Origin of the sequence: Trinickia acidisoli, assembly GCF_017315725.1 — a bacterium.
Classification (GTDB): Bacteria; Pseudomonadota; Gammaproteobacteria; order Burkholderiales; family Burkholderiaceae; genus Trinickia; species Trinickia acidisoli.
Genome location: NZ_JAFLRG010000001.1, coordinates 228,895 through 286,565, shown reverse-complemented (window position 1 = coordinate 286,565; position 57,671 = coordinate 228,895). Strand labels below are relative to the sequence as shown.

Below are 57,671 nucleotides of genomic sequence, written 5' to 3'. Positions count from 1 at the left end.
GAATCGCGCTGGTGGGTACGCGGCCATATGCACTTCATGCACCTGTATTTCCTGCCCGAGCATTTCACGCGGCGAGCGGTGCATGAACTCGATCGCGAGCCGCGCGAACTCACGCTCGCCGATCGCACCTACTTCGAAGACGCACAGATAGCCGCGTTGTGCCATTCGCTCGCCGCGCTGCCGTGGGAGACGAGCGACGAGCGCCTGCGCGCGAACGAAACCGCCCATGAGATCCTGAGCCTGCTGCTACGCAGCCAGGCGGTGCGCAGCAAGGACGCGTCCGTCAAAGGCGGCCTTGCGCCGGCGATCAGGCGCCGTCTGCGCGACTATATCGACGTGCATTTGGCCGATGCCGTTACGCTCGGCGATCTGTCCGGTGTGGCGTGCTTGTCGGAATTCCATCTATCGCGCATGTTTCGGGCCTCGTTCGGCATGCCGCCGCATGCATGGATCGCCGAGCGGCGCACCGACGTAGCGCGGCAGTTGTTACGCACGACGGCGCTGTCCCTCGATGAAATCGCCGCGCGCACGGGCTACGCCAATACCAGCCATTTCGGTCACCGCTTCCGCGCGGCCGTCGGTGCCTCGCCGCTCGCCTTCCGCCGCGCGCTGACGCGCCGCTGATCTGCTTCGCTCCCGCTTTTCGCCAGATGCGTGCGCAACGCGTCGATGACGGCCGCGATCTTCGGCGACGGCTGGCGCGTCGACGGATAGACGGCCTGAATCGCAGCCGGCTCGCCCGCCCATTGAGGAAACAGCCGCACGAGGCGCCCCGCCTTGAGATCCTCGCCAATCGAGAAATCAGTTAGGAGTCCGAAGCCTGCGCCCGCAAGCGTCGCCGCTCGGCATGCATTGGCCGTGTTGGCAAGAAAAGCCCGCTTGCAGCGGATGGTCACGCGCTGCCCGCTCGCATCGCTGAGCGAGCGCGTATAGGGATGCGCCAGCGTCGACAGCGCAACAAAGGGAAACTCGGCCAATCCGCTCGGCGATTTGGGTAGCCGCCGGCCCGCGAGGAACGCGGGACTCGCAACGAGCCATCGCAAGTATTGCCCGAGGCGCGCCGCCCGGTAGCTCGAATCCCTTAGGTTTCCTAAACGAACGGCGACGTCGATGCGTTCGGCGACGAGATCGACATAGCTGTCCCCGCAGACGAGTTCGACGTCGAGGCCGGGATGTGCGCATCGCAGTGCCGCGAGCGCGGGTGCCACGACGAGCGTGCCGTAATCGACGGGCGCCGCCACGCGCACCGTGCCGCGCAGCGGCCCGGACGTGGCGGAGATGGCCGACAGCGCATCGCTGGCGGCGCGCACGCATTCGCGGCTCGCGTCATAAAGCGTTCGCCCAGCCTCCGTCAAATTCGAGCGCCGCGTGGTACGCACGATCAGCGTGGCGCCGACTTCGGCTTCGAGCCGTTGAATGTGTGTGCTGACCATCGTTTTCGCCAAGCCGAGGCGATCGGCCGCGGCACTCAGCGACCCCGCTTCGACCACGGCGGCAAAGACGACGAGCCGATTCAGATTGACGTCGCGCAATTCGGGCATCGTTGATTGTCCACTTTAAATGGATTGTGATTCAGTGATTATCCATCTTATGCGGTCAATCATGCTGCGATAGCCTTTACGACGAGAACACTCCGATTCGAAACCGTCGTTACGAGGAATCCGCTCATGCCGCTCGCCCGCCCTCAACGGCCCATCCGCCTGCACGCGGCGCGTTTGTCAGGCCACGCTCACCGCGCGAAATTGTTCTTGAGCCTGCTCGACTTGCCGTTCGAGACGATCGAAGTCGACTTGCGGGCCCGTGAGCAGAAAACACCGGCCTTTCTGGCGATGAATCCCTTCGGCCAAGTGCCCGTCATCGAAGACGGCGACACCGTGCTGTTCGATTCGAACGCCATCCTCGTTTATTTGGCGAAGCGGTATGGCAACCCGTCGTGGCTGCCCGAGGACCCGCTCGGTGCGGCGCACGTGACGCAATGGCTCTCGATCGCGGCCGGCCAAATCGCGCACGGCCCCTGCGCGGCCCGCCTCGTCAAACTCTTCGGCGATACGCTCGACCATGACGTGGCGGTACGCACGGCGGTGAAACTGTTCGACGTCATCGAGCCCGAATTCGGCAAGCGGCCGTTCGCCGTCGGCGTGCATCCGACGATTGCAGACGTCGCCGCCTATACGTATATCGCTCACGCCCCCGAGGGCGGCATCGCGCTCGCGCCCTATCCGAACATCCGCGCGTGGCTCGCGCGCGTGGAAGCGCTGCCGGGCTTCGTCGCCATGCCCGCGTTCGAAGTCGCGCCGGCCGCGGCTTGACGCTACGTCGACAAGGATGAACACGCCATGAGCACCGTGACCAGCGTACGCACCCCCGCCACCCCACCGCCGGGGTGGGATCTCGATGAAGCACCGTTTCATGTCGGCGAAGTGGCCGTGCAAACGCGAGCGGGCGTGCGCGAGAAAGCCGAGATCGGCGGGCGGCGCGGCATTCGGCGCTACATGCCCGATCAGCACCGGCTGTTCTTCGAGCAGTTGCCGTTCATCGTGCTCGGCGGTGTCGACACGCATGGACAACCGTGGGCTACCTTGCGCATCGGCGAGCCGGGCTTCGTTTCGTCGCCCGACGCCACGACGCTGCGCATTGCCGGCGAAGCATTGGCCGGCGATCCTCTCGATGGCGGCTGGCACGAAGGTGCCGCACTCGGGGGCCTCGGCATCGAACCGGCGACGCGTCGGCGCAATCGCGTCAACGGCTTCGTGCGCGCCGCCGCTGACGATGCGCTGACCGTGGCGGTGCATCAGAGCTTCGGCAACTGCGCGAAGTACATCCAGAGCCGCGCGCCCACGCGCATCGAACCGAACGACTCATCGATAGCGCCTGCGGCCCAGCGCCGATCGGCGACGCTCGCTGCGTCCGACCGCGCGCTGATCGAGCGAAGCGACACCTACTTCATCGCCACCCGCAGCACCTTGCTTGATGACGAGGCGTCGCAGGGTGTGGACGTCTCGCATCGCGGGGGCTTGCCGGGGTTCGTGCACGTCGAGGATGAGCGTACGTTCGTCGCGCCCGATTACCGCGGCAATCAGTTTTTCAACACGCTTGGCAACATCACTGTGGACGCGCGCGCGGGCCTAGTGTTCATCGATTTCGAGCACGGCGATCTGCTCTATGTCGCCGCACGCACCGAGATCGTATGGGAAGGCAGCGCGCTCGAAGCGTTCGCCGGCGCGGAGCGGCTCGTACGATTCGAAGTCGACGAGGTTCGGCGCAGTCCAGGGGCGCTGCCGTTTCGATGGTCGGAGGTTGAGTATGCGCCGCAGTTGCGAACGGGAGCGGGGCTTAAGGCCGTCTAATCCACCCCACCAAAACGAAAACAAATTGAAAAAATTCATCGGTGAACGACAGCAGGTCGAAGCCCCAATCGACACCCATCGCGGCGTACCTGTATGGGAATGATTAACAAATACAATTTTATTTAAAAAATCGATAGCTTTTATCATGAGCGCTGAGAACCAGACCACTGAGGTGCGCCATGACGACTGCGCAGATGCAATTGGGATTGAGCGAGCGAACGACGCTCGCGATCGGCGACGCCCTCGCCGGCCGTGGCGCACGCAGCCCCATCGCCCGGCTGCGCGCCGCCCTGCTGTTTGCCGGGCCGGCTGTCGTCGCATCGATCGCCTATGTCGATCCCGGTAACTTCGCGACGAACCTGCAAGCCGGCGCCAAGTACGGCTACTCGCTCCTCTGGGTCGTGCTCGCCGCCAACGTGATCGCCATGCTGTTCCAAGGTTTGTCGGCGAAGCTCGGCATCGTCACGCACCGCAATCTCGCCGAAATCAGCCGTGCCCATTTCCCCCCGCCCGTCGTGTACGCAATGTGGGGCATCAGCGAAATCGCCGCGATGGCGACCGATCTCGCCGAATTTCTCGGCGGTGCGCTCGGCTTGTCGCTGTTGCTGCACGTGCCGCTGATCGTCGGCATGGGTCTGACCGGAATCGTCACCTACGCGATTCTCACCGCCGAGCGTCAAGGTTTTCGCCCGCTCGAGCTCATCGTCGGCGCATTGATCGGCACCGTGGCGCTCGCCTATGTAATCGAGTTGTTGCTCGTCGACGTGAACTGGCATGCCGCGGCCTACGGCACGTTGGTGCCGCAGTTACGAGGCCCCGGCGCCTTGTCGGTCGCCGTCGGCATTCTCGGCGCGACTGTCATGCCGCACGCGATCTATCTGCACTCGGGTCTCACGCAAAATCGCGCGCCGACGCGTAACGACGCTGCACAGCGCAAGCTGTTGCGCTTTTCGAATCGCGAGGTCGTGATCGCGCTCTCGGTCGCGGGGCTCGCCAACATGGCGATGGTCATCATGGCATCGGGCGCGTTTCATGCCGGCCACAGCGACATCGCCGAAATCGAAACCGCCTATCGAAGCCTCACGCCGCTGCTCGGCGCCGGCGCGGCCGCGGTCTTTCTCGTGTCGCTGTTGGCTTCGGGCATTTCCAGTTCGGTCGTCGGGACGATGGCGGGACAGATGGTGATGCAAGGATTCGTCGGCTTTCGCATTCCCATCGGGCTGCGCCGCCTGTTGACGATGGCGCCGGCGTTCGTCGTCGCGGCGCTCGGCGTGAACGCCACCGATACGCTGCTCTACAGCCAAGTCGTGCTCAGCTTCGCGCTGCCCGTGCCGATGATCGCCCTCGTGATCGTCACGAGCCGGCGCGACATCATGGGCGCGTTCGTCAACAGCCGGCGCGTGACGGCCGCCGCCATAGCGGCGACCGTCGTGATTCTCGCGCTCAACGTCGTGCTCTTGCTGCAAACGTTCGGGCTCGTGAACTGATATGACTTCGCGTGTCAATGGGGATCGGTTTTTAGCTTCTCGAGTACATGTCACGTGAATTTCCTGAGGGCGACGTAGCAGTAAATCCCGACGGTGGATCACACTGATATTCGCGGGTTGGCTACCGCATTACAGAGGTCCGCCCAACGAGCCTGCCGCTATCTAGCGTCGCAAATCGGATTTTGTCCATTGCGTAGTCCACTCGCGGATTACTCGCGTACCCGGACTACGCCGCCTTCAGGAAACTCTTCAGTGGTTAGGGAAGGTCAGGTGTTGCATTACTCATGCACCTCGCGCGGTACAGCGAGCGACATCGCCAGCCGGCTGATATCCCAGATGAAACCGGCCAGTTCGCGGGCCACGGCAACCACCGTGACGTTCGCGTTCTTGCCACGCGCAGCCAGCTTGCGATAGCGCCGGCACAGTCGCACCTGCGCGTCCCAGGCACGATCGATGATGGGCTTGGGGATGCCTTCATGTCGGTGCTGGATCTCGGGGCTCACGCGTGCCGGATGCCGGTAGCTCCAGGCGGCCTCGACCAACAACTTTCTTGCATAGCTGTTACCCGTCTTGGTGATGCTGCCCAGGCGCCGTTTGTTACCGGAGGAATGTTCTGACGGGGTAACGCCGAGCCAGGCCATCAGTTGGCGCGGGTGCGCGAAGCGTGAGAGATCGCCCAGTTCGGCGAGCATGCCCACGGCGGTCGTGAACTGCACACCGCGCATAGTCTGTAAGCCCAGTACAGCCGGATAGAAGCGCCAGTCGAGGACCGCCTCACGCAGGGCGGCTTCGAGACGCCTGCATTGCGCGAGACGGTCCTCGATCGTGCGCCGAAGTTCGTCGAGTGCCAGTTGCTGCCAAAGATTGCCGAACGAGAACGCGCTCAACCAGCGTCGGTGTGCCGGACCCCAGTCGGCCCGACCCGTGTAGCGCACGCCATGCGAGAGCAGAAAAGCCTTCAGCCGTTGTCGCGCACGCTTCATATCGTCTTTGGCGCTTACCCATGCACGTGCCAGATCGCGGAACGCTTCATCCTCTACGGTGGGCACGTACACTGCCGACAGGTCGCCGGTACGGACCAGCCGGACCAGCTTCACGGCGTCGCGTCGGTCCGTCTTGACGCGCTCGCCGGGCTTTCTGGGAATCAGTGACGGTGCGCACACCATGCACTCGAAACCCTTCCGCACAAGCTGACGGTAGAGACCATAGCCGCACGGGCCGGCCTCATAGACGATGCGTATTTGGCGCGCTTTGGACTGCAGGCGTTTGCACAGGCGATCGATGTCGGCCTGCGTCGTACCGATCTTGCCGAACAGTTCGACCTCGCCCGAGCCGGGCGCGTAGGCGACCGTGATCGAGTCCTTGTGGACGTCCAGGCCGACGTACAAAGTGCTATCGTATTCCATGCTGGCCTCCGCGCGGGAAATCGCCGGGTGTGGCACCGTCCACACCGTGCGGCTCTGGCAGCAATGCTAACCCGCGTTTGATTCCTCACGGCGGGCCAGCCCTACCTCACGCGAAGTCATACTGCCTAGCTGGCGCCCGCTCGGAGATGGGCTTCGTCAAGCCCGTCGCAGCCTCATTGCGTCGACCCGACGTGGTAGATGGCCGGATCGGGCGTGCCCGAAACGTCGAGCACTCCGACGAGACCCTTGCTCGCACGCGTGAGCGCATGATCGACGAGCATGTACTTGCCCGGATATCGCATCTTCATCTCGACGATCGCCGCCGCACCCGGCGGCACCAGTGTGGTTTGCACGTCGTGCTTGACGCCGCTCAGCGAGCCGTCTTCGTAGACGGTATCGAACACACCGCCGACGATGTGGAACGACGACACCTTGTTGGGCCCCCCAACGCCGAAATAGATACGCACGGTCTGTCCCACCTCGGCCACCAACTCGTGCGTCTTCGTCAGAGAACCGACGGCGCCGTTGAACACGTAGTACTCAGGCTGCTCGGCCGACAGCTTCGCCATGTCGACTTGCTGATGAACATGCGCGCCGAACGGCTGGCTCGTGTACATCTCGCCCTGCATGACGTAGTACTCCCTATCGACTTTCGGCAGGCCACCCGCGGGCTCGATCAGAATCATGCCGTACATGCCGGCCGCGATGTGCTCGGGCACGAGCGGCGTCGCGCAGTGGTAGACGAACAAGCCCGGGTGCATCGCCTTGAACGTGATCGTTTTTTGCTGTCCTGGTGCCACTTGCGTATCCGCGCCGCCGCCCATCGCCCCGGTCACGGCATGCAGGTCGATCGAATGCGTCATCTTGCTCGTCGACGAATTCGAAAGCGTCAGCTCGACCGTGTCGCCCACGCGGGCACGCAGCATCGGCCCCGGTACTTTCTTGTCGAAGGTCCAATACGTGAACGTGGTGCCGTCATCGAGCTGGCCCGTGACTTCGTCGGTTTCGATACGGTACTTGATCGTCTCGGGCGGACGCACGCCAATCGGCGGCGGCACGGCGGCGGGATCGCCCGCCACGCTGACGGCATCGGGCCGAGCCGGCAATACAGCCGTCGGTGCTGCGTACACAGCGGGCATCGGCATCGCGTGACCATCCATACTTCCGTGCGCCGCAGCAGGCTCGGCACCGCCGACATCGCCACGCGCCGAGACGGGCGTGGCGACACCGCCCGCGACGATCAGCTTACCCTCCATGCCTGCCTCACGATGGCCGGAGACACTGCAAAAATAGGGAAACTCGCCTGCGCGCGATGCAACGAAACGCAGCGTCGCTGGACCAGTGGCACCGCTGAATCGCTTCGAAGCAACGTTCAGATCGGGGAACGTGATGTCGTGCTCCGCCCCTTCGGTGCTCGCGACGGTGATCTCCACGGTGTCGCCGACTTGCACTTTGAGATCCGGGTCGACGTGGCCACGCTCGTCCTCATAAACAAGCCTGCCGTCCGCGATATTCGTTCGCAGTACGAAGTGTCCGACTCTGCCTTGCACGCCGGCAGGAGAGGCAGCCGGCGCCATCGGAATCGAGGCGGGCGCGGCGGCAAGACTGAAGGTGGGGCCGGCGGCTGCGAGTAATGCGACAGCGACATAAAGAGGGGCGATGACACGGAACTTGCACATGCTGTGCTCCATAACCGAATGATCTTCTTCGTGACCGGCCCGAAGCACGACACGCGGCCTACGCGTACCGTGACAGTCGATGCCGGCGCTCTGAAGGCGAGCGCCTCCGCCATGCGGACGTCGCCTTTGAATCGCAGCCGGTCAGGTGCTTCGCCGCGTCCGTTGCGCGGGCCTGCTCCGTCGTCGAATGCATGGATCGTTTCGGATTCCTAATTAATTTTCCTACTCCGCCCACCAAGACGAATCGGAATCCTTCGCGCGCGAGACGATCGACGTCACGCGATGCGCATCTCCACACGACAAATCGTACTGTTCGACGCGAATAATGAAATTGACGGTTATCAAGTTAAAACATGAGCGGAATTCGAGCAGCGTCGTGCGTTATTCGCACCGTCCAAGCGCATTGAGCGATCCGCCGATCTTCGATCACATGAGGTGCGGCATTATTTCCTAATTCGCTGCCGCCGCACGGTCGTCGCCATCCACCACACGAGCGCCGCGACGATCGCCATCGTGGCGGCGCCGCACAGTACCAGGCGCATCGCGACGACGAACGGCATGCCCGCGCCGATCACGGAGCCGAACACGGCCACGCCGAGCGCCGCGCCCGATTGCCGCGCCGAGTTCAGCACGGCCGCTGCAATACCGGCATGACGATGCTCGACCGTGGCGAGCGCGGGCGCCGTCGCAGCCGGCGTGACATATCCGGCGGCAAGCCCGATCGCGACGAGCGGCACGATAGCCGCCCAATTCGGCGCGCCCGAAACGAGCACGATCAGTGTGAACGCACCGGCTGCGTACAGACCGAATGCGATGCACATCGACGCGCGCGGCCCGCCCAAGCTCGCCAGTCGATTCGAAAGAAGGCCGCCGCCGGCCACCATCGTCGTCATCGGCAATAACGCGAGCCCGGTCGAGAGCGGCGAATACGCGCGCACGCGCTGATAGTAAAGGCTCGCGACAAACAGTAATCCGTAGAAGACGAACGCCGAAGCCATCGAAACGAACGTCGAACCGGCGAATACGCCGCTGCGAAACAGCGACAACGGCAACATCGCGTCCGTGGCGCGCGATTCGATGATGAAGAAACTCACCCCCGCGAACGCGGCGACGATCATGCCACCCATGACGATCGGCGAGCGCCAGCCAAACGGGCCGCCTTCAATGAGGACACCGATCAACGCCGCCAGCGCGACGATCGCGGCAAGTTGTCCCGCCGGGTCGAAACGGCGTGCCGACTGTGCCGGCACGTCGCGAGTGACGCGGCAGGTCATGACGATGCCGGCCACCCCCACGGGGACGTTGACGAAAAAGATGCTGCGCCAATCGAACAGATGAATGAGCACACCGCCGATCACGGGGCCCGCTGCCATCGCAACACCGCCGCAGCCGACCCACAGCCCGATCGCGCGAGCGCGCGCCTCGGGGTTCGGGCAGGCTTGGTTGATAAGCTTGAGCGAGCACGGCACGAGCATAGCCGCGCCAATACCCTGGACGGCGCGGGCAGTAACGAGCATCGGCAAACTCGTCGCGAAACCGCATGCCGCCGACGCCATCGTGAATATCGTAAGTCCTGCTAAATAAACGCTTCGGGCTCCTAAACGATCGCCGAGCGTACCGCCCGTCAGCAGCAGGGCCGCGAACACGAGCGTGTAGGCATTCGTCACCCATTGCAGGCCGTCGATCGAAATCGACAGTGCCGTCGAGATTCGGTCGAGCGCGACGTTCACGATCGACGTATCGAGCAGAACGATGAAATAGCTGACGCTCGTGGCGGCGCGAACGCGCCGGCTTTGTGCGCGCGTATCGGCTATCGCAGCGGCTGTTGTCGCGACCGTCATCGCCGATACCCGGCCGCTTGCGCGTTGTCGTTCCAATCGTTCACCGCGTACCTCCAAGATCCATGTCATGGCGGCGAGTCTAGGCGCGCGGCCCTGCCATATGCTTCGATGCGTATCGAATCGTCCGCAGGCGTTTGCTGCTATCTTGGTGACCGTATCGTGGCGACGCTAGATGGAGCCAGCCGCATGAATCTGCAACCGAATATCACCTCAGCCGCTTTTCTCATCGCCGATCCGGCGCGCGCCGCCATGTTGATCGCGCTCATCGACGGTCGCGCGCGCCCCGCGAGCGAGCTCGCGTTCGCGGCCGGCATCACGGCGCAGACGGCGAGCTCACACCTTGCGAAGTTGCTGGCCGGGGGACTGCTGACGGTGGAATCGGAGGGGCGGCATCGCTACTATCGATTGGCGGGCTCGCACGTGGCCGTCGCGCTCGAAACGCTCGCCTCCATCGGGCCCGAGATCCAAGCCCGACGCCGTTCCTTGAGTGCCGATGCGCAGCGGCTGTTGTTCGCCCGCTGCTGCTATGACCATCTCGCGGGGCGTCTTGGCGTCGCCGTCACACGAGCGCTCGTCACGCTCGGCTATCTCGTCGATGCCGGCGACAAGCGGTATGAGGTGACGACCGCCGGGGCCGAATGGTTCGCGCGGATGGGCTTCGAGGTCGCATCGATCAAGCCCGGCCGCCGCGGCATCGCGCGGCAATGCCTCGATTGGACCGAACGCGAGCATCACGTTGCGGGGCCGCTCGGCGCGCGCTTGATGACCGCGCTGTGCGAGCGCGGATGGCTCATGCGGTCGAAGTCGTCGCGCGCGGTACAGGTGACGCCCCAAGGCGCGGCATGGCTTAGGGAGGCACTTGGTGTCGATGCGGCATCCATCCTACGGGAAGCGACCGTCGTGCATCCGTATGAGACCCAGGCCGACGCCGATGCTGCGAGGGATCGAGCGTGCGCATCGTGAGCCGCTCACGAGCGCCAAGCCCAAGGCCTGACGCCCGCCGCCGACGCGCACGCCGCTTCAAGCTTTCAGACTCCGAGCCCCGCGCCGAAGTGGTCGTTGAAGGCGTGGAACTGCTCCATGTACTTCTCGTATCCCTGCTCGGCCGCGAATCGGAGCGGATAGACGCGCTTGACGAGCACCTCGCGCGCATTCGGCTGCGTCTCGAGAATACTCATGACCTCGTCGATGAACGCCGCGAGCGGCATCGCTTGCGGATCGCTCGCCTGCTGCTCGCCCATCAGTTCGGTCTGCACATAGGGCGGCGCGATCTCGACTACGTCGACGGTCGTATCGCGCAGTTGATAGCGCAGCGCGTCGCTGAACGCGTGGATCGCGGCTTTCGTCGCGCTGTACGTGGGCGTATGCGCGAGCGTGAGAAACGCCAAGCCCGACGAGACCGTGAAGACGGTCGACTTCGCTTGCCGCTTGAGTTGCGGCAGTAGCGCCGCCGTCAGACGAATCGGCGCGAGCAGATTCGTCGTGATCGTCGCTTCCGCCGTCGACAGATCGACCTGATCGGTACGCCAGTTTTCGACCTGCATCATGCCGGCGTTGTTGACGACGACATTCAACTTCGGGAACGCCTCGGCCATCCGCGCGGCGAATCGCTCGATTCCTTGTGGGTCCTGCACGTCGAGCACGGCCGTTTTCATTCCGGGGTTCGCATCGGCCACTTTGCGCAGCACATCCTCGCGCCGGCCCGCGATGATGACTTCGTTGCCGCGACGATGAAACGCCTCGGCCAATGCGCGCCCGATACCGGAGCCTCCGCCCGTGATGAGAATCGTGTTTCCGGTCACTTGCATGGTGTCTCTCCTTCGGTTGACAGTCGGTCGGTAGTTGACTGACGCAAGAATAGACCCAATACTCTCATTTAGGAAGTAGGCACCGCTTTGTGCCGTACGAACATCATAGTAAGTAACAACCTCGGATAACAGCCATGCCAGCTTCGAAACAAAAACCCGCGGGGCGCGCCGTCGTCTTCGAATCGCCGACGGGCCAACGCTCGACGCCCGAGCTCGACGACCTCGTCATGGAGGTGATCGGCCGCGTCGCGGACAAATGGACGATGTGCGTACTCGAAGTGCTCGCCCAACACGGCGTGCTGCGATTCACGCGGGTTGGGGAACTCGTCGGCGGCATCAGTCAGCGGATGCTGACCAAGACACTGCGGCAGATGGAAGAGGATGGGTTCGTCACACGCACCGTCTATCCCGAAGTGCCTCCGCGCGTCGAATATCAATTGACCGAACTCGGACATAGCCTATGCGCCGCGTTCTGTGGTGTTTGGCTATGGGCCGAAAAACACTACGCGCAATTGCAATCGCTGCCGAAGCGAGAGAAGTCGTCATAAAAGCGGCCGCCTCGCCGATCACGGCAATACGTCCTGCTTTTTGCACACGCTGAACGTTCGCCCCAACGTCACTCGCTCGGCACATCGGCGGCGCTTTCCGAACCACCGCCGGCTGCCGCACCGCGCGCAGGGCGGCGCACCACCCTGACCTTGCCGCTGTTCCCGCCGCCGCAGAAAAATCGTTCGCCGCCGTCCGATTCGAGCCCCGCCACGAGAACGCCGTGCGGCATCGCGAGCGCCTCGATCAATTCGCCCGATTGCGCATCGACGTGCCGGATTTCGCTTTCCTCGTCTTCCCACGTGCCATGCCAAAGCTCGCCGTCGACCCACGTCACGCCCGTCACGAAACGGTTCGACTCGATCGTGCGCAGCACCTTGCCTGTATCGGGATCGAGTCGATAGATCTTGCGTTCGTGATAACGCCCGAGCCAAAGCGAGCCTTCCGCCCAGGCGAGTCCCGCGTTGCCGCCACCGGGCGGCAGCGAAATCGTCGCGAGCACCTGGCCCGTCGCCGCGTCTAGCTTGCAAATCACGTCGTCGGCGATCTGGAAGAAGTGCTTGCCGTCGAAGGCGGTCCCCGCCCGCGCGGGCACGCCGATGGTCCGGTGCACTTGCCCGCTCGCCAGGTCGAGCGCACACAGCTTGTCGCCAGCGGCAAACCAGATTTGCCGGCCGTCATAGGTCACGCCGTGGACGGCGTCGATCCCCGGCAGGGGGCCATATTCGCGAAGAATTTCGGCATTCGATCGGTTCATGGCGGTCATCCTAGCCGTTCGTCCACGGAGCGGGGAGTAACAATGTCGTCGCGAATCCGACGACGGGCGGAGTCATCCATCGGCGAGCGCGGCCCTCGCCCAGCGATTGAATCTTTCCGGCCGACGCTAAGGCATCGAGCGCGCGCTGTATCGAGCGTTGACTCGCACCAAGCGCGAGGGCCAGGGCGGAACTCGACCACGGCTCGCCGTCGGCGAGCAGCGCCAGCACGGCCGCATGTTTTTCTTCCACCGGCCGCGCCAATACGACGACCTCGTTGGCACTACATGGCATCAATGCGAAACCGCGCTTCGTCGCCGTGACATCGGCAACGGTTCTGAGCCCCGCGCGCAGCCGACCGATCTCGACACGCAAGCGGACGCGGTGCGATTCGTCGATCAGTCGCGCTCGGAATGCCTGCGCGATGAGCGCCTCCCTCGGGACGTCCTCGGGCCACGCTTCGGCGAGCATGCGCACAAGCGCAAACAGCACGGGACGCGTGGAGAGCGAAATCGTCGTGCTCGCGCCGCGAATCGAATAGCGACAAGCATCGACGATGAGCCGCTGCGGCGATGACAGAGCATGTGCCTCCTCCAACGCTACCGGCCGCGATTGCCCTTGCACGATGACGCGCGCGACGGGCGCCGCCAGTGCGCGCGCCGCATCTTCCACCTCCGCGATCAAGGAGACGATGCCCGACTCCCGCGCGGCACGCTCGGCTTGCGCCAAAGCGCGACGCGCCCTCACTGCATCGAGTCGGCGAATCGCAATGCCGGCGGCAAGCAACTCGCGCGATGCGCGCAAGACCGGAGGCAGCGGACCCGATGGGCTCGCCGCGAGCGCATGCTCCGCTTCATCCAAGCGCCCCATCAAAAGAAAGCGCCTCGCTTCGAGGCAACGTGCATGAGCGGCGTTGAGTCGATCGCCGTGCGCTTCGAGGATGGCGCAGGCGGTGTCGAGCAACCCATCGGGCCAACGCAGATCGCGGGCCGCCAGCGCGACTTCGGCCTCGGCCACGATGCATCGGGCGCGCGCGAGCGGCTGCTTGGATCCGAACGCGCGCGCCGCGCTGCGCAATAGCGACTTCGCGCGAGCAAGCTCACCTAGTTGCGCCATGGCGATGCCGCGCAATGCAAGCGCGTGCGCATCGTCGCGCAGCGAGACGTGGTTCAGCGCGCCGAGCGCATCACCCGCGGCGAGTGCGCGCGCGGCGGCTTCAATCAGCGAGTCCATGTGAGCCCATGCGAATCCCGCCACACTTGTCACTCCCCCCGGTCGGATCAGGCTCACTAATCTAGCACGTGACATGTCACGACATGTGGCCGCTCGACGGCGGCAAGATGCACGACAACCTACCGGACGGAGAAAGTCATGACGACACATGCAACAGGCACACGCGAACAATGGCTGACCGCGCGCCTTGCTTTGCTCGAAACCGAAAAGGCCCTGACGCGGCGCGGCGACGAACTTGCGCGGCAACGGCAGGCCTTGCCGTGGGTGCGCGTAGACAAGCACTATCGATTCGATACCGAGAGCGGCAGCGCAACGCTCCCCGATCTGTTCGACGGGCGCGCTCAGCTTCTCGTCTATCACTTCATGTTCGGGCCAGATTACAAGGCGGGATGCCCGTCATGCTCGTCGATCGCCGATTCGTTCAACGGCTTCTTCATTCACCTGGCGAATCACGACGTGACGTTGACGGCAGTATCGCGCGCCTCGATCGACAAGCTTCAAGCGTACAAGCGGCGGATGGGATGGTCGTTTCCGTGGGCAAGCTCACGCTACAGCGATTTCAATTTCGACTTCAACGTTTCGTTTACGGAAACGCAGCAGCGCGCCGGCGACGTCGAGTACAACTACCAGCGCGGACACCATGCCATGGATGCAGAGCCTGCCCCCGCGCCCGTCAAGCAGTTTGCGGACACCTGCGGGACCGACGCGAAGACCTACGCGCGCGATCGGCCAGGACTGAGCGCGTTCGTGCTCGAGGACGGCGTCGTTTATCACACGTATTCGACCTACGCGCGCGGGCTCGATGCGTTGTGGGGCATGTATCCGTGGCTCGATCGAGCGCCGCTCGGCCGCAACGAAACCGGCGTCTGGTGGAAACGGCACGACGAGTACGCGCAACGGTGAGTGTAACCATGCGCTGCCTTAAAGTGGACCGAGCGGTCAAAGCGGGCATCGCGGCGCTTTTATTCGTTGCGGGAGCGGTTGCGACGCTCTCCTGGTGTCGGTCGATGTCCGCGATGGGCGAGACGCCGATGCCGGGAGGATGGTCGATGTCGACGATATGGATGCCGCTGTGCGGCCAAACGTGGCTCGCGTGCGCGGCATCGTTCGTCGGCGGGTGGACCGTGATGATGGCGGCGATGATGTCGCCATCGCTGACGCTGGCGTTATGGCGGTACCGCGACAGCGTGCTGGCCACCTCCGGAGGCCAAGCCGCTTGGCCTACGCTACTGGCAGGCACCGGCTATTTTCTCGCGTGGGCGGGAGTCGGGGCGATCGCGTTTGCGGGCGGCGCCGTGCTCGCGGCAAGCGAGTTGCGATCGATCACGCTCGCGCATATGGTGCCCCTATCGTCCGGCATCGTCGTGCTCATTGCCGGCGCGATCCAATTCACGCCATGGAAGACGCACCGTATCGAGCCTTGCGGGCATGCGCCACAACGCCGCTTCATGCCGGCGTTCAAGACGAGCGAGGCGTGGGAGCACGGATTGCGCCTCGCGTACCGCGACGGGTGTTGTTGCGCGAATCTGATGGTCGTTCTGCTTGTCGTCGGCGTCATGGATCTGCCTGCGATGGCGGCGGCGACCGTGGCAATGCATGCCGAGCGATTGTTGCTCCCCGGTACGCGGGCGATTCGAGCCGTTGGCTTCGCCATAATCGCGGTGGGGCTAGGCATGATCGCAAAGGCCCTGTGCTTTGCCGGAAATATTCTGTAAACCGCCTAAATTCAACCGTAACCCGATTCTTTGGACGACACGGTAGACTGATTTCGCAATCGTTTGCGGCAAAACCTCCGGCCCCCTCCATCGACCGACCTCGCATCGCGCGTATCGGGCTTTCCGGCAAACGTTGCGTGACGCGTCCTTACCATAGCGGTGCAACGGCGCTTTCGTTTTGGACTCCTAACTGTTTCATCGAGAGACCGCTCGTTGGCAATGAATGGATTCATCATAGGCACCGGCAGGTGCGGTACGACGATGCTCGCATCGATACTCGACGCGCATCCCGAGGCCTGCGTGCCGCCCGAGACGCAACTGCTTTTCGAATACATGGGGAACGGTCCCGCGCTTCACGAAATCTTCGCGATCGGCGTGCAATACAGGGCCACCTTGGCCAAATATCTCGACTTCGTTCAAAAGCGCTGTCCGTGCGACCTTCGAAAATATTTCGACCACGAGCGCTATTTCGCGCGCATGACGTATCCGGTGGCCACGTTGCGAGAATTGATGGGCGATTTCTATACCGAGATCGCCAAAGCAAAGGGAAAGCGCATCTGTCTCGAGCAAACGCCGTGGTACGGATTGGGCATCGACGTCCTACGCGAGCTGTATCCGGACGCTCGATATATTCATATGATCCGAGACGGCCGCGACGTCGCGATTTCTTTTGCACGCACGCCCTGGTGGCATAAGGACATCGGCAAAAACCTCGCACGGTGGGCATTCGAGGCTAGCTTGATCAAGACGTTGTGCGAGGAAATGCTCGCCCCCGAGCAAGTGTTGACGGTCCATTACGAAAAATTCGTCGAGGACCCGGAAAGCGAGCTCCGTCGGATCTGCCGATTCTTGCGAATTTCTTACGACCCGCGGGTACTCGAGCCTGGGGCGGCGACCGATTACAGGCAATTCGCGAAAGGCCATGCCGCCGACGTTGCATCGCCCGCATTCAAATCGTGGTCGACCACGAAAGCAAACCCCGTATTCAAAGACAGCGCCGGGGCGTGGCAGCGATGCGCCGACTACGACTTCTCACGGATGCCGCTAGAAGCGAAGCAATGCTTGATCGACTTCGGCTATGCGGTGTAGACGTTCGGCATCCCGCCGCGACGGTGCTCGATTCGTTAGCCATTTAACGATCCGTACACAACGCTTCTGCTAATCTCGAAGGCCTGCTTCCTCTCTCCTTTCGCCACGGTCACGGAAGAAGGACGAAGAACGCGCTGGGCGAGCATGCCGACGTGCTCGCATACCGCCGCAATATGAGACAAGAACGATGAACGAAGCGGGGCATGCAATGCGGTTGTCGCGATGGGCGTTGTTGATGGGTTGCGTTGTGCTCAGTCATACGGTTCGCGCGCAGGAAGTCTCCGCGCTCGCCGGTTGGCTGCGTGCGAACGTGCCGGGCGAATCGACTTATGCATGGGGATTCTCGTATTTGCAGCCGCTCGATGCGCATAACGCGCTCAGCTATTCGTGGCTCAACGAAGGGCACGTGCGGGACAATCATCGCGACGGCTTCGCGCTGCAGTACTGGCGGCGCACGACGTTCGCCGATCCTAGGCTGACGCTTGGCGCGGGCGTCGGCGGCTACTACTACTTCGATACCGAAGCGAGCGCGAACGGCCGGCGTTATATCGACGCACATGGCTTGAGCCCGATCTTCAGCTTGGCGGCAACGTGGCATGCCAACGACCATCTCTTCTATCAGTTGCGCCTCAATGAAGTGCTGGGGGAGCATAGCTACAACACGTTCAGCGCGATGTTCGGCATCGGCTATGCGTTCGATACGCCGAAACCGTCCGCCCCACCGGCCGGCGGTAACAGCAACGATGCGTCGAGCGGCAACCAGATCGCGGCGATGGCGGGATGGACCGAAGTCAACAGCTTGACGTCGCCGGGTGCCGCCGCGTACAGCGTCGAGTATCGGCACGGGTTCGGGCCGTACCTGGACGGAACGCTCAGTTGGATCAACGAAGGGCATACGGCGCTCAATACGCGCTCGGGTGTGGCAGCGCAGGCTTGGCTGCGCCGCGCCTTCTTCGACAACCGACTGAGCCTCGCCATCGGCGCCGGTCCGTACTATGCGACCGACACACGCCGCATCAAAGGCGGTACCGATACCGACGGCAAGGTGTCGGTTCTGCTCACCATGTCGGCGGCCTATGACTTCACGCGGCGCTGGTTCGTGCGGGCATCGTGGAATCGCGTGATGACGAGCTACGATAAGGACAGCGATATTTATCTCGGCGGCGTGGGGTATCGGTTTTAGATGATCACTCCGCGAACGGCAACGGCGCATCCCCATCCGCGCGCATCTCGAACACGTTCAACGTCATCGCAACCAGCGCGTAGTAGCCGAGCAGACCCACCAGATTCACCGTCGTCTCATGACCGAAACGTTGCTCGGCTTTCGCGAAGGTGGCGCCAGACACGCGCTTCGTATCGTATAGCTCGGTAGCGAAGTCGTAGATCAGCGCCTCGTCCGTATCGGTGAAATCGGGACGTTGCCCCTCGAGCAGCGCCTCGGCAACGGAAACCGAAACCCCCGCCGCGATGGCGATCGGATAGTGGATCTGCCACTCCGCTTGCGCGCGCCACTGCGCCGCCGTGACGAGAATCGCGAGCTCCGAGAGCCGCAACGACAGGCCCGTTTGGTAACGGCAGAACGCGCCGAGCCGTTGCGCATGCTGCGCGAGTTCGGGGCTCGCGATCCACGCCAGAAAAGGGCCGGCAAGATTGCCGCGCGGCCCCGACAAAATTTCGTCCAGCACGGCCAGTTGCTCGGAGCTAGCGGCCGCTCGATCGAACGCCGGCAAGCGTGCGGCGGGGGTTTCGTTCGTCGTCATGTCGTCTCTATCCTTCGTCGTGCGATATCGCCGCAGTATGGCTTACTTATCCGACGTAGGCGTCGACGTCGATGATGCGCCACACGCCGTGAGCGCCGCCTCGATCGCATCGCATAAACGCTCGGCAATGCGGTCGATGTCGCTAGGCGCGCAGATGAACGGCGGTGCGAGCAAGACGTGATCGCCGAGCTTGCCGTCGATCGTGCCGCCCATCGGGTAGACCATGAGGCCGCGCGTCATTGCTTCTTGCTTGATGACCGCATTGAGCTTGCGTTGCGGCTCGAACGGCGTCTTGCGTTCACGATCGCGAACGAGCTCGACGCCGACGAACAGCCCCCGCCCGCGAATATCGCCGACATGCGGATGATCGCCGAGCCGCTCGCGCAGCGTCGCGCGCAGTTGCTCCCCGCGCGCCTGCACATTCGCGAGCAGCCGCTCCTCTTCGATCACCCGCTGCACTTCGAGCGCGGCGGCGCAGGCAGTTGCATGGCCCATATAAGTGTGGCCGTGCTGAAAAAAGCCCGTACCGTTCACGATCGCGTCGTAGATGCGGTCGCCGACGAGCGTTGCGCCGATCGGCTGATAGCCGGCGCCAAGGCCCTTGGCGATCGCGAGCAAATCCGGCGCGACGCCCTCTTCCTCGCACGCATAGAGGTAGCCCGTGCGCCCCATGCCGCACATCACTTCGTCGAGAATCAACAGGACGCCGTACTTGTCGCAGACTTCGCGAATCTTGCGGAAATAGCCGGCCACGGGCGGCACGGCACCCGCGGTCGCGCCGACCACCGTCTCCGCGACGAATGCGGCAACCGTATTCGGCCCCAGTTCGAGCATCTTTTGTTCGAGTTCGTCGGCCAGGCGTTGCGCGTAGGCGTCGTCCGATTCACCGGGCAGCCGGTCGCGATACGCGTAACAGGGGCTGACATGATGCGCTTCGATGAGCAGCGGCAGGAACAGCTCGCGCCGCCATGCGTTGCCGCCGATCGCGAGCGCGCCGAGCGTGTTGCCGTGATAGCTTTGCCGCCGCGCGATGAAATGCTTGCGCTCGGGCTCGCCGATCTCGACGAAATACTGGCGCGCGAGCTTGAGCGCGGCCTCCATCGCCTCGGAGCCGCCCGAGACGAAATAGGCGTGGCCGATGCCGGCCGGCCCCTTCGAGACGAGCCGCTCGGCCAATGCCTCGGCCGCCTCGGTCGTGAAGAACGACGTATGCGCGTAAGCGAGCTCGCGTGCCTGCCGCTCGATTGCCTCGATCACGCGCCGGTGACTGTGGCCGAGACACGACACGGCCGCGCCGCCGCTCGCGTCGATGTACCGCTTGCCGGCCGAATCGATGATCTCGATGCCATCGCCCGCCACCGCCGCGGGCAGCGACTTCTTCGGCATCCGATGAAAGACGTAGGACATGTAGTACCTCGGAATCGAACGTGAAACGGCGAACGTCGGGGGATCTGCCCCACGGCCCCTGCGTGGAAGTGCCACACAACAATTGATTCTAATTTATACTTCTTCGCAACATATGTTGTCAATACGGACACGATAGGGCCAACGCAGATTCATCTAGCGGAAAATAAGGACGCGCACGGAGGAGTCGCGCGGCGAAGCGCATCAGGGCACGTACGCGCCCATCGCATGCAACGAACGTTCCGCCAACTCGAGCTGCTCGACGGCTTCGGCGCCTTCGAGAGCGAGCAGTTGTGCGACGAGCGATTCGGCGATCGCGGTAGCCGCAACGAGCGACGGAAAGAACGAAGGACTGTCGTGAGAAAAGATCAATATGCTGTCGGCGTTCAGCGCGACGGGCGCAACGGCGCTATCGGTGATTGCGACGAGGCGGCTGCCTTTTTCGAGCGCGACTTCGGCAACGCGAGCTGCTTCCACCGAATAGGGTGCGAAGCTGATGACGACGGTCGCGCTATCGCGCGTGATGCCGCGCAGTTGCATTTCGAGCGTGCCCGCTTCGCCCGTGAGCAGCGACACCGACGGACGCAAGAGTCCATAGCCATAAACGAGGCCGAACGCAACTGCGTAGCACGAACGAAAACCCGCCACATAGACGTGACGCGCCTTGCGCAGCACGCGCGCGGCTTGCAAGACGTTGCGCTCGTTGTAAGTCGCCGTTGCGTCGAGGTTGTGTTGCTGCGCATGGAGCAGATCGTGCGCGAGCGTATCTTTTTTTGTTCCCGCCATCAGCGATCTCGCACGCACCGTCAACGGCTCGGGCCGCGTTCGCACGCGTGCCACGCATAGATCGCGCAACTCATTCCAGCCGGGAAAGCCTAGCTGCTGCGATAAACGCACGAGCGAGGCCGGTTGAATCTCGGCGCGCTCCGCGACTTTGCGCATCGACAAGACTGCGACTTCGTCGGGATGATCGAGCAGGAATGCCGCGCCCGCTTGGAATTGCGGACTCAGTTCCGTGAAGCGGGCGCGGATCACCGCGGCGAGCTGGTCGAAGGTCTCGGGCATGGCGTGTTGACGCGGGGGGTAGTGGCGGCAACAAATGTTATCACCGCGACAACGGGGCGGCCCCTATTTACCCCGATCCCCGCCTCGCGCCGAATTCGTTAAACTGCGCGCTCCCGGCAGTCATCCTTTCGCCCCCGCGCCGTCAGCATGAGCCCATTTCGGCAGATCGCGCCCTGGCCGCGCGCGCTGCGTCGCCCCGCGCGCATCGCCTCGCGCCTTCCAAGCGTCTCGCAGACGACGAAAGCGCTCGCGTTCTGCGCGCTCGTCGCGGTCGGCGCATGGACGGCGTATCACTACGCCGAACGCGCCGAGACGAGCGCCATCATCGAGCGCGCCGCACACCGGCTCGATATCGACGAAAGCACACTCAAGGGCGAGCTCACACGCTACGACTATCTGCCTGCACTGCTCAGCCTGAACCCCGATATCGCCGAACTACTGCGGCATCCCGCCGACGCGGCGCTCATCGCGCGCGTGAACCGTTATCTGGAAGACGTCACGACCGATTCGCAAGCCGCCGCGATCTATGTCCTCGATTTGAACGGCACGACGCTCGCGGCCAGCAACTGGGATCGGCCAATCAGTTTCGTCGGACAAAATTTTTCCTACCGCCCCTACTTCATCGACGCGCTGCATAGCGGCACCGGGCGTTTCTACGGCCTCGGATCGACGAGCCACCTGCCCGGCTATTTCTACGCGGCACGTATCGAGGCCGATGGACGCGCGCTCGGCATCGTCACCACGAAGATCAGCCTCGATCCGCTCGAGGCGCTATGGAAGCGCGGCGACGAAACGGTGCTCGTGGCCGACGCGAACGGCGTCGTATTCTTGACGTCGGTCCCCGGCTGGAAATACCGCACGCTGCATCCGCTCTCGGCCGCGGCGCGCGCGCGCATCGACACGAAACGCCAATACGAAGGCCCCGGCGCGCTCGAAGAAATCGGGCTCGTCCACCGCCGCCGCCTCGCACCCAATGCCGAGATCGACGCCGTCTCGCCGCCCAATTCGCTCGTCGCGAGCCCTGCCGGAAAGCGCCGAACCGATTATGTCGTCGTGAGCCGAACCGTGTCGGGCACCGATTGGCAGATCATGTCGCTGACCGACATCGCCCCCGCCCGCAAAAGTGCGCGCTACGCGGCGCTCGTCGCGGCATTGGGGCTCTCGCTCGCGACCATCGGCACGCTCTACGTGCTGCAGCGTCGCAAGGTCATCGCGCAACGGCTCTCGATGCGTGAAACGCTCGAACGCATGAACGATGAACTCGAACGTAAAGTCGCGCGACGCACGGGAGCGCTCGCGCGCGCGAACAAGAGCCTGCGCAGCGAGATCATCGAGCACAAGCGCACCGAAGCCACGCTCAAGGCCACGCTCGAAGAACTGGTGCAAGCGGGCAAGATGGCGCTCATCGGTCAAATGTCGGCCGGCATCACGCACGAGCTCAATCAACCGCTCGCGGCTCTGCGCACCTTATCGGACAATGCGCTGCTCTTTTTGCAGCGAGGCCGCCGCGAAGAAGCCGAGGACAACTTACGCGTGATCGCCGGGCTCATCGAGCGAATGGGCAAGATCACGGCGCAGTTGCGTCGCTTCTCGCACAAGGCCGGCACCGAGCTTGCGCCCGTGGCCGTCGAACGCGCCATTGCGAACGCGCTCTTTCTCGTCGAACTACGGCTGCGCAAGGAAGACGTCGAGGTCGTGCGCAACGTGCCCGATGCGACCGCGCATGCCGAATCCTTGGTACCCTGCGCGCCCTGCGCACACTTGGTGCTCGCCGATGCGAACCGGCTCGAGCAGGTGCTCGTCAACCTATTCGCCAACGCGCTCGACGCAATGTTAGGCTGCGCCGTGCGGCGACTGTCGATCGCCGTGCACGCCGATACAACGGACGACGCATTCGTCGACATCGTCGTCACCGATACGGGGCCCGGCATTCCCGATGCGGTGCGCGCCCGGCTGTTCGAACCGTTTTTCACGACGAAGCCGCCCGGTGCCGGCCTTGGCCTCGGGCTCGCCATTTCCGCCGGCATCGTGCGCGAACTCGGCGGCACGCTGAAAGCCGACGACACCGCCGCAACGAACGGCGCGTCGTTCACGCTGCGCTTGCGCCGCGCCCCCGCACAGGATCGCGCGGATGAAGCCATTGCACCGACGACGCTGGAACGAAACCGCGCCACCACGAACCACGCGGACGAGGAACATGATGATTGAAGCGCGCATCGAGCACGAAGGGCTCAGGGTGCTATTCGTCGAGGACGAACCGGCCGTGCGGCTCGGCGGCGTCCAGGCGCTGCAGCTACGCGGCATCGAAGTGCAGGCGTTCGAGCGCGCCGAGCAGGCACTGCGGCAGATTCGCCTCGGGTTTCCGGGCATCATCGTCACCGACGTGCGGCTACCCGGCATCGACGGCTTCGCACTGCTCGAACAAGCGCGCGCCGTGGATGCCGACTTGCCCGTCATTCTCGTCACGGGGCACGGCGATATCGCCATGGCCGTCGAAGCGATGAAGCGCGGGGCTTATGACTTCATCGAAAAGCCGTTCTCGTCCGAACATCTTGCCGACGTCGCCCAGCGTGCGCTCGACAAGCGTCATCTGACACTCGAACTCGACACGCTGCGGCGGCAGGTCACCGGCCGCGATCGGATCGAAGCCAAGATCCTCGGCCAATCGCCCGCGATCGAACGGCTGCGTCGCGTCGTGCTCGATCTCGCCGACACCGACACGAACGTGCTCGTGCTCGGCGAAACCGGCGCGGGCAAAGAGGTGGTGGCGCGCAGTCTCCATGAAGCCGGGCGCCGACGCAGCGCCAATTTCGCCGCGATCAATTGCGCAGGCATCCCGGAGATGTTGTTCGAGAGCGAAGTGTTCGGCCACGAAGCGGGCTCGTTCACCGGCGCGCTCAAGCGCCGCATCGGCAAGGTGGAATATGCGGACGGCGGCACGCTCTTTCTCGACGAGATCGAGACGATGCAGATGTCGCTGCAGGCGAAGTTTCTGCGCGTGCTGCAGGAGCGCGCGTTCGAGCGCGTGGGTTCGAACGAACTGCTGCCGATGAATTGCCGCATCGTTGCGGGGACGAAGGCCGACTTGCTCGGGCTCGCGCGCGAGCAGCGGTTTCGCGACGACCTCTATTACCGCCTTGGCGTCGTCGTGCTCGAAGTGCCGCCGCTGCGCGAGCGGCGCGAAGACATTCCGCTGCTGTTCGAGCATTTCGTTTTGCAAGCGTCGGCGCGTTACGGCCGCTCGGCGCCCGACGCCCTGAGCCCACAGCAAATGCACACGCTGATGTCGCGCAGTTGGCCCGGCAACGTGCGTGAACTGCGCAACGTCGCGGAGCGCTTCGCCCTTGGCCTGCTGGCCGACGTCAGCGATGCCGGCGATTCGATCGGCGCCGCGCCGCGGACGCTCGAAGAGCAGGTGAATCGCTTCGAGCGGCACTTGATCGAGGAAGCGCTACGCGCTTGCCAAGGGCGTGCTTCGCTCGCTTGCGAACGTTTAGGACTGCCGAAGAAAACGCTCTATGACAAGATGCGCCGGCTCGCGATCACGTCTGAAGACTTTCGCTGAGTCGGGTTTTTCCGGGTTTTCCCGAACCGTTCTTTCCTTTCCCTCGATCGTCACGATTTCCGCCCGCTCATCTCGGCACGCCGGGCGGATTTCCGCTCAGCCGCTTCCTCTGTCTCAATCATTAACTTTTCTAATTCAAGGAGTTAGATCGGCTTAACAACTGGCATGCCTCCTGCGTGATTGGGCGCCACGACGACGGACCGATGCAGTGCCTCCGTCGTTACGACACACCATTCACAGGAGACAGATTCATGAGTTGGACCAAGCAGCAGCGCAGCGTCGCCCTCGCCAGCTATCTCGGCTGGACGCTCGACGCCTTCGACTTCTTCCTCATGGTGTTCGTCCTCAAGGACATCGCCAAGGCCTTCGGTACGGAAATCACGAGCGTGACGATAGCCCTCACGCTCACGCTCGCACTGCGCCCGCTCGGCGCGCTGATCTTCGGCCGCCTGGCCGACCGCTTCGGGCGCCGTCCCGTGCTGATGATCAACATCGTGCTGTTTTCGCTGCTCGACCTGGCCTCCGGCTTCGCGACGAGCCTGACGATGCTGCTGATCTTGCGCAGCCTCTTCGGTATCGCGATGGGCGGCGAATGGGGCGTCGGATCGGCGCTGACGATGGAGTCGATTCCGCCGAAGTCGCGCGGGGTCATGTCCGGAATTTTGCAAGCCGGGTACCCGTCGGGCTATCTGCTCGCATCGATCGTGTTCGGCCTGTTGCACGACTCGATCGGCTGGCGCGGCATGTTCATGATCGGCATCGTGCCCGCGCTGCTCGTGCTGTTCATCCGCCGCAACGTGCCCGAATCGCCCGCATGGGAACGTGGGCGAACCGCCGCCGCGCGCCCGAGCATCGCGGCCGTACTCGCCCGCGAGTGGAAACTGGCCGTCTACATGATCGTGCTGATGACGGCGTTCAACTTCTTCAGCCACGGCACGCAGGATCTCTACCCGACGTTCCTGCTCGTACAGCACAAGTTCTCGACGCACACGGTCAGCATCATCGCGATCATCTACAACATCGGCGCAATCATCGGCGGCATCGTGTTCGGCGCCTTGTCGGAAAAGATCGGCCGTCGCAAGGCAATTGCGATCGCCGCATTGATCGCGCTGCCCGTGCTGCCGTTGTGGGCGTTTGCGAGCGGCAGCGTACCGCTCGCGATCGGCGCGTTCCTCATGCAGATTTCCGTGCAAGGCGCCTGGGGTGTGATTCCCGCGCACTTGAACGAGATGTCGCCGCCTGAAGTGCGCGCGACGTTCCCGGGGCTCGTGTATCAACTCGGCAATCTGCTGGCGTCGGCCAATGCGACGATTCAAGCCACGATCGCGCATCGACACGGCAACGACTATGGGATGGCGATGGCCATCGTGGCCGGGATCGTGGCCGTGGTGATTTCGGTGCTGATCGGCTTCGGACGCGAGCATCGCGGCGTACGCATGGATGCCGGCGATACGGCCGGGTCGGATGTCGGGCTCGGCGATGCGAAGATCGCCGGCGCGACACAGTAACGAGGATTAGGCTCGCGATGTGTCAGGCTCACGTCGCGAGCATCAACTCGAGATTCTGCACGGCCGCGCCGGACGCGCCCTTGCCGAGGTTGTCGAAGACAGCCGATAGAAGGACGTGGCCTCGCTCGGCATTGACGAACACGCCCAGCCGCATGTCATTCGTCCCATTCAACACCTGCGGATCGAGATGGGCCATTGCGCATGCATCGGCGAGCGGCACGACTTCGACATGACGTGCGTTGGCGTAATGCCGCGCAAGACATGCGTGCAGCCGTTCGCCGTCCACGCCCACCGCGAGCAAGCGCAAGTCGATCGGCACCGTCAGCACAATGCCTTGCCGATATGCCCCGTAGCTCGGCACGAAAAGCGGACGATGCGCGAGGCCCGTGTGCAGTTGGATCTCCGGCGTGTGCTTGTGCTCGAGCGCGAGGCCATAGACCTTGAACGGCGCCGCGCACGGCACGTCATTCGACTCGTATTCGTCGATCGCCGCACGCCCGCCGCCCGAATAGCCCGAGATCGCGTGAATGGCTAGCGGATAGTCAAGCGGCAGCAGACCTGCTTCGACGAGCGGCAACAGTAGCGCGATCGCCCCCGTCGGATAGCAGCCCGGGTTCGTGACGCGCCGGGCCTGCGCGATCCGCTGCGCGTGTCCCTCGGCCATCTCCGGAAATCCATAGACCCATTGCGGCTGCGTGCGATGCGCCGAGCTTGCATCGATCACGCGCACGTTTGGGTTGCGAATGAAGCCTACTGCTTCGCGGGCGGCACCGTCGGGCAAACACAGGATCGCGATGTCGCACTCGTTGATGGCCTGCTCCCGGCGCTGAGCATCCTTGCGCGCATCGGCCGGCAACGTAACGAGCTGCAGGTCCGGCCGGCCGCGCAGGCGATCATGGATCTGCAACCCCGTCGTGCCCTGATCGCCGTCGATGAAAACTGTCGGTAAGCGCATGGCGATTGTCCTCCTCGAATTCGATCATCGGATATGAAGACCCTATCGTGCGCTCATACCCTACAATAGGAAAAGTTGAATTTCATGACCGATAAATTCACCTTTCCTGAATCATAAAAATCGGAGAATCGCGATGCGAGAGATCAGCCTCGACCGCCTGCGCACACTCGTCGCGATCGCGGACCACGGGTCGTTCGCGGCCGCGGCGCAAATGCTTCATCTCGCGCCGCCGACCGTGAGCCTTCACATCGCCGAACTCGAAAGCCGGATCGGCGCGCCGCTGTTGTCGCGCAAACGCGGCAACGTGCGGCCGTCGCCGATCGGGGAAGTGTTGGTGGAGCGTGCGCGGCGGCTGCTCTCAGAGGTCGAGTCGACACTCGAGGATGTCAGCCGCCAAGTGCTGGGTTTGGCCGGCCGCGTTCGCCTGGGCGCGTCGACCGGTGCGATCGCGCATCTATTGCCGCAAGCGCTTGCTCACCTACGCGAACATCATCCGGAGATCGACGTGCAGATCGCGGTGCTCACATCGCAGGACACGCTCGCGCGCCTTGCGCAAGGCACGCTCGACGTGGGAATCGTGGCCTTGCCTCAATCTCCGGCCGCGGGGCTCACGATCCGGCCGTGGCGCCGCGACCCGGTCATGGCGTTCCTGCCTGCCGATTGGCGCCTGCCGGCTCGTGTCACGCCCGCGTGGCTCGCCGCGCAGCCGCTGATTCTCAACGACGCGAATACGCGGCTTTCACGTCTGACGTCGGAATGGTTCGCGCTCGGCGGCTATCGGCCGGCGGCGCGAATCGAGCTCAACTACAACGATGCGATCAAGAGCTTGGTTGCCGCGGGCTATGGCGCGACAGTGCTACCGCATGAAGCGGGCGCACCGTCGGTGGATGCGCGTATTGCGATGCGTCCGCTGCGGCCGGCGCTATGGCGGGAGCTCGGTATCGCTCATGAGACCGGGCAAATCGAACGCGCGACGCAGCATGTGCTCGATGCGTTGTGGCGGCTCAAGGCGCGATAGGGTACGGCGGCGCGCATCAGCGATGCTCATATCTAGCTCGATCGTGAAAGCTCACACGTGGGCTCGCAGGCAGTCGACTTCCGTCTACGCCATGCCAGTTGATAGACACAAACGTCTACATTCAAGCAGGAAGCCGACTCGCCGCATGCGCGTCACGCGATCTGCTGAACCCATTGACTGCGCCAATTTGGCGCCTCAAACGGATCCGAAAAATACTGCGTCTCGTGAACGACCTTGCCGTTGCGAAACTCCATCATGCTGACGGTATAAACTGCTCGCCCGTTATAGGTGATGGTGTATTCCGTGATCCAGAGATTACCTTCCCCTTGGATCCGCCTGACGTGGAACCCCGCCGGCTTCTCAGGATGATGCCCCCGCAGTTCCTTCAAATTGACTCGCCCAAGGATTCGTTCACCTGACTGGGGATAGTCACAGATGGCATCGTCATCGTAAATATCGTGCTCTGCGTCGAGATCGCCGGCTGCCGACGCCTGCCAGTGCGCATTCAGGGCTTCACGTACGTCTGCTTCCCGCATGGCGTGCCTCCGAATATCGTCCGCGCTACGCCACAGGCTGTAAATCCTGCAGCATCGTCGGCACCAGTTCGGTCACGGTCGGATGGATGTGCACCGCGCGACTGATCGTGGTGTATGGCGCTTTGGCATACATCACGTCGAGCAGCGAATGCACGACTTCATCGCCCGTCACGCCGAGGATCGAGGCGCCGAGAATCGCCCCGGTGTCCGCATCGACGATCGCTTTCATGAATCCCTGGCTCTCGCCTTTTTCCACGGCGCGGCCGACGCGCGTCATCGGTCGCGTGCCCACGAGCAGCTTGCGGCCCGATCGTTTCGCCTCATCGAGCGTCATGCCGACGCGGCCAAGCGGCGGGTCGATGAACAACGCGTACGCCGGGATGCGGTCCGACACCTTGCGCGGGTCGTTGTCGAGCAGATTGGCCGCAACGATCTCGTAGTCGTTGTACGACGTATGGGTGAATGCGCCACGGCCGTTGCAGTCGCCCAGTGCCCAGATGCCGGGGACGTTGGTGCGCAATTGTTCATCCACTTCGATGTAGCCGCGCGCATCGGTCGCGATCCCGGCTTTGTCCAGCCCGAGAGTGTCGGTGTTCGGCACGCGCCCGACAGCGAGCAGAAGATGCGAGCCCGCAGCTTCCCGACCGCCGCCGGAGCAATCCAGTCCAACGACCACATTGCCTCCATCGCGTCGCACGCTCAGGCAGTTGGAATCGAGCTGAACATCGATCCCCTCGGCTTCCAGAATTTCCAGCACCGCTCGCGACACATCCTCGTCCTCGCGCTGAATCAAGCGCGGGCCTCTCTCCACAATCGTTACCCGGGACCCGAAGCGCCGGTACATCTGGCCGAACTCGAGCCCGATGTAGCTACCGCCGACGACGATCAAGTGCTCCGGTAGAAAGTCCACGTCCATCATGGTCGAATTCGTGAAGTAGGGCACCTGATCGAGGCCTGGCATGGGCGGAATCAGCGCCCGTCCGCCGACGTTGATAAAGATCCGCTCCGCTTCCAGCCATTCGCCGCCAACTCGCACGGTATTCGCGCTCTCAAAGCGGGCATGGCCTTGGTAGACCGTGCAGTGCGCCTGGCCGCGAACCCACTGTTCCACGTTGCGGCTGGAGCGCTCGGAAATCTCGTCTTTGCGCGCCTTCACCTGCTTCATGTCGACCGTGACCGGCCCGCCGATCACGACGCCATACTCGGTGGCCCGCCGAGCCAGCCGGGCTGCGTAAGCGCTGGCCACCAACGTCTTGGTGGGGATGCAACCGGTGTTCACGCACGTGCCGCCGAACCGCCCGCGCTCGATGACGGCGACTTTCATGCCCGCATCCGAGAGCCGCGCGGCGAGCGCCGGGCCGGCCTGTCCGGTGCCGATGATGACTGCGTCGAAACGTTGACTCATCGCGCTTCTCCTTACCGCTTAGCTGTCGTTGCTCCACGGCGGTGGCGACCACAGCTTTGTTTCGCGCCTGATCGCCACGGTAGGAGATTTCAGCCCTTACCGCAATTTTTTGGGAGCCCTTTTAAATCAGTGGGTCAATTGCCATTTGGTATGCAGATTGCGGGTTGCTGCGTGGCGGCTGTCCAAAATGCAACGCAGTCTGCACGTGCCAAACGCTCAGCCCTGGTCCAGCGCCTCGACATGCCGCCCACAAGCATCAACGAGCGCGGGCAGATCTTCGAAGTTGACAACGAGGTTATGCCCCTTCGCCCCCATAAACGCGCCTTCATCAACGAGCAACAGCGGCACGAGCTCGACATCTTTAAAGGCGGCGGTCTCGCGCAGCCATTTCGCCTTGCGCTCGAGCTTGCTATGAAAACGCTCCGAATCGACAAGCCCGAGCTTCTGCGCCATGTTCAGCAGCTTGCCGGCGTTGAACGGCGACGACAGCACCTTGCACTCGGCGAGGATAGCGACGCCACCGCTCGGATGCATCGCCAGTACATCGACTTCACCCGGTATCGGCTCACCTGTCGGATGACTGAGCTTGGTCCCCAGCCAAGTGCCGCTCTCCGACACATGATCCGCTCGCCATGTGCGATCGGTGAAGCACGCGATTGCACGATCCTCGAAAGGTTGCGATACATACCGCCGAAACGCCTGCTCCGACACCGGCACGCCGCCATATCCCAAACAACGAAAAACGGAATGCTCGACGAACGTATTGATCGAATCGCCGATGTTCGTCATGGCGACTACGAACGTCCGATCGTCGATTCTGATGGCCGGCCGCTCCACCAACATATTCGACAGATAGTCGCGCCCACTCAAACGCCGTGCGTGCCAATCGCGTTGCCAGAACATCGCTTGAGAAGCGGCCTCGGCCTTGGCCGCATCGCTGCCGTAAAAGCGGCTCGCGAACGCGAACGGCTCGAAGATCGAAATGCCGGTGACGCGATTGACGCGCCCTTGCCCTCGGAACAATGCGGCATGTCCCATCAATTGAAGCCGAGCGGACAAGCCCAACCAAAACTCCGGCAACGCCTGCGTTTCCTCGAACACCGTACCCTGAAACAACGCAACGCTCGAAGGCTTTGCTCCGGCCAGCACTTCGGATACCGCTTCCATGAATGCGCCGGCGCTTTGCCAAACAACGGTCATGCAATCTTGCAAGGTCCTTAAGCCCAGCCCGCGTTTCGACGCATTCGCGTTCCACGCTTCCCGCATGACATAGTCCTCGTCTCTTTCGAGCTCGACACCTTGGGGCTTGAATACCGCCGGCCCCAATTCCAGCGCACGCGCCTGATCGTCGTAGATATTCAATTGTTCCCACGCGCCCGCCGCGGCCACCAGCCGCCGCACCTGAGCCTGCGCTTTCATGCTTGCCGTCACGACGCCGCGATTGGCCCACACGACGACCGAGGCCGTTTTCATCGCCGTGCCCATCCAACCTACCGCCGCCTTCGTACGCTCGTTACCGTAGTAGTACTGCTCGATCGTCTCCAACAGCGCGGGAATCACCGAGCGAAGATCCAATGCGCCGCTCACCGCTCTCAAGTGATCCCAGGCAAGATCGGCCGCCCGCTTTCGCGCGACTTGATCGGTAAGATGCAACGCACCGGCTTTCGCGAGAACGGCCGCTGTCTCTCGGAACGGCGCGTCGTCGTCCACAAAGGCATTCAACAGAAACGTGGCCAAGCCTTCGGACTGCTCGTAAAGACGAGCGGAGTGCGCGAAAAGGAATTTGTTTCGACTCATTTTTAAGAGCGGATCGGTCGCGGTGGGCAGCATGTCTTGCGAAGCGCTTCAGAGCCCTTGCCTTACATCAGGCTGCGATTTTGCCGTAAACTGCCGCCCGTACGCTCGAGGCAAATACCAACGCTGCGAATTCATCGCCCTTCCGAGAGACCCACATGCCCAAGCATTTCTTTGAAGTCATCGACTTGAAGAAGGATGACAAGTCGAAGTTCTTGCAGGAAGTGAATAACAGCCGCTATCAATCCACACTTTTTTTGACCAGCGAGGATTCTTTAATCCTATCGGTCGTCACCAACGAGCCGTTCAAGAAAGCTTTCACGCACCTCAACTCGCAGATTCAGAAAGCGGACAAAAGTGTCTCTCTTCGCGAGTTGAAGCCTGCCACCGAGGACCACGCGCCCATCAAGGAACGGCACCTTCCCAGTCCTGCGAAAGCCGCCGTGTACGTCGTCGGAATCGTAGTACTCACTGCCCTCTACATCGGCGCGCTCGGTCTCCTATCGCAGATCACCGGCTTCTTTTGGATCGACGTTTCGCTGCTGTCGCTTCTGAATTTTCTCGTCATTCTGTCAACACACTTCGGACACGGAATTCGATCGCGGGACTACTACTTCATACGTGGCGCAGCGATCATATTCATTGGAAGCCTCGCATTCAGCGCATTCGATCTTGATGGCACCGCACCCGACGTCAAGTCGATCATGGCTCACCACGCTTGGCCATGGAACTACGCCGCTGCCTTAGCCGTATCCGGCCTAAAGAACATCTTATCGCTCGGTTTCGCGGCGATAGGAGCCGGTATAGTCGGAGCCGCCGTGTTGATGAAAGAGTAGCCACGCACCGCAGACAAAAACACGCCACCCGCTACCGCGAGCGGCGTGTCGAAGCGACAATGCTCAGCTTGACGCCGCCACCACGAAGGTCACCTGTCCAACCGGTGCGATCTGTTGAGGCGAGACGCCTACCGTTGCCCCGGCTTGCGCATATCGTGAGTCGAGCACACCAAGCTCCAGCGCTCGCGCATATTTTTCTTGCGGCACCACGTAGTTCACGCTCAGGGTGATCGTGCTGCCCGCGGCAGGCACCTGACCGGCGGTATTCCAGTATTGGAACGCGACGGACGAATTGAACCCGGGGTCCACGTCGATCTGGATGCCGGCCACGTAGCTGTTGCTCGTGGTCTTGATCGGCTGCAGCAGGATCGACTTCATTTCCTGAGTGAAACAATCGCCGATCAAGCCGATGGTGTCACCGGCCGGAATGCCTTGGGTGGTGATCGTAAGCTGCAACGTCGCGGATTCGCCGACGCTCATGGGAATGTTGAATCCCGTTCGCGCAAGCAGCGGGCCATTGACCGGATCGAAGGTCAGCATGTTGCGAAACCCGATGCCCAGTTGCTGAGTCAACACTTGAGACATTTCCAACCAACTGCTGATGGTGGGAATGGGCGCCGCGTTGTTCTGCGCAATGAAGCTGTAGAAGGTGTTCGGGTTCGGCAGCGACTCAGTGCCGGTGTCGAGCACGAAACCGTCCTCGCCCACGCCGACGAAGCCCGGCGCGGCCTCCACCTTCACGCCTTCACTGCCGGAAGCGGTCAACAGCGGATTGTTCTTCCAAGTCGAAGGAAAAAGGATCAACTGGGCCGGGGTCCAGAACAAGCTGATTTGGCCGTCGAAGTCTTCGGTCGAGCCGTTGAGCCCGCGCACGTAGTAGTAGTTCTTGCCCGGCGCGGGGGACGTCGGGTAGATCGTGTTCCAACTGCTGACCGTGCCGAACGTCTTTTGCGGGTCGGCAATCGGCGTGCTGCTCTGAATGATGTCGGGACAAGCATTGAACGGGGCCACGGCCGGAAGCGTGCCTTGGGACTTGAGGTTGTCTCGCAGGTACAGGCCGTCGTAGGTCGATGCGGTTCCCTGCAACGCCGGCGCTGCGTCATGCGCAAATGCTGTGCTCATAGAGAATCTCCTTGCTCTAAGGGGTGACGGAAATCTTCGGAGCCGTCACTTGATGGCCGCGTTGCTCGGGACTTGCCAGTTGTAGGTGCCCTGGATGATCCACGCGGTGGGCTCGACGCCAACCAACTCGGGGCAACTGCGGCGCAAGCGCAACATGAATTCGGTATCGATGAGGTTGCGCGAGATGGCTTCGAGGTAACTTTGCGAACCTGCCACGTAATTGACCGACATCGGCACGCGCGCCCCGGACGTCGGCGGCTGGCCGTTGGGGCTGTACATGTTGACCGTCATGAGCGACTGGTAACCCGGATCCAGAACGGCGGATGACACGCCCAACAGAATGCCGTCCTGCGTGACCTTGGTGCGGCCCAGCTTGATCGGATTGCCCTGGGAATCCGGGCGGCTGCTGTAGAACTCCGCATCCCAGCCCACATAGCCCGTGGGGGCGATGAAGATGGAATAGGCATTGGTGGTGGGGTAGTCGCTCGGAATGTTCAGCGGCGTCGTGTACTGCCAGGTCGGCGTGGCCGCAATCATCGATGTGTTGCGCCATCCCCAGCCCAGGTTGTTCATGATCAGCGCGCCCATGTCCAACGCGGTATCGACGCTCGGGAAGGGATTGCTGTTGTTGGCGTCGTTGAACTGAGCGAACACGCAGTAGTGATCGCTGCCCGGAGGCGGCGGAGTGACGTTGGTCCACACGAACGTTGCATCGCACACGCCCACGGTGCCCGGCGCCAGATTGGTGATGTTGCCGTAGATGCCGCCCGAGTCCGTCTTGATGACATTGTTCTGCCATTGGCTCGGTGCATTGATGATGCCGGAGGGGGCGTAATACAACTGCACCGTGTTGGTCTTGTTCGAGGTCGCCCCGTTCTTGCCGCGCACGTAGAGGATGTTCGTTTGGCCCGAATAGATGTTGTTGTTCGACTGCGTGGCGTAGCTCGAATCCGTGGCGAGCGCCGTTTGATAGTTCGCGATAGGCGTGCTGCCGGCAAACCAAATGTCCGGCGAGGCGGAGTATGGGCTGCCGGCAGGGACGGTTCCCGTGTTGCTCGAATTGGGACGCATATAGGTCCCGTTGAATTCACTCGTGCCTTGGACCAGCACCAAGGGCAGGCCCACAGGCGTGCGACTCACGAATGCAGAGCTCTTAGGCGTTCGAATGAGCATAGCGGTCTCCTTTTTGGGAGGGTTGAGAAAGTCGGTGGATAGCGACGGCGATGAGACGTGAGCAGAGACGCCGACTATTGCCGGCATCCCTGCCTCAGTTGGCCCGGTCGGCTCAGCTAGCGAGCGCCGGCACGGCCTGAGGCGCAGCGCCGGGTAAGGCACCGCGTGCGGCGCCCAGCATGGCGTCGAGCCCGATGCGAGGCACGGAGCCGGGCACGGCGGCCAAGCGACGCGACTCACTGCTCGAGTTGTTCATATCCACGAACCCCAGGATGCCGGCAGACGTGATGCACAGCGCATCCGCCGCTGCGATCACGACGAGGGAGATTCCGCTCGTGGCGGTTTCAACGGCCGGCAGCTTGAGCAGCTTGCCGATTTCCGGGATGACCAGCACGATGTTGGCGGCCTGCGAGTAGCCCGAGAGTTTGGTGAAAGCCACGCCGGTGACGATCGCGTGACCCACGCCATAGAGCGAGGCCAGCACGATGCCCCAGGTGGTGTCGTTGTTCTCGGGGAAGGCCTCGTCGTAGATCGTGAAGGCCGAATCGAGCGTCACGCCCAAGGTCGTGTAGATGTACATCCACTTGCTTGCGCCATCGGCCGTCGTACAGTCCGGTCCGCCCGACGAGAAGATCCACGGGCACGCCGCGGCCTGAGCAACGATCTCGCCGCCCAGGGCGAACTTCGTGAGCGTCTTGACCAGCGGATCCACGACACCTGCCCCGGTGGTAGGCCGCACATCGAGGCCCGCGGAGATGAAGGCGAAGGCCATCGTGGAGACCACGGAGGCGATGCCCAGCAGCTCTTGCGCGGCGCTCGGCGAGTTGTCCTGAGCGGGCGCGGCCTGCGCCTTGGATGCCTTGGCGGATACGGCTTTGCCCGCCGCGCTCGTCGCCGCGAGGCCGGAGTTGTTCAGCATCGTTTGCGCGCTGAAAGAGGCCTTGAAGCTATCGACGCTCGCCTGATCGGGAAAGGGCGCGGTGCCGTTGATCGCCTTATAGATGATGGTCGAAGGAATCGCAAGCACGAGCGCGAACAGGTCGCCCAGGCTCAATTGCGATCCATTGGTGAGCCATGAGTAGAACTGCGTCACGAAGGGGATGTTCCAGTCGGCGGTGAACAGATCCTTGAGCGAGGTCAGGAAAGTCTGCACCAACTGCAGCACCCCATCGACGACAGCCTGAACACCCGAGAGCATGGCATTCGCGAGGCCTTGCATGACGCGCAACAGCGCACTGAGCAGTTGACTGAAGATCTGGTCGGGACTGCCGCCCAGGTTGTCCATGTACGCGAGCGCATCACTGAATGCCGGATCGTTCTGTACCGAAGTCGCCAGGCTCTGGATCTGCTGGGTCAAGATGTCCCAAGGGCCGGTATTGGAGGGAGGCACCACCGTGGTTTGCTGCGCTGCCGGCGAGTTCTCCACGGTCGCATTGAGCACGATATTGTTGGAATTGCCCGAGCTGTAGACCGGTTCTGTCGGTGTTTGCGAATCGGTGTAGCCGCCCAGCGTCGACGTTCCGCCTACGCTGTTGACCAATTGATCGAAGATGGCGCTTATCTGGTCCTTGACCTGAGCGATGCCCTGGTCGAACTTGGTCTGGATGCCGCCGACGGCACCTGGGAGAAAGTCGAGGAATTGGTCCAGCGTGTAGTACAGCGCGTCGTGGGTGCGCAGGATGTCGGGCCAAGAGAACAAGAAGCCGAGCCATTCGAAGATCTGCTCGAAGATCACCTTCACCTGTGCAAAGAACACCTCGACGAGATCGAAGGCATCTTGCACGAACTCCACCACGGTCTCGAAGAGAAACTGAACGCCGTTGACCACGAAAGTGATAGCCGCTTTGATGGCGCTACCGACGGTGGTGATGATGGTGTCGACCACGTTCACGATGCCGCTGACCACCCCTTCGACGAAATCGCCGATGCTGCCGATCCAGTCCATGAAGCCGCCCACCGATTGCGTGGTCAGCACATGCTTGGCGCGCTTTTCGTGAATCAGGTGTTCGGCCTGCTCCGCCGTCAGCACGCGGAACTTGGGCTTGCCCGCGCTGAAATCCAACTGCCAATGTTGGGCTTGAGTCGGGGCACCCAAACGAGTCAAATCCGCGGTTCGGTCGGCGTCGACACATGACACGCCCAGCTTGGGCGCCGCGCCCAGGGCAAGCGACTGCAAAGAGCGCTTCACGGAAGCGGACTGCGTCATCGTCATGCACTGATTGAAGGCCGAAGCCAACTCATTGGTCTGTTCGACGGTGCGGTACTGGTCTTGCAGGAGGTACTGTCCGTCGGCCGTGGTTGCGTTCATCAAATCGGTGCCGGTAACGGTGGCGAGCTGCGCCTGTACCCCCGCATATTGTTCGACAGCGATCGCTTGCCCCGACGGCATGACATTGACCAGATTGATTTGCAGCGCGGGAATGCCGAGCATGCCCGTGCCTTGCGTGATGCTCAGCGATCCGCCGGGCGAACACGTGAGATTGGCCGGCGTATGGGCATCCACGGTGTAGCTCGCGCCGTTCACGAGGATCTGGGTTTGCGACGAAGCCCATACCTGTACAGGAGCGTTGGGCATCGGGGAGCCGGCGGCGTCATACACCATCAGGTCCGTGGAGTAGGAGATGAATTCCTCGACCTGCCCCGAAGTGGGCACCTGCAGGGGCGTGATCTGCCAGTTGCCGCTGTCCCCCTGCTCGATGAGGTGGCTGAGCGTGGCCTGGGTCGTTCCTACCGTGAAAGCTTCAATGTTTCCCTGGTCGAGTTGCGTCACCCCCAGCAGCGCCACCCCCGTCTGGATCACCATGGTGTTGGACCATCCCGTGGCCGATTGCTGATTCGGCTCGAAATGACACAACCGCGCGCCGGTGTCGAGCGTGAACAACTCGATCTGCCCGGACGTGGACACCGCACTTTGCACGTCCCGGAAGCTCATGCTCTGCGTCACCTGAGCCCAGCTATAGGGGATGCCGCCCGAGCCGCCCACCATTTGATAGAGATTGCCGTCGGAGAGCACGCTGAAATACTTGTTGTTGCCGGCGAGGTCCAGGCTTGTCGCGACGGCCAAGGACTTGAACGTGGCGGCGAACGGATAGCGCGTGACCTGCTGCGTCGAGACGTTGTAGCCAAGGTAGACGGTATCGAGCACCGTGAATTCGGCGGTGCTGGCCGACGAGCCGGACCAGACGCAATTGAGCGAAGACAGGGTGACCGAAGTGGATTGGAATACGCCCGGCTTTTGATCCCAAATGGAGGTCGCCAGCGCATAGGAATTGCCGGGAGACGCACTCTGGAACTTGGTGAGCGCCGCCACATAGAGCTTGCCCGCTATCTGCGCGGCATATAGGCCTGCAATGGCCGTCGCGTTGACGGGCAGCGGCAACGTGGCCGTCATCACGCTTCCCCAGCGGTCGGAGCCCGTCTTGGTGGTCTCGACGACGTAGTTGAGGATGAGATTGTTTGCCGCGAACAGCACGATGCGGCCCGCGGAATTCAGGCCGGCCACGACCCAGCGCGCGGCCAATCCCGTGCTCATCGCGCTGTAGCCCGTGTCGCTCAACGGATCGGGAAAGAAGTTCCAGACGGTACCGTCGGTACCGACCGTGAAGACTTCGACCTGCCCCTTGCCGTTTCGTACGGCGACGATGTCTCCTCCGCCATGCACGGCCGCGGCAATCTGGTATTGCTGCATGAACTTGGTTTCGGTCTCGAGGCGCGGCGAAGAAGAATCGGTTGCCCGGGCGTAGGGCTTGGCCACGGCTTGCGCTACTGGCGTCTTAATGCTGGGAGGTTTCTGGGTCATGGCAGACAACTCCTATTGAAGTAGTCGGGCAGACCCGGTGAGGCGTGACGCACACCGTGCTCCCCGATATGGTTTCGAGATCCGCCTGCATGGGCGGAGCAAACGAAATGGACGTCTCAGCCGCGATGTTTTTGGGTAAGCGTGATCAAACCGATGCCCCGTACATCGTCTGTTCTATTCCCTTAATTCATCGTCGAGTGCCCGTTTGATCGTGATTCTTCTCGTGCACAAGGCGACGATTCGATTATCTGATTTCACGCACCTGAAATCGTTTACGTCGAGACTAATAAGCGATGCGGATAACGAACTCGGAAAGTCTCAATATGATTGCTTTCAGGCATGCGCACCCCTTGCGTCGAAATTTGAACGACGAGCGACGAGAAAGCGTCGCCGAATCAAACACGTTCGAGCTTGGCGATTTCCAGTTCGAGCAGTTCGAGCACGGCATGTCAATCACCGTGTTGCAGCACGATTGGTGCGACTTAGGTAAGCAGCGCCCGCGATTGTTTGTAAATTACACGCCAATGACGTGGTAAATAGCGGCGCTATAAGGAGGACGAGCGTAGTGGAATGTAAGGTTCATCGCTTCCCCGTAATTATTCAAAACGACACCTGCTGCGTAAACTAATGCTCCGGGGAACGAGTAAATAGCTGTTAGAGTTAACAGGTATTTTTACTACGGATAACCGCAGTTGCCGTCGTGGTCTAATTTCCCCAAACAGATCGATAATGGATCGACATCTCGCTACGAGGCATCAAGATTCAAGCAAAGCTCACATGATAGATGGGCGGCAAATGCGCCGAGATTTCTTGCCAACTTTCACCGGCGTCGTCTGAAGCCCAGAGGTCGCCTGTCGTCGAACCCATTGCCAACCGAGTACCTGTCGCATCGACGGTGAGCCCATGCCGATACACCAAATCGTAAGCGGGCGCCGACGGCAACCCCTTGGAAAAACGCTCGAACGTACGGCCCCCGTCGCTTGTGCGCGTAACGACCAAGCATCCATCGACGGGAATACGGTAGGCATCTTTAACCGCGGGCACGAACCACGCGATGTCCGGATCACGCGGATGAACGGCCACGGCAAAGCCGAAGCTCGACGGCTGCGCCTCGATGCGCGTCCAATGCTCGCCCGCATCGATCGAGCGAAAGATCGCGCAATGATGCTGCGTCCAAAGCATCTGCGGTGCCGCTAGACATTGGACGACGCGATGCGGGTCCTGCACGTTCTGCTCGTGGCGCCGCTCGGGCGGCATGTAATCGGCCTCCATACCGAGTGACGTCGGACGCCAAGTGACACCGCCATCGAACGTTTGCCACACACCGCCCGACGAGATGCCGATCGTCACATGACGGCTATCGCGCGGATCGACGAGCACAGAGTGAATGCCCGCGTGGTCATAGCCGCCGCCCGCCCACTCGCGCCGCTCGGGACGATCCCACAGTGCGCGATTCAAGGCCCAGCTTTCGCCGCCGTCGTCCGAGCGGAACAAACCGCCCGGGATCGTGCCGGCCCAAAGCGTACCGGGCTCATCAGCGCCGCCAGGTTCGAGCGTCCAAATCTGCTCGAGCGACCATAGAGGCTCGCTCGCTGTTGGGCTGCTTGGATAGTCGGTTTGCGAAGAAGCGCTTTCGTCGCTACCGGTGGTACCGACGGAAGCGGCCGACATAGTCGACTCGATTGCCATCTCGACTTCGGGCTGCGGCGGATAGACGGGAGTCGTGCAAGGCTCCCACTCGCTCGCGCCTGCACGTAGACGATGCAATTTCACGCCGAAGTGACCGAGATTGAGCGCGGCGTAAAGCGTGCCGTCGCGCGGATCGGCGAGCGCCGAACTGACGGGCTCGCCGATGAAGTGGAGCGCGACCTGTTTCCAGCGACGCGGCGCAGCACCGTCCGCGTCGAAGACGAACAAACCTTTGCGAGTGCCTACGATCAAGCGGTCGCCGTTCACAGGGAGTCTCCGTTTCTATGTCTATACGCGCGATGTCAGCCGCCCGAGAGCGCTTGTACTACGTAGATGCGACTGTCCGTACCGACCGGATCGGAAAGACGACGACGATCGCGCAGCGGCTTTCCGTCGACGAATACCGATAGATGCCGACGCAGGCCGCCTTGGTCGTCGAGGATGTAGCCACGTAGACGAGGCTCGTCCGCGAACGCAAAGGCCAATGCCTCGTCTACCGATTGAGCGGCGACGTCGCGCTCCGGCATCGGGACATGGCGTTGAATCGAGGCCGCGAAAAACAAGTGCGCCATAACGGGGGCAGCTTTTCGTATTCGAGTAGGTTCTTAAGTGTAGTCGAAGGCGATGGGGTGGATTTTGCTGCGCCGCGGCTTAGTGCGAAACATATTTGCCGTCAGCCGTGGACCAGTGAAATGTTTGACGCCACTTGCCGCCGCGTTCGCGCAATTGCCAGTCGTGGAAGCCGGCTGTGGATGTTGGAAGTACTGACAACGTATTGCTGCCGTCGTTGATATCGTGATCGCGTGTGCTGTCTTTGTGCCAATCGCCGGCGATGTCACTGTAGTACGTCATCGGCTGCGCGAAAACCAAACGAAGCGCGGTGCCGTCTATACGGAATAGATAGAGCGCTTCGTAGGACGCGCCTCCGCCGGAGTATGAAACGGACCAGCCTGCGCGGACACCTAATGCGTAGTCGCCCGCGCGGAGTTGATATGGCGCGAGATCGAAACGCAGCCATTGTTCGGGGCGTGCGTTCTCTTCGGACTTACCGTCGAGGTCATCGGGAACTTGGAGGTCCGTTGCGCTCCAATCGACGCCTTGGTCGAGTGGGTTTTCGGTGCGTGCGATCAGCTTCGGGGCGCCGTCTGGGGCGCGTTCGAAGACGCCTAGCCAGACTTGGGTTTGAGGTGTATTGGAATCGCCAGAGGGGTCGTAGCCGTCGCAATTTTGTGGCGGAGTGAATTGCAGATCCTGTTTCGCGATTTGGTCGGTCGAGGCAATGCAAACGACCGCGACGTATGCGTTCGCGCGTTGCGGCCAGGGTTTAACGCCGACTAGAACGGTGCGGGATGGGTTTTGTCCGGGGGCGAGTTGGGCGATGACGGCTTGCTTTGTGAAGCCGGGGGGAAGGCGCGTGCCGAAGCCGTCGCTTTCCTTCGCGTTGCCCATGTCCTGGTTGTATGCCGCGAGGGCCTCGGGGGTGTCGAATTTCGAAGGGACTTGGTCGAGGGAATGGGCGGTGCCGGCGGCTTGGGTGGAGGCGGCGGCGAAGAGAGTTGCTGTGGTGATGAGTAAGTTGATGAGTAGGTTTTTCATCATTCTTGGCATCGTTATCTCTTAGTCAAAGTATTAAACGAGCGAAGCGGAGTCACATTTGAAATTGAAATGCAACTGTATGACTTCTGATGGGCACGAGCACGCTTCCATTACGGACAAACATTCATGCTCGCCGATGCAGTAGGCATATGGCGTTTCCCGAGAGATCATACGCGCATCTTTCAGATAAAATGCGCGCATAAAAATTCCCGAGGGTCCAACATGCCGGTCGTCGCAGCCAGCAACTCTACGGTTTGCACCAGAGATACGCAGGTGTCATCAGATCAGGTCGCCGCAGCCAAGAAGCGGGCGGTGGTCGTATGAATTGGATTCTTGACCGCGTCGCGCTGGTCCTAACCGCCGTGGCGTGTGCGCTCGGCGCTTGGGCGTTCTATCACTACACCGGTCAGTGGTCGGGACCGATCATCATGACCATCGTTATCGCTAGCCTCTTTGCTGAGAATTATCGGCTGAGGAGGTTGCTGGCCGAACATGGGATTGAGTCGCGGTCGAGAAAGAAACGGGGGCGGGGGGTGTAAGCGGCGGTGCGGGCAGCTAGTCCGCGCCACGTGCTCCTCGGCACTTCGGAAATTCAGAGCATCCCCAGAAGGCGTTGCCGACATTCGCACCTTGCTTGGCAATACGCCTCATCATCGCGCTGCCACAGCGCGGACAACTCGGCCCGGCCATATGCGTAGCCGCGGACGTTGCCAATTGCGCGGTGGGAGCAGGCGTGACGCTGTTGACGGACACCGGAGTCTTGCGTGGAGCAGCACGCGACTTGCCGATCATCGCTGCGAGCGTGGTCCCATCGATTAATTCGATGTTCTTTCCCTCTGCAAACTCATGCGCGTCGCGAGTGAAGACGCCGGATGTCACGACGAATCCACCTGCTGCGCCTTTGGCCGCCATTACGCCGTATAGCTCGCGGACGACGATGACCGATACCTTGAAAGCACGCCACTGCTTGCATTGCACCAGGAATACTTCGCTGCCCTTCCGAAGCGTCAAGTCGAGCCGCCATCGGCACCGCCGCCGCCTGCTTCGGTTACTACGAACCCGCGCATGCGGAAGACTTCGCCGACCAGTAATTCGAAGTCACGCCAATTTATGTTGCGCAGGGCATCGGGAAATTGAGTTTGGGCTGCGTCGTGGACCAAGCGCACTCTCTTGCGTCGACCGAAGTATGAAGCGGCAGCGCCCGCTAGCAAAGCCAATGGAATCAAGTATTGGCCGAACGTGGCGAGAACCTTGATCATTTGATGCACGACCATCTGACCCACCTGCGCCATAGCGACGTTGGTCGATACGCCCGCTGTCGCAAAGCGGTGGAGAACGGCGTAGGTCACGGCGGCAAGGATGACGCTCAGCCACCAAGGAAGTTTCGCGGCTACGACGACTAGGTCGTCAAAGGGACTCGTGCTTTTTCTTCTCGGCATCGTGACCTTCGTTTATTGGACGGCGTTGAGCAATGCGGGGCTACCGCGTCCAGATTTGTTGTCAAGCAGGAACACCTGTTCTTTAATCTCCGGCGGCCCGGGCGCACGTGTTGCCTGACACTTCAAATCCAGGCGGACATTCAGGCGTACTAAAAATACCGACCCGACCATTGCAGCCCAACCTATCGACACCCGTCGGGCAGGTGATTGACGCGGCCGGCGCCGAAGTCTCATACGTGGGACTCATGGAGGTACGGACCGCAGGATTAACAGCGGTCGCGCCTGCATGCACCGGCGTCGCCTTCGGATGAATGACGCGAAAATGCGCATGCGCAAAAGCGCGTCTACTCTGAGAATATGCGGCTGCGGGTCGCTGCGCGGCGGCAACGTTTGAGGGCAAATCTTTATGGACGTGCGGGAAGACCGCTTTGAACGTATATGCTGCCGCGAGCAGCGCAAACAATATTGGCGTGTATCGAAGCAGCCCGCTTATCCATCGCCCAGGTCCGCGAGGAACGTCTCGTGAATGCACCGGTACGAAGACGCTCGGCGTCGCACGACCGGCCGTGTACTCTGTTCGAACCCGTTCAGTCAAAGGTGCTTGCGGTACCACCTCACGACGTGTTGGCCGCGCGTGCTCCACTGTCCTCATGAATGAGTCTCGGCGATCGATGACAACGATCGGTGTCGCTTCGTAGCCGGCATTGGGCAAAGCTGCGGCGCCTATCTGCGGCTTATCGAGCGTATGACTGCTGTAATCGACAGCGGGCTTGGGGAGAGGCAACCTAATGTATCGTCGAGTCTGTGCCAAATCACGCATCCAAGACAGTCGCCATGGATTCAGACGCGGCGCTCCGAGCAAATCACCGATTTGATCGGAACCGCATATGGCGACACGGCTATCCTGTCGAATATCGAACTCGGAGTCAGGGTGAATGCGTGGCTCAAAGACAACGGCACCCTTCGGGAAAGGGACGTCGACACCGTTACGAAGAAATCTCGACATTTCGTCACGGAGACTCTGATTGTTATCAAGTGCTTGTCGATACCCATTCTTCCACAGGGCGGTAGTTCCGTCTGGACGCGTCACCTCCCAGTCGCCATTCTGCCCGCCCTTAACAGGCGAGCGCCAACCCTTGACTTCGAACTGTAACGTCGTGGACTCGGTTCCGACAAGAATGTCGACCTGCTGATTGCCGATCCATATGTCACAGAAGATGACTGCCTGCTTTTCGTGCTCGATAAGCCAATCAAGGACGCGAGACAGCACGATTTCCTCGGAGCGTTGGCGCCTCTTTCGTTTGCCGACGTACAGTTCGATATTTGGCATGTTTTGGATGGCATGATGCGGCTGAGCTAAGGCGCTTAGAATCAATGAGCCGTACGAAGGCATCGACGCGACAGGACGCCTGACATTTCAATAACAGTCGATTCTATAGACTAGATAAGCCCGAGCTTACAACATCTTCCATATAGTCACTAGCAACCGATCAATCTCGACGGGGCATAGCGTATCGACGAGCGGAAATGCAGAACGTGATTGGGCGATGCAGCCAAACCTCATCGCGGCGCAGTCCGGGGCTTGGTTGACGATTAGGTTTCACCCATCTTTATCGCCGCACCTCGCAATGGCGAAATTACTCGTCGATTCCCCTTCAGACAGCCTTAACTCCTGCCGTTAACGAGTGATCTTGTCTTTTGCGTCCGACGGGAACAGAAAACCACTTCGCCACATTTCTTGTGGCTGAAAGTTTCGCGACTAAAAAATCTGCATGCAGAGTGGGCGATCGTGACCATTTTCGATGATGTCTTCCAGCATTACCTGCCCACAAAGGCTGCATACGCGCACGTTCCCGGAGCCAACACGACACCGGCACTGAAAGCGCTCAGACAAGACATATCGTCCTTCCTAAAGGAATGCTTGGGCCGAGCCGGTCACGATCCGGAAGACTTCCGCATTCATGGCTCAGCAGGAGAGCCAAATCGGATGTTTGCACGCGTGCCATGGGTAGCGATTTTCAAGCGGTCGATCACCCTGCATGCGAGCGAGGGTTACTACATCGTATTCCTGTTCGCCGAAGACATGTCGTCTGTAACCATATCGCTGAATCAAAGCTACACGGCTTTCAAACAACGGTATGCGGCGAAGGACCTAGCGTACTTGAAGCTTGAGGATTGCGCGAGGGCGGCTTATGGCGAGGTATCGTCAGCACCACAAAGATTTCGGTCGGGCAGAATCGATCTGCACACCAACGGCGACCTCGCGAAGGGATACGAGGTGGGCGCGATTCTCTCGCGAACTTATTTCGCCGAAGCGATGCCGTCAATGGCTGAGATCGAGAGCGATGTGCGCGAACTCTTGAATGCTTACTTGAAACTTGCGAGCCGCTATCCGTCGACACTCATTGGACTGGATGTTGGTGTGGCCGCGTCGGAATTGAGTGACGCAGTGCATAGCCTCTCGGCGAAAGCGCCGCCGGTTGCGTCGACAACGGGACCGCAACCCCGTACGGCGATGGGTAAGTCCAGAGGAAGGGACGTTTATGTGCGGTCACCGGACATCGCTGCACGTGCCCTTGCCATAGCGAAATCCTCTTGCGCGCTGTCAACCGCGAACGACCCGCACACGTCGTTCACATCGGCAAGAACGCAACGGAATTATGTTGAAGCTCATCATCTGATTCTCTTCAGCTTGCAAAGCGAGTTCGAACACAGCCTCGATGTCGAGGAGAACATCGCCGCGCTCTGCCCCAACTGCCATCGGATGCTTCACTACGGGAGGGCCGCCGAAAAGGTGAAAGCGCTCAAGTTCTTACACGATGCACGAAGCGCGGACCTCCGGGGCAGAGGCATCGATGTAGACTTCGATCGCCTGAAGAAGATGTACAAGAGCCTGTCTGAGGAAGATTGAGGCCGTTTGCGCTCGCGCGATTGCGAGTCGTAAAGGCCGGCCGTTGACGTGGTAGATACCTCTGCCAAAGTATTCCTTTCGTCATCGAGGCCGTGATCGCATGTGCCGTCCGTGTGTCGATCGCCGGCAACGACGACAGCGCGCACCGTCGCAGCCTCGACAGGCGATCGGATGCACGACGCGGCTATAATCCTTCGACAAAAATGATCGGCGAGTCACAGTGAGAGAGTGAGCACCGATCACGTCAACGGAAAAAAAATCAATGACGATGGCCGATAGTCATACCGCTTCACCTGTTGCCGGTGATAACCGAGCACTAGAAGATGCCCTCGCGGGCCTCCAAGCGACAGCCTCGCAGGTCGGTGCCACATGCATCAATGACGCACGCGCAAGGCTTCAATACGCGCGCGACATCGCTGCGGTTCCGAACGAGCTCCGTGCCGCGATCGATGCTGGGCGCATCTCTATTCGCGAAGCAACAGCCCAGGCGGTAGCAATGCGAAATCAAATCATGGAATTTGCACGCCGTCGAAGCAGCCCGACCGCCCACGCGTATGCGATGCGATTGAAGCGCGAGGGACGCAGTGTTTCGGAACTATCGGAGAAGTACGCACAGCGGCTCTACGGCAGTACTTTTTCCGCACTGTCAGAACAGCGTCAAGCGAGCGTATTCAAGGAAATCATTCAAGCAACGGGGCGGCCTGACGAAGGCGTTATGCGGTTGGCGGGACAGTTGGGGCGAGCCGGCCGCCGACTGTTGTTGGTGTCGCTCGCAGTCGCTGTTTATGAAGTCGCTGAAGCCGACGACAAGCCGCGGGAACTCGCACGGCAAGGCGCCTTGGCCGGCGCCGGTTTTATCGGTGCCTGGGCGGCCGGTAGTGCAGCGGTTGCGGTGGGCGTATGCGCAGCGACAGCGCCGGTTTGCGTGGGGGCAATTGTGTTCGTTGGTGGCTTGCTCGCGACCTATGGCGCGGATGCCGGTCTCGACTCTTTATATCCACGCCCGACTAGGTGATCGCCGTGACGGAACCGTTGAACCTCGAACGGCGCGCTCCGGTGTGGGAAGCGCTCTCCGAACTGTTTGTCGGCAAAGAGTTGCAGGACTACGACTACGAAGCGATCGCGGAAACGCTACGTCAGTCTGGGTATTCGCTCGACGAACTGGAGAAGATGCTTCGCGAGGAAGTTGCGCCGGTTTTTCGTAGCAATCTCTCTCCGCTCGCCGTGCCGGAAATGGAAGGGTGGGCGCGGGAGGCGGTTGTGAAAGATGTGCGGGCTTATCTTGCGCGCGAGAGGGCGGGGTTGTTGCGGATTTTGGCGCGCTTTGTCGCATCCGGGGCGCTGCCGAACGTGGTGAGTGATCGGTGGCTGAAGATTCGGTCGCGGCTTTCGTTGATAGCGCCGGAGTAGAGTTGCGCGACTATCGGCAGGAGCAAACGGAAAGCCTTCTAAGCCAGTCGGGTTGGGTGGCAAGCCACCAAGAAACGCCAGGACGTGACAGTCGGCGAAGCATGGGAACAGTACGGCGCATCGGCCGCTTGGCAAGGCCCACCCAACGCAACCGTCAATGATCTTCGAGTACGTCTAGCTACCTGCAGCTAATGCTGAACTGGCTTCGCTTCCGAGTCGCCCTAGCACGCATCGACGTCGACGCCGACTTCTGTAAATCGCAAACTTCTGTTCCGCCTGCAATGCCGCGGGGCCGGCGAAGTCGACAGCAACGTCACGAGCCACCGCAAGGCGCCGCGGCATTCAAGCTCTCCCCGTCTCCACGCTCCGCTGTGAATTTCCTCGCGCGCCGTGTTTAAGGTGGGCCGCCATACGCTGGCGTTTTATGCAGCGCGAACCCAGCCAAGACACTCACCCGGCAGTACCTGTCGTAGTGTCTCCGCATTGTGCCGCTCCTGGTCGTCAATAGGAAAATTCTGCATTATCCTGTCGTCTTTTACCACGGATCGGCCGTACCAATGCCCACGAACAACAGCGAAGGCGGAATCCTCACCATCAAGGAAGTTGCCGAGTACCTGAAGGTCACGGAACGGACGATCTACCGTCTGGCGGCGGCCAAGAAGATCCCGGCCTTCAAGGTCGGCGGGACGTGGCGCTTCCGGACGGCTGACATCAACGGCTGGATTGCGGCCCAGTCGAAGAAGCCGGAGGTGAAATGAGTGCCCGCCCGGCTTTCCCCTCGAGGACGAGTGCCTGATGGAGATCATCGACAACATCAACCGTCTGCTCGGTGACGACCTGAAGCAGACTCTCCTGCCCGGCGCAAAGCTGAAAGTCGCAGCCTCCTGCTTCTCGATGTACGCCTACGAGTCGTTGAAGGCAGAGCTGGAGAAGATCGAGGAACTGAGCTTCATCTTCACTGCGCCCACCTTCGTCGCGGATGAAGTGACCGACAAGATTCGCCGCGAGCGCCGGGAGTTTCACATTCCCAAGCTCGACCGCGAGCGCAGCCTCTACGGCAGCGAGTTCGAGATCCAACTTCGCAACCAGCTCACGCAGCGCGCCATCGCGAAGGAATGCGCTGACTGGCTGCGTCGCAAGGCAAAGTTCCGCAGCAACCGTAGCAAGGCCCCGATGCAGCAGTTCGCCTGCGTGCAGTCGGCGGAAGCGAGCGCCGCCTACCTGCCGCTGCATGGCTTCACCGCCGTCGATCTAGGCTACCAGCAGGGCAACGCCGTTTCCAATCTGGTCAACAAGATGGATGAGCCGGGCTTCACGACCACCTACCTGAGCCTGTTCGATCAGATCTGGAACGATCCGGGGAAGCTCGAGGACGTCACCGCGCAGATCTGCGACCACATCGCTTCGGTGTATCAGGAGAACTCTCCGGAAGGCATCTACTTCCTGATGCTCTACAACATCTTCAACGAGTTTCTCGACGACATTAGCGAAGACGTCCTGCCCAACGACCGCACGGGCTATCAGGACACGCTGATCTGGAACAAGCTCTTCAACTACCAGAAAGACGCGGCCACCGGCATCATCAACAAGCTGGAAACCTACAGCGGCTGCATCCTCGCTGACAGTGTTGGCCTCGGCAAAACCTTCACCGCGCTCGCGGTCATCAAGTATTACGAGTTGCGCAATCGGTCGGTGCTGCTGCTGTGCCCGAAGAAGCTGGCAGACAACTGGCTCAACTACAACCGCAACCTCAAGACCAACGTCTTCGCCCGCGACCGCTTCAGCTACGACGTCCTCTGTCACACGGATTTGAGCCGCACGAGCGGCGAATCCTTCGGCACACCGCTCAACCGTATCAACTGGGGCAACTACGATCTCGTCGTCATTGACGAATCGCACAACTTCCGCAACGACGACGCCTACAAGGACAAGGAAACTCGCTACCAGAAGCTGATGAACAAGGTCATCCGCGAAGGCGTAAAGACCAAAGTGCTGATGCTCTCGGCCACGCCGGTCAACAATCGCTTCACCGACCTGCGTAACCAGCTTGCACTAGCCTACGAAGGCGATTCGGAAAACCTCAGCAAGAAGCTGCGCACCAGCAAATCGGTGGAGGAAGTTTTCCGCAACGCGCAAAAGGCATTCAATGCATGGTCGAAGCTGCCACCAGAAGAACGCACGCCGCGGGCGATCCTGGATGCGCTGGACTTCGATTTCTTCGAACTGCTGGACAGCGTAACCATCGCGCGCTCGCGCAGGCACATCCAGACCTTTTACGACACCAAGGACATCGGGCATTTTCCCGAACGCCGCAAGCCCTTGTCGTTCCATTGCGCCTTGACCACGCGGTCAGACGTGATGAATTTTAACGAGATTTTCGAACAGCTGACCAAACTCATGCTGGCGGTGTATGCACCGGCCAAATACATCTTTGCAAGCAAACGGCAGCAATACATCGATCGCTACAACGCGCAATCTGGCGACGAGAAGGGCAACCTGAGTCTGGAAGGCCGTGAAAGCGGCCTGCAACGCTTGATGACCGTGAACCTGCTCAAGCGGCTGGAAAGCTCAGTCCAGTCATTCCGTCTCACGTTGCAATCCCTGCAAGCCAATCATCAGAACGCGCTGGAGAAGATTGCTGGCCACAAACAGACCGGCAGCGCTGCCAGTGTGGCGGACTTGACCGAAGTATTGGAAGACCTCGACACCGAGGAAGACGACCTGCTCGATGAACTCGATCAGGGCAGTGACATCGGCGGGAAGGTCAAGATCAATCTGGCCGACATGGACTTGCCCTCGTGGGAACACGACCTCAAGGTCGATCTCGCCAACATCGAGGCGCTGCTGGCATCGATGTCCAAGATTACCCCAGCCGACGACGCCAAGCTCCAGCACCTCAAAGCCCTTGTGCTGGAGAAGATCGCGAACCCCATCAACCCCGGCAATCGCAAGGTGCTGATCTTCACCGCCTTCGCGGACACGGCAGACTATCTCTACGCCAACCTCTCGCCAGAACTGCTGGCTAGCCAGAAACTGCACACCGGCAAGGTTACGGGCAGCGACCGACCCAAATCCACCTTGCCCAGGGCATATGACTTTCAGGAACTATTGACGCTATTCTCGCCGCGTTCCAAAGAGAAGGCCATCGTGCTGCCAAACGAACCGGCGGAAATCGACGTACTCGTCGGCACCGACTGCATCTCCGAAGGCCAAAACCTTCAGGATTGTGACTACGTCATCAACTACGACATCCACTGGAACCCGGTGCGCATCATCCAGCGGTTCGGGCGCGTGGATCGCATTGGCTCGCCTAACCGTAGCATCCAATTGGTGAACTACTGGCCCGACATCTCGCTGGACGAATACATCAACCTCAAAGAGCGTGTCGAGAACCGGATGATGATTGTGGATGTGTCCGCCACTGGCGACGACAACGTCATCTCCGCGCAGGCCAACGACATGTCCTACCGCAAGGAACAACTGCGCCGCCTGCAGGAGGAAGTCATCGAGTTGGAAGACCTGAAGACCGGCGTCTCCATAACCGACCTCGGCCTCAACGACTTCCGCATGGACTTGCTGAACTACGTCAAGACCCACGGTGAACTCGACAGGTCGCCCAACGGCCTGCACGCCATCGTGCCTGCTAACTCCGATTTGGGCCTCGCGCCCGGCGTCATCTTCACGCTGCGCAATCGCAATTCGGGCGTGAACCCGCCCGCGAATCTGCCCCAGCACAACCGGCTGCACCCGTACTACCTCGTTTACATCAACAACGACGGCGAGATCGTCCACGACCACACCGAAGTCAAGCGCCTGCTCGATCTGGCACGCACCTGCTGCAAGGGACAAGCGGAACCGATTGCCGACGCCTGCCAACGTTTCAACAAGGCCACTGCAGACGGTCGCAGGATGCAGCCGTACTCCGGCCTCTTGAGCAAGGCGATCCGCTCGATGATCGAGGTGAAGGAAGAGAAAGACCTCGACAGCCTATTCACCGGCGGCAAAACCACGGCGCTCACGCACACTATCAATGGGCTGGACGACTTCGAGCTGATCGCCTTTCTGGTGATACAGGAGGCCGAATGACCGAAGCTCGCCTCACATCGCAGCACCCGGCGTTCATCGCGTATCCCTCGCAGGCCGCCTTTGGCCGCACGCTACCGAAGAACAAAGTGTACGAGCATAGCGGCGCCAATGCCCGGTTGAAAGACCTGTTCGTCAAGCAGGTGGAGCAGATAGTTTGGGCATTCAAGCTAGCCCCGGAAACACTCCGTCTGCCCGCGCGCCCCGGCGTGCCGGAGATTCAGGTGTTCGCCCTCCAGCTCAAGACCCCGGAACTGCGCCACGAAGTGCTGCGCTGCATCGACGGAGCCATCCCATTTCCCATCCTGTTCGAGCTGACCTTCGATGGCAGAACGCAGGTAATCGCCGCCTACAAGCGGCCTAGTGAATCCGACGCCGGCCGCTGGGTGCTTTCCGACTACTTTGCGACGGACTGGCTGCCAATCGGATGCCCGCGCACGGTCATGCCCGTGGCCCTGCACATGGGCGGACTGTACGAGCAACTGCTGCATCGGCTGATTCCCTTGTCCGTGCGGTCACAGGAATCGCTGGTCGATCTGGTGGCGCGCGTGGAGCTGGCGCAGGCCAAGCAGCGCGAGCTGGACAAGACTATGGCCCTGCTGGCGAAGGAAAAACAATTCAATCGCAAAGTGGAGATTAACGCCGCCGTGCGACAACTCAAATCCGAACTAGAAGAAGTCAGACGATGACCCTCGGCGGTCGCAGGACAATGATTCAGGACGAGAAGATGGAAAAACTTAAAATGCATTCACCCAGCCTGGCCGAAGACAACATCGAGCGCATCCGCGAGTTGTTTCCCGGCTGCGTGACAGAAGCCCAAGGAGAAGACGGCAGCGTGAGGCTGGTGGTGGATTTCGACCAGCTCAAGCAGGAGCTTTCGGCATCCGTTGTCGAAGGCCCGCAGGAACGCTACCAACTGAGCTGGCCCGGCAAGCGTGAGGCCCTACTAACGGCTAATGCCCCGGTTGCCAAGACCCTGCGTCCGGCGCGCAAAGAGAGCGAGGATTTCGACACGACGAAGAATCTGTTCATTGAAGGGGACAACCTCGATACGTTGAAACTGTTGCAGGAAACGTACCTTGGTAAGGTCAAGATGGTTTATATCGACCCTCCGTACAACACAGGGAACGATTTCGTCTACCGCGACGATTTCGCGGAAGATGCGCAATCCTTTCTGGCTCGCTCCAATCAAATCGGTGACGGCGGGGCTCGGCTAGTCGCAAATGTAGATACTAACGGGCGCTTTCACTCTGATTGGTTGTCGATGATCTATCCCCGGATCAAGCTTACGAGAAATCTTTTGTCTGACGATGGGGTTATTTTCATCTCCGCTGACGACAACGAGGTTGCGAATCTCGTTCGCCTTTGCGATGAGATATTCGGTGAGGATAACTTCGTCGCGAACTTCGTGTGGGAGAAGCGAACGAATAGAGAAAACCGAAAGGTTGTTTCGTCTCGGCACGACTATGTTGTTTGCTACTCAAAGCGTCAAGTACAGGGAGTGCGCCCTCTCAAGCAGTTGCCCATGTCGGCAAAGGCGCTGGCGAACTACAAGAACCCAGACAACGATCCGCGCGGGCCTTGGAAGTCTGACCCAGCTACAGCTCAGGCCGGACACGGCACCAAGGACCAGTTTTACGTGCTGACTGCTCCGAATGGGAAGCGGCACGAACTTGAAAGCGGCCGGTGCTGGCTCTACACCCAGAAGGTAATGAACAGGGAAATCGCCGACGGCAAGATATGGTTCGGCAAGGACGGGAACGGCGTTCCTCGTGTCAAGACCTATCTTGAGGCCAAAGACCGGGGTCTTACTCCGGAGAGCATCCTGTTCGCAGAGGAAGTCGGCACTAACGAGAGTGCCAAAAACATTCTCAAGGAGTTGTTCTCCGAAAAATCGGTTTTCGACACACCAAAGCCCGTCGGATTGATTCAAACGCTCATTCAACTCGCTTGCGATGACGGGATCGTGTTGGATTTCTTCGCCGGTTCAGCAACGACGGCAGAGGCGATGCTCGAATTAAATGCAGTCGACGGAAAAAATCGGCGATTCATTCTGGTCCAGCTTCCCGAAATTCTGAGCACGGAGAGCGAAGCCTACAAGGTCGGCTATAGGACTATCTCGGATCTGGCTATGGATCGCATCCGGTTGGCTGGGCGACGGGCGCGAGGTCGCGAAGCGAGCGAAACGTGGAACAAAGACGTCGGTTTCCGCGTCCTCAAGATCGACACCTCGAACATGTCCGATATCTATTACGCGCCTGATGTGTTAGACAAGGCCAACCTTGATCTATTCGTAGACAACATCAAGCCCGACCGCACCGCGGAAGACCTCCTGTTTCAGGTGATGCTGGACTGGGGGATTGACCTCGCCTTGCCTATCGAAAAGAAGGACATCCACGGCAAGGATGCGTTCTTCGTCGATGGCGACACGTTGGCCGCTTGCTTTGATGCCAATGGCGGGATCGACGAACCCTTCGTTAAAGAGTTGGCCATGGCGAAACCGCTGCGCGTGGTGTTCCGCGACGCCGGGTTCAAGGACAGTGCGACCAAGATCAACGTGGAGCAAATCTTCAAGCTGCTGTCGCCTTCCACTGAAGTGAAGAGCATCTGACGGGCACCGCGATGAAACTGAAGTTCAAGACACAGGCATACCAGACCGCCGCCGTTCAGGCCGTGATGGACTGCTTCAAAGGGCAACCGCCCGCGTCAAATGAGGCGATCAGCTACCGCATCGACCCCGGTAAGGCCAAGGCTGAGATGGACAGCCTGTTTTTCGAAGCTGGGTTCAAGAACGCCGATCTGATGCTTTCCGACAGGGCCCTGCTTGACAACATCCAGCGGGTACAGCGTCAGCAGAATCTGCCCATCTCCGATGCCCTGGCCAAGACTAAGATCGCCCGGGTAAACCTCGATGTCGAGATGGAAACGGGCACGGGCAAGACGTACTGCTACATCAAGACCATTTTCGAGTTGAACAAACAGTTCGGCTGGAGCAAGTTCATCATCGTGGTGCCCAGCATTGCTATCCGCGAAGGCGTGAGCAAGTCGCTGGAGATCACCGCCGAGCATTTTCTGGAGAGCTATCAGAAGAAGGCGCGCTTCTTCATCTACAACTCTAAACAGTTGCACCAGTTGGAAAGCTTTTCATCGGATGCGGGCATCAACGTTATGGTCATCAACGTGCAGGCATTCAATGCCACCGGCAAAGACAACCGCCGCATCTACGATGAGTTGGACGACTTCCAATCACGCAAACCAATTGATGTTATCAGCGCCAACCGCCCGATTCTAATATTGGACGAGCCGCAGAAGATGGAAGGCGGCAAGACCTTGGATTCGCTGGTCAATTTCAAGCCATTGGTGATGCTGCGCTACTCAGCCACGCACAAGACCACGCACGACAAGATTCACCGGTTGGATGCGCTGGACGCCTACAACCAGAAGCTGGTAAAGAAGATTGCCGTGCGCGGCATTTCGGTGAAAGGGCTGGCGGGTACAGCGGGCTACCTCTATCTGCAATCCATCGAGATTTCGACCAAGAAGCCACCCGAGGCCCGGGTGGAGTTCGAGCAGAAGCTGGCAGGTGGGAAGATCAGGCGCGTGGTGCGCAAGCTCGTCAAGGGCGACAATCTGTTCGCCGAGAAATTTTCCAACGAACTGGATCAGTATCGTGGCTTCGTTGTCTCTGACATCAACGCCAATACCGATACCCTGAGCTTCACCAATGGGGTGGAGTTGACTGTGGGTGATGCCTTGGGCGATGTGACCGAAGCCGCGTTGCGCCGCATCCAGATTCGGGAGGCGGTCAAGGCGCACTTCGACAAGGAACAGGCGCTGTTCCAGCAAGGCGTGAAGGTGCTAACCCTGTTCTTCATCGACGAGGTGGTCAAGTACCGCGACTACACGACGGCAGACGGCAAAGGCGAATACGCTCGCATCTTCGAGGAAGAATACAACGAGTACCTGAACGAGATGCTCGATCTGGACGAGACGGCCTATGTCAAGTACCTGAAAAACATCTCGGCGGCCAAGACCCACAGCGGGTACTTCTCCATCGACAAGAAGAGCAAGCGCCAGGTAGATTCGGACGTTGCGACGCGTGGCGAGAATGCTGGCCTGTCCGACGACGTGGATGCCTACGACTTGATCCTGAAAGACAAGGAACGGCTGCTATCGCTGTCCGAGCCAGTGCGCTTCATCTTCTCGCACTCAGCGCTGCGCGAGGGCTGGGACAACCCGAACGTATTCGTCATCTGCGCACTCAAGCACAGCGACAACACCATCTCGCGGCGGCAGGAGGTAGGGCGCGGCCTGCGCCTGTCGGTCAATCAGCAAGGTGACCGGGTGGATCACCCTGCCATCGTCCACGACGTGAACGTGCTGACCGTGGTCGCCAGCGAAAGCTACAAGGACTTCGTGGCGGCGCTGCAAAAGGACATCAGCGATTCGCTATCCGCCCGGCCAAGGTTGGCGAACGAGGAATACTTCACCGGCAAGGTGCTCAAGACGCCGGCTGGCGATGTGCCGGTGACGCCGCAACTGGCGAAGCAAATCTATCGCTATCTGGTCAAGAATGACTACACCGACGATTTAGATCGGATCGCCGCCGCATATCACGATGCCAAGAAAGCCGGAACGCTGGCTGACTTACCGGAAGACTTGAGGCCGCACGCCGAGCAGGTGTTCCAGCTCATCGACAGCGTGTTCAGTGCCAGCCAGTTGCCCGACATCGGTGACGACCGCCGCCCGAAGAAAAACCCGCTCAATGCCAACTTCGACAAGCAGGAGTTCAAGGCACTGTGGAGCCGCATCAACCACAAGGCGGCCTATAGCGTCGAGTTCGACTCGGACGAGCTGGTGCAGAAGGCAGTAAAGGAAATCGACTCCAGCCTGCGCGTCACTCCGCTGCAATACACCATCCAGCATGGCGAGCAGGCCGCCGCTGTCAGTTACGACGGGATCAAGGACGGCAATGCCTTCGAGCTAAAGTCCACCGAAACCGAGACCAATCGGAGCTCAATCCACTCAGCCGTCAAGTACGATCTGATCGGCAAGCTGGCCGAAGGCACGCAACTGACACGGCGAACGGTGGCGGAAATCCTCAAGGGGATCAACGTCGCGGTCTTCGCACAGTTCAAGACCAATCCGGAGAGCTTTATCGCCGAGGCCATACGGCTAATCAACGAGCAGAAGGCCACCGTCATCATCGAGCATCTGGCCTACGACCCGGTCGAGGATAAGTTCGATCTCGACATCTTCACCGCCGGACAGACCAAGCAGGATTTCAGCAAGACCGGAGATAAGCTGCAACGGCACATCTATGACTACGTGCTGACCGACTCGAACATCGAGCGCAATTTCGTGAAGGAGCTGGATACCAGCAGCGACGTAGTTGTGTACGCCAAGCTTCCACGCGGCTTCCTGATCCCCACGCCGGTGGGCGATTACAACCCGGACTGGGCCATCAGCTTCAAGGAAGGCGCGGTCAAGCACATCTACTTCGTGGCCGAAACCAAAGGCTCGATGTCGTCGATGGAACTGCGGGAAATCGAGAAAACCAAGATCAAATGTGCCCGCAAGTTCTTCGAGGAAATGAATCGCCGTTTCGCTCCGGAAAACGTGAAGTACGACGTGGTAGACAGCTTTGGCAAGTTGATGGAAGTGGTGAGCTAGTCAACAAGATATTGGAAATACGGT

General features: G+C 61.1%; 45 protein-coding genes and 1 pseudogene (1 of these 46 running past the window's edge). 24 read left to right on the top strand and 22 right to left on the bottom strand.

Annotated features, from left to right (window positions below; all coding sequences use genetic code 11):
• Positions 1-624: the 3' portion of a helix-turn-helix domain-containing protein gene (locus tag J3485_RS01320; protein WP_374192399.1), read on the top strand. 309 nt of this gene lie to the left of the window's left edge; 624 of the gene's 933 nt are visible here — the last part of the coding sequence; the start codon falls outside the window, past its left edge; its stop codon occupies positions 622-624.
• On the opposite strand, the gene J3485_RS01315 is transcribed toward J3485_RS01320, so the two are convergent.
• Positions 558-1,541 carry a LysR family transcriptional regulator gene (locus tag J3485_RS01315; protein WP_206950821.1) on the bottom strand — a complete coding sequence of 328 codons (984 nt, stop codon included), beginning with the start codon at positions 1,539-1,541 and terminating at the stop codon, positions 558-560. The genes J3485_RS01320 and J3485_RS01315 overlap by 67 nt on opposite strands.
• Positions 1,542-1,667: 126 nt before the next feature.
• On the opposite strand from J3485_RS01315, the gene J3485_RS01310 reads away from it, so the two are divergent.
• The 3 genes from J3485_RS01310 (at position 1,668) to J3485_RS01300 (ending at position 4,834) form a co-directional block, all read left to right on the top strand.
• Entirely contained in the window at positions 1,668-2,309 is a 642-nt protein-coding gene (locus tag J3485_RS01310; RefSeq protein WP_206950820.1) for a glutathione S-transferase family protein, read from the top strand.
• 27 nt (positions 2,310-2,336) lie between these two features.
• Positions 2,337-3,347, top strand: coding sequence for a pyridoxamine 5'-phosphate oxidase family protein (locus J3485_RS01305; protein ID WP_206950819.1), 1,011 nt, complete (start codon positions 2,337-2,339; stop codon positions 3,345-3,347).
• Positions 3,348-3,526: 179 nt separating this feature from the next.
• Positions 3,527-4,834 (top strand): Nramp family divalent metal transporter, encoded by a 1,308-nt coding sequence (locus J3485_RS01300; RefSeq protein ID WP_206950818.1) that lies wholly within the window; start codon positions 3,527-3,529, stop codon positions 4,832-4,834.
• A 278-nt stretch (positions 4,835-5,112) separates the two neighbouring features.
• Here J3485_RS01300 and J3485_RS01295 read toward each other — a convergent pair whose 3' ends face one another.
• From J3485_RS01295 to J3485_RS01285, 3 genes are all read right to left on the bottom strand, one after another.
• Positions 5,113-6,240 carry an IS110 family RNA-guided transposase gene (locus J3485_RS01295; protein ID WP_206950817.1) on the bottom strand — a complete coding sequence of 376 codons (1,128 nt, stop codon included), beginning with the start codon at positions 6,238-6,240 and terminating at the stop codon, positions 5,113-5,115.
• 173 nt (positions 6,241-6,413) lie between these two features.
• Positions 6,414-7,919 (bottom strand): copper-containing nitrite reductase, encoded by a 1,506-nt coding sequence (gene nirK / locus J3485_RS01290; RefSeq protein ID WP_206950816.1) that lies wholly within the window; start codon positions 7,917-7,919, stop codon positions 6,414-6,416.
• A 443-nt stretch (positions 7,920-8,362) separates the two neighbouring features.
• Positions 8,363-9,829: an MFS transporter gene (locus tag J3485_RS01285; protein WP_242538447.1), complete on the bottom strand. Its 1,467-nt coding sequence runs from the start codon at positions 9,827-9,829 to the stop codon at positions 8,363-8,365.
• Positions 9,830-9,946: 117 nt separating this feature from the next.
• Between J3485_RS01285 and J3485_RS01280 the strand changes: the two genes are divergently transcribed.
• On the top strand, positions 9,947-10,723 hold the full coding sequence (locus J3485_RS01280; protein WP_206950815.1) for an ArsR/SmtB family transcription factor: 777 nt from the start codon (positions 9,947-9,949) through the stop codon (positions 10,721-10,723).
• A gap of 65 nt (positions 10,724-10,788) precedes the next feature.
• On the opposite strand, the gene J3485_RS01275 is transcribed toward J3485_RS01280, so the two are convergent.
• Positions 10,789-11,568, bottom strand: a complete 780-nt coding sequence (locus tag J3485_RS01275; protein ID WP_206950814.1) for an SDR family oxidoreductase — start codon at positions 11,566-11,568, stop codon at positions 10,789-10,791.
• A gap of 134 nt (positions 11,569-11,702) precedes the next feature.
• On the opposite strand from J3485_RS01275, the gene J3485_RS01270 reads away from it, so the two are divergent.
• Positions 11,703-12,116 (top strand): winged helix-turn-helix transcriptional regulator, encoded by a 414-nt coding sequence (locus tag J3485_RS01270; protein WP_242538446.1) that lies wholly within the window; start codon positions 11,703-11,705, stop codon positions 12,114-12,116.
• A 68-nt stretch (positions 12,117-12,184) separates the two neighbouring features.
• Here J3485_RS01270 and J3485_RS01265 read toward each other — a convergent pair whose 3' ends face one another.
• Positions 12,185-12,871: a Vgb family protein gene (locus J3485_RS01265; protein ID WP_206950813.1), complete on the bottom strand. Its 687-nt coding sequence runs from the start codon at positions 12,869-12,871 to the stop codon at positions 12,185-12,187.
• A 10-nt stretch (positions 12,872-12,881) separates the two neighbouring features.
• Positions 12,882-14,102 (bottom strand): winged helix-turn-helix domain-containing protein, encoded by a 1,221-nt coding sequence (locus tag J3485_RS01260; RefSeq protein ID WP_206950812.1) that lies wholly within the window; start codon positions 14,100-14,102, stop codon positions 12,882-12,884.
• A 138-nt stretch (positions 14,103-14,240) separates the two neighbouring features.
• Here J3485_RS01260 and J3485_RS01255 point away from each other — a divergent pair, with 138 nt between their 5' ends.
• From J3485_RS01255 to J3485_RS01240, 4 genes are all read left to right on the top strand, one after another.
• Positions 14,241-15,005 (top strand): DUF899 domain-containing protein, encoded by a 765-nt coding sequence (locus J3485_RS01255; RefSeq protein WP_206950811.1) that lies wholly within the window; start codon positions 14,241-14,243, stop codon positions 15,003-15,005.
• A 104-nt stretch (positions 15,006-15,109) separates the two neighbouring features.
• Positions 15,110-15,817, top strand: coding sequence for a DUF2182 domain-containing protein (locus J3485_RS01250; protein ID WP_242538445.1), 708 nt, complete (start codon positions 15,110-15,112; stop codon positions 15,815-15,817).
• Positions 15,818-16,036: 219 nt separating this feature from the next.
• Positions 16,037-16,906 carry a sulfotransferase family protein gene (locus J3485_RS01245; protein WP_277991586.1) on the top strand — a complete coding sequence of 290 codons (870 nt, stop codon included), beginning with the start codon at positions 16,037-16,039 and terminating at the stop codon, positions 16,904-16,906.
• Between the two features lie 187 nt (positions 16,907-17,093).
• Positions 17,094-18,089 carry a putative outer membrane beta-barrel protein gene (locus J3485_RS01240; protein WP_206950808.1) on the top strand — a complete coding sequence of 332 codons (996 nt, stop codon included), beginning with the start codon at positions 17,094-17,096 and terminating at the stop codon, positions 18,087-18,089.
• Positions 18,090-18,093: 4 nt separating this feature from the next.
• Here the strand turns inward: J3485_RS01240 and J3485_RS01235 are convergent, their stop codons facing one another.
• From J3485_RS01235 to J3485_RS01225, 3 genes are all read right to left on the bottom strand, one after another.
• Positions 18,094-18,666 (bottom strand): carboxymuconolactone decarboxylase family protein, encoded by a 573-nt coding sequence (locus J3485_RS01235; RefSeq protein WP_206950807.1) that lies wholly within the window; start codon positions 18,664-18,666, stop codon positions 18,094-18,096.
• A gap of 42 nt (positions 18,667-18,708) precedes the next feature.
• Complete coding sequence (locus tag J3485_RS01230) at positions 18,709-20,073, bottom strand: aspartate aminotransferase family protein (RefSeq protein ID WP_206950806.1); 1,365 nt, start codon at positions 20,071-20,073, stop codon at positions 18,709-18,711.
• Positions 20,074-20,274: 201 nt separating this feature from the next.
• On the bottom strand, positions 20,275-21,135 hold the full coding sequence (locus tag J3485_RS01225) for a MurR/RpiR family transcriptional regulator (protein ID WP_206950805.1): 861 nt from the start codon (positions 21,133-21,135) through the stop codon (positions 20,275-20,277).
• Positions 21,136-21,282: 147 nt separating this feature from the next.
• Here J3485_RS01225 and J3485_RS01220 point away from each other — a divergent pair, with 147 nt between their 5' ends.
• The 3 genes from J3485_RS01220 (at position 21,283) to J3485_RS01210 (ending at position 26,208) form a co-directional block, all read left to right on the top strand.
• A complete protein-coding gene (locus tag J3485_RS01220) occupies positions 21,283-23,343 on the top strand; it encodes a sensor histidine kinase (protein ID WP_206950804.1) in 2,061 nt (686 codons plus the stop codon).
• Positions 23,336-24,700, top strand: a complete 1,365-nt coding sequence (locus J3485_RS01215) for a sigma-54-dependent transcriptional regulator (protein WP_206955590.1) — start codon at positions 23,336-23,338, stop codon at positions 24,698-24,700. The genes J3485_RS01220 and J3485_RS01215 overlap by 8 nt, the downstream gene beginning before the upstream one ends.
• A 251-nt stretch (positions 24,701-24,951) precedes the next feature.
• Positions 24,952-26,208, top strand: coding sequence for an MFS transporter (locus tag J3485_RS01210; protein ID WP_206950803.1), 1,257 nt, complete (start codon positions 24,952-24,954; stop codon positions 26,206-26,208).
• 28 nt (positions 26,209-26,236) lie between these two features.
• Here J3485_RS01210 and argC read toward each other — a convergent pair whose 3' ends face one another.
• Positions 26,237-27,163, bottom strand: coding sequence for an N-acetyl-gamma-glutamyl-phosphate reductase (argC, locus tag J3485_RS01205; protein WP_206950802.1), 927 nt, complete (start codon positions 27,161-27,163; stop codon positions 26,237-26,239).
• Positions 27,164-27,296: 133 nt separating this feature from the next.
• Between argC and J3485_RS01200 the strand changes: the two genes are divergently transcribed.
• Positions 27,297-28,181, top strand: coding sequence for a LysR family transcriptional regulator (locus J3485_RS01200; protein ID WP_206950801.1), 885 nt, complete (start codon positions 27,297-27,299; stop codon positions 28,179-28,181).
• Positions 28,182-28,333: 152 nt separating this feature from the next.
• Here the strand turns inward: J3485_RS01200 and J3485_RS01195 are convergent, their stop codons facing one another.
• From J3485_RS01195 to J3485_RS01185, 3 genes are all read right to left on the bottom strand, one after another.
• Positions 28,334-28,717 (bottom strand): nuclear transport factor 2 family protein, encoded by a 384-nt coding sequence (locus tag J3485_RS01195; protein WP_206950800.1) that lies wholly within the window; start codon positions 28,715-28,717, stop codon positions 28,334-28,336.
• A 25-nt stretch (positions 28,718-28,742) separates the two neighbouring features.
• Positions 28,743-30,122 carry an FAD-containing oxidoreductase gene (locus tag J3485_RS01190; RefSeq protein ID WP_206950799.1) on the bottom strand — a complete coding sequence of 460 codons (1,380 nt, stop codon included), beginning with the start codon at positions 30,120-30,122 and terminating at the stop codon, positions 28,743-28,745.
• A 216-nt stretch (positions 30,123-30,338) separates the two neighbouring features.
• On the bottom strand, positions 30,339-31,919 hold the full coding sequence (locus J3485_RS01185) for a hypothetical protein (protein WP_206950798.1): 1,581 nt from the start codon (positions 31,917-31,919) through the stop codon (positions 30,339-30,341).
• A gap of 155 nt (positions 31,920-32,074) precedes the next feature.
• Between J3485_RS01185 and J3485_RS01180 the strand changes: the two genes are divergently transcribed.
• Entirely contained in the window at positions 32,075-32,752 is a 678-nt protein-coding gene (locus J3485_RS01180; RefSeq protein ID WP_206950797.1) for a hypothetical protein, read from the top strand.
• Positions 32,753-32,815: 63 nt separating this feature from the next.
• Here the strand turns inward: J3485_RS01180 and J3485_RS01175 are convergent, their stop codons facing one another.
• The 3 genes from J3485_RS01175 to J3485_RS01165 all read right to left on the bottom strand — a co-directional run bounded on the left by J3485_RS01175 (position 32,816) and on the right by J3485_RS01165 (position 38,846).
• Positions 32,816-33,874 (bottom strand): hypothetical protein, encoded by a 1,059-nt coding sequence (locus J3485_RS01175; protein ID WP_206950796.1) that lies wholly within the window; start codon positions 33,872-33,874, stop codon positions 32,816-32,818.
• Between the two features lie 45 nt (positions 33,875-33,919).
• Positions 33,920-35,014: a hypothetical protein gene (locus tag J3485_RS01170; RefSeq protein WP_206950795.1), complete on the bottom strand. Its 1,095-nt coding sequence runs from the start codon at positions 35,012-35,014 to the stop codon at positions 33,920-33,922.
• 145 nt (positions 35,015-35,159) lie between these two features.
• Complete coding sequence (locus J3485_RS01165; RefSeq protein WP_206950794.1) at positions 35,160-38,846, bottom strand: hypothetical protein; 3,687 nt, start codon at positions 38,844-38,846, stop codon at positions 35,160-35,162.
• Between the two features lie 323 nt (positions 38,847-39,169).
• On the opposite strand from J3485_RS01165, the gene J3485_RS01160 reads away from it, so the two are divergent.
• Positions 39,170-39,382, top strand: a complete 213-nt coding sequence (locus tag J3485_RS01160; protein WP_206950793.1) for a hypothetical protein — start codon at positions 39,170-39,172, stop codon at positions 39,380-39,382.
• A 226-nt stretch (positions 39,383-39,608) separates the two neighbouring features.
• Here J3485_RS01160 and J3485_RS01155 read toward each other — a convergent pair whose 3' ends face one another.
• From J3485_RS01155 to J3485_RS01135, 5 genes and pseudogenes are all read right to left on the bottom strand, one after another.
• On the bottom strand, positions 39,609-40,802 hold the full coding sequence (locus J3485_RS01155; RefSeq protein ID WP_206950792.1) for a WD40/YVTN/BNR-like repeat-containing protein: 1,194 nt from the start codon (positions 40,800-40,802) through the stop codon (positions 39,609-39,611).
• A 35-nt stretch (positions 40,803-40,837) separates the two neighbouring features.
• Positions 40,838-41,107 carry a MoaD/ThiS family protein gene (locus J3485_RS01150; RefSeq protein ID WP_206950791.1) on the bottom strand — a complete coding sequence of 90 codons (270 nt, stop codon included), beginning with the start codon at positions 41,105-41,107 and terminating at the stop codon, positions 40,838-40,840.
• A gap of 79 nt (positions 41,108-41,186) precedes the next feature.
• Complete coding sequence (locus J3485_RS01145; protein ID WP_206950790.1) at positions 41,187-42,134, bottom strand: hypothetical protein; 948 nt, start codon at positions 42,132-42,134, stop codon at positions 41,187-41,189.
• A 552-nt stretch (positions 42,135-42,686) separates the two neighbouring features.
• Positions 42,687-43,570, bottom strand: a pseudogene (locus J3485_RS29625) (restriction endonuclease).
• An 82-nt stretch (positions 43,571-43,652) separates the two neighbouring features.
• Positions 43,653-44,900, bottom strand: a complete 1,248-nt coding sequence (locus J3485_RS01135; protein ID WP_206950789.1) for a nuclease-related domain-containing protein — start codon at positions 44,898-44,900, stop codon at positions 43,653-43,655.
• 459 nt (positions 44,901-45,359) lie between these two features.
• Between J3485_RS01135 and J3485_RS01130 the strand changes: the two genes are divergently transcribed.
• The 8 genes from J3485_RS01130 to J3485_RS01095 all read left to right on the top strand — a co-directional run bounded on the left by J3485_RS01130 (position 45,360) and on the right by J3485_RS01095 (position 57,647).
• Complete coding sequence (locus J3485_RS01130) at positions 45,360-46,481, top strand: MrcB family domain-containing protein (protein ID WP_206950788.1); 1,122 nt, start codon at positions 45,360-45,362, stop codon at positions 46,479-46,481.
• 511 nt (positions 46,482-46,992) lie between these two features.
• A complete protein-coding gene (locus tag J3485_RS01125; RefSeq protein ID WP_206950787.1) occupies positions 46,993-47,496 on the top strand; it encodes a hypothetical protein in 504 nt (167 codons plus the stop codon).
• Between the two features lie 5 nt (positions 47,497-47,501).
• Positions 47,502-47,891 carry a DUF7079 family protein gene (locus tag J3485_RS01120; protein ID WP_206950786.1) on the top strand — a complete coding sequence of 130 codons (390 nt, stop codon included), beginning with the start codon at positions 47,502-47,504 and terminating at the stop codon, positions 47,889-47,891.
• A 557-nt stretch (positions 47,892-48,448) separates the two neighbouring features.
• Complete coding sequence (locus tag J3485_RS01115; RefSeq protein WP_206950785.1) at positions 48,449-48,649, top strand: helix-turn-helix domain-containing protein; 201 nt, start codon at positions 48,449-48,451, stop codon at positions 48,647-48,649.
• Positions 48,650-48,686: 37 nt separating this feature from the next.
• Positions 48,687-51,977 carry a helicase-related protein gene (locus tag J3485_RS01110; RefSeq protein ID WP_206950784.1) on the top strand — a complete coding sequence of 1,097 codons (3,291 nt, stop codon included), beginning with the start codon at positions 48,687-48,689 and terminating at the stop codon, positions 51,975-51,977.
• Positions 51,974-52,663, top strand: coding sequence for a DUF4391 domain-containing protein (locus J3485_RS01105; protein ID WP_206950783.1), 690 nt, complete (start codon positions 51,974-51,976; stop codon positions 52,661-52,663). Before J3485_RS01110 ends, J3485_RS01105 begins: the two co-directional genes overlap by 4 nt.
• Positions 52,660-54,585: a site-specific DNA-methyltransferase gene (locus J3485_RS01100; protein ID WP_242538444.1), complete on the top strand. Its 1,926-nt coding sequence runs from the start codon at positions 52,660-52,662 to the stop codon at positions 54,583-54,585. The genes J3485_RS01105 and J3485_RS01100 overlap by 4 nt, the downstream gene beginning before the upstream one ends.
• Before the next feature lie 11 nt (positions 54,586-54,596).
• The gene (locus J3485_RS01095; protein ID WP_206950782.1) at positions 54,597-57,647 is read left to right on the top strand and encodes a type III restriction-modification system endonuclease; all 3,051 of its coding nucleotides are present in this window, start codon (positions 54,597-54,599) and stop codon (positions 57,645-57,647) included.
• The last annotated feature ends 24 nt before the right edge of the window (positions 57,648-57,671 follow it).

What these genes read in the sequence shown, in the direction of transcription:
- J3485_RS01315 (WP_206950821.1), bottom strand. Translation starts at nt 1,541, where the DNA reads ATGCCCGAATTGCGCGACGTCAATCTGAATCGGCTCGTCGTCTTTGCC.
- J3485_RS01310 (WP_206950820.1), top strand. Translation starts at nt 1,668, where the DNA reads ATGCCGCTCGCCCGCCCTCAACGGCCCATCCGCCTGCACGCGGCGCGT.
- J3485_RS01305 (WP_206950819.1), top strand. Translation starts at nt 2,337, where the DNA reads ATGAGCACCGTGACCAGCGTACGCACCCCCGCCACCCCACCGCCGGGG.
- J3485_RS01300 (WP_206950818.1), top strand. Translation starts at nt 3,527, where the DNA reads ATGACGACTGCGCAGATGCAATTGGGATTGAGCGAGCGAACGACGCTC.
- J3485_RS01295 (WP_206950817.1), bottom strand. Translation starts at nt 6,240, where the DNA reads ATGGAATACGATAGCACTTTGTACGTCGGCCTGGACGTCCACAAGGAC.
- nirK (WP_206950816.1), bottom strand. Translation starts at nt 7,919, where the DNA reads ATGTGCAAGTTCCGTGTCATCGCCCCTCTTTATGTCGCTGTCGCATTA.
- J3485_RS01285 (WP_242538447.1), bottom strand. Translation starts at nt 9,829, where the DNA reads ATGACATGGATCTTGGAGGTACGCGGTGAACGATTGGAACGACAACGC.
- J3485_RS01280 (WP_206950815.1), top strand. Translation starts at nt 9,947, where the DNA reads ATGAATCTGCAACCGAATATCACCTCAGCCGCTTTTCTCATCGCCGAT.
- J3485_RS01275 (WP_206950814.1), bottom strand. Translation starts at nt 11,568, where the DNA reads ATGCAAGTGACCGGAAACACGATTCTCATCACGGGCGGAGGCTCCGGT.
- J3485_RS01270 (WP_242538446.1), top strand. Translation starts at nt 11,703, where the DNA reads ATGCCAGCTTCGAAACAAAAACCCGCGGGGCGCGCCGTCGTCTTCGAA.
- J3485_RS01265 (WP_206950813.1), bottom strand. Translation starts at nt 12,871, where the DNA reads ATGAACCGATCGAATGCCGAAATTCTTCGCGAATATGGCCCCCTGCCG.
- J3485_RS01260 (WP_206950812.1), bottom strand. Translation starts at nt 14,102, where the DNA reads ATGGACTCGCTGATTGAAGCCGCCGCGCGCGCACTCGCCGCGGGTGAT.
- J3485_RS01255 (WP_206950811.1), top strand. Translation starts at nt 14,241, where the DNA reads ATGACGACACATGCAACAGGCACACGCGAACAATGGCTGACCGCGCGC.
- J3485_RS01250 (WP_242538445.1), top strand. Translation starts at nt 15,110, where the DNA reads ATGTCCGCGATGGGCGAGACGCCGATGCCGGGAGGATGGTCGATGTCG.
- J3485_RS01245 (WP_277991586.1), top strand. Translation starts at nt 16,037, where the DNA reads ATGAATGGATTCATCATAGGCACCGGCAGGTGCGGTACGACGATGCTC.
- J3485_RS01240 (WP_206950808.1), top strand. Translation starts at nt 17,094, where the DNA reads ATGAACGAAGCGGGGCATGCAATGCGGTTGTCGCGATGGGCGTTGTTG.
- J3485_RS01235 (WP_206950807.1), bottom strand. Translation starts at nt 18,666, where the DNA reads ATGACGACGAACGAAACCCCCGCCGCACGCTTGCCGGCGTTCGATCGA.
- J3485_RS01230 (WP_206950806.1), bottom strand. Translation starts at nt 20,073, where the DNA reads ATGTCCTACGTCTTTCATCGGATGCCGAAGAAGTCGCTGCCCGCGGCG.
- J3485_RS01225 (WP_206950805.1), bottom strand. Translation starts at nt 21,135, where the DNA reads ATGCCCGAGACCTTCGACCAGCTCGCCGCGGTGATCCGCGCCCGCTTC.
- J3485_RS01220 (WP_206950804.1), top strand. Translation starts at nt 21,283, where the DNA reads ATGAGCCCATTTCGGCAGATCGCGCCCTGGCCGCGCGCGCTGCGTCGC.
- J3485_RS01215 (WP_206955590.1), top strand. Translation starts at nt 23,336, where the DNA reads ATGATTGAAGCGCGCATCGAGCACGAAGGGCTCAGGGTGCTATTCGTC.
- J3485_RS01210 (WP_206950803.1), top strand. Translation starts at nt 24,952, where the DNA reads ATGAGTTGGACCAAGCAGCAGCGCAGCGTCGCCCTCGCCAGCTATCTC.
- argC (WP_206950802.1), bottom strand. Translation starts at nt 27,163, where the DNA reads ATGCGCTTACCGACAGTTTTCATCGACGGCGATCAGGGCACGACGGGG.
- J3485_RS01200 (WP_206950801.1), top strand. Translation starts at nt 27,297, where the DNA reads ATGCGAGAGATCAGCCTCGACCGCCTGCGCACACTCGTCGCGATCGCG.
- J3485_RS01195 (WP_206950800.1), bottom strand. Translation starts at nt 28,717, where the DNA reads ATGCGGGAAGCAGACGTACGTGAAGCCCTGAATGCGCACTGGCAGGCG.
- J3485_RS01190 (WP_206950799.1), bottom strand. Translation starts at nt 30,122, where the DNA reads ATGAGTCAACGTTTCGACGCAGTCATCATCGGCACCGGACAGGCCGGC.
- J3485_RS01185 (WP_206950798.1), bottom strand. Translation starts at nt 31,919, where the DNA reads ATGAGTCGAAACAAATTCCTTTTCGCGCACTCCGCTCGTCTTTACGAG.
- J3485_RS01180 (WP_206950797.1), top strand. Translation starts at nt 32,075, where the DNA reads ATGCCCAAGCATTTCTTTGAAGTCATCGACTTGAAGAAGGATGACAAG.
- J3485_RS01175 (WP_206950796.1), bottom strand. Translation starts at nt 33,874, where the DNA reads ATGAGCACAGCATTTGCGCATGACGCAGCGCCGGCGTTGCAGGGAACC.
- J3485_RS01165 (WP_206950794.1), bottom strand. Translation starts at nt 38,846, where the DNA reads ATGACCCAGAAACCTCCCAGCATTAAGACGCCAGTAGCGCAAGCCGTG.
- J3485_RS01160 (WP_206950793.1), top strand. Translation starts at nt 39,170, where the DNA reads ATGATTGCTTTCAGGCATGCGCACCCCTTGCGTCGAAATTTGAACGAC.
- J3485_RS01150 (WP_206950791.1), bottom strand. Translation starts at nt 41,107, where the DNA reads ATGGCGCACTTGTTTTTCGCGGCCTCGATTCAACGCCATGTCCCGATG.
- J3485_RS01145 (WP_206950790.1), bottom strand. Translation starts at nt 42,134, where the DNA reads ATGATGAAAAACCTACTCATCAACTTACTCATCACCACAGCAACTCTC.
- J3485_RS01135 (WP_206950789.1), bottom strand. Translation starts at nt 44,900, where the DNA reads ATGCCAAATATCGAACTGTACGTCGGCAAACGAAAGAGGCGCCAACGC.
- J3485_RS01125 (WP_206950787.1), top strand. Translation starts at nt 46,993, where the DNA reads ATGGAATTTGCACGCCGTCGAAGCAGCCCGACCGCCCACGCGTATGCG.
- J3485_RS01115 (WP_206950785.1), top strand. Translation starts at nt 48,449, where the DNA reads ATGCCCACGAACAACAGCGAAGGCGGAATCCTCACCATCAAGGAAGTT.
- J3485_RS01110 (WP_206950784.1), top strand. Translation starts at nt 48,687, where the DNA reads ATGGAGATCATCGACAACATCAACCGTCTGCTCGGTGACGACCTGAAG.
- J3485_RS01105 (WP_206950783.1), top strand. Translation starts at nt 51,974, where the DNA reads ATGACCGAAGCTCGCCTCACATCGCAGCACCCGGCGTTCATCGCGTAT.
- J3485_RS01100 (WP_242538444.1), top strand. Translation starts at nt 52,660, where the DNA reads ATGACCCTCGGCGGTCGCAGGACAATGATTCAGGACGAGAAGATGGAA.
- J3485_RS01095 (WP_206950782.1), top strand. Translation starts at nt 54,597, where the DNA reads ATGAAACTGAAGTTCAAGACACAGGCATACCAGACCGCCGCCGTTCAG.